Source organism: Microbacterium endophyticum (assembly GCF_011047135.1).
GTDB classification, from domain to species: Bacteria; Actinomycetota; Actinomycetes; order Actinomycetales; family Microbacteriaceae; genus Microbacterium; species Microbacterium endophyticum.
The window spans coordinates 2,815,592-2,872,948 of record NZ_CP049255.1 but is presented as its reverse complement, the minus strand read 5'-3'; the positions used below and the strand labels follow the sequence as shown (position 1 = coordinate 2,872,948).

Here is a 57,357-nt window from a genome sequence, read left to right as displayed (position 1 = left end):
GAGTGCGGTACGGTTCCCGCACCCGAGACACGGCGTCGACCGCCCACCCTGCGCGTTGCGGATCGGTCGTCGCAGCAATCGACTGCCGCACCGCGTCGAGTCCCGGAGTGCGAAATTCGACAGCCATCGCTCGCCGAAAGAGGTCAGGGTCCATTCGATGCCCGTATTGCAGCGCCCCCATTAGCGTGTCGCGCTCGAGCGCCGTCTCTGCAGTGCGCGGCAGGTCTCGGACGCTCACCCGCAATGCCGGCACGTCTTCGGGTTGCGCTGCTCCATCAGACGCGCCCGACGTAGCTTGCGGCGCATGCGGCGTCCGCGGATTTTTTGCAGCGTCACTCCCCCGTCGCGCAGCACGCTCTACGGCGGCGCGCACTTCGCCGAGCTCAAGCCCGATCCTGCGGGCAAGCACACGCACATACCCGGGTCGGAGCGATGGGTCACGAATATCCGCGACGATTGGTGCCGCGGCGCCAAGCGCTCCCGCACGTCCCTCGACCGTTGCGAGATCGAATCCCTCTAGACGTCGGTCGATTGCGAACTCGAACATCGGGGCTTTCGCGTCCATCAAACTACGCACCGCGCCGTCACCGCGCTTCAACCGCAGATCACACGGGTCAAGGCCCTCAGGGGCGATCGCCACGTACGTTTGCGCAGCGAAGCGCTTCTCGTCGCCAAAAGCCCTGAGCGCTGCTTTCTGACCAGCTTCGTCGGGGTCGAAGGTGAAGACGACTTCGCCAGACGAATTGTCGTCACCCATTACCCGCCGCAGGACCGTGATGTGGTCCGTGCCGAATGCCGTGCCACATGTGGCGATCGCCGTGGTGATTCCGGCGAGATGACAGGCCATTACGTCGGTGTATCCCTCGACAACGACGACACTGTGCGAACGCGAGATATCTCTCTTCGCGAGGTCTAGACCGTAGAGAACCTGAGCCTTCTTGTAGATCGGAGTCTCGGGTGTGTTGAGATATTTGGGACCGTTGTCGTCGTCGTGAAGACGACGCGCGCCGAAGCCCAGTACCTGACCTGTGAGATCGCGAATCGGCCACACGAGACGTCCGCGGAATCGATCGTAGATACCGCGCTGCCCTTGCGAAACGAGCCCGGCGGTCGTGAGTTCCTCTTTCGTGAAGCCTTTTGCGGTCAAAGCATCTAAGAGATGTGACCACCCTTTTGGTGCGTAACCCACCCCAAAGTGGGCCGCCGCACCGGCATCAAACCCGCGCTCACCGAGAAACTTCCGTCCGATTGCTGCTTCACCACTACTCAGTTGCGCACGAAAGTACTCAGCGGCCGCCGCGTTCGCGGCGTACAAACGCGAACGACCCGACGTTTCGGGAGCCGCACCGCCCTCTTCGTAATGCAAGGAGTAGCCGACGCGGCCTGCGAGAATTTCCACGGCCTCGGTGAACGAAACGTGGTCCATTTGGCGCAGAAACGTATAGACGTCCCCGGACTCGCCGCAGCCGAAGCAGTGGTAGAAACCCACCTGCGGGCGCACATGGAAACTCGGGCTGCGTTCATCGTGGAATGGGCACAGACCTTTGAGCGACCCAACTCCCGCGGACTTGAGCGCAACACGCTCTCCGATGACGTCAGCGATATTGACGCGTGACTTCACTTCCTCGATGTCCGCCTGCGCGATGCGGCCTGCCATCAGAGTCCTTCAAGAGGCTCAGGTAGCGCATACGACGATCGCACCATCGGGCGGATATCGGGGACCCACATTCCGAGCGCCGCAAGATCGAGCTCTGACACCAGCCTGCCGTGCCAGGAGATCGCAAAGCGATCGGTCAGTGTCGCAACCTGGTCCACAACGACGCGCTTGCGTGACGCATCCGATGTCGCCGTCGCGAAGTCCTCCGCATGGATTGCGTCGAGATGCTCAGGTTTCTCCCAAAGCGCGGTCGCGAGACGTTTGAGTACGTGCCGCTGCTCTTTGTAGAGACTCTTTCGTCCCTCGATCGTCACGACAAAAGCACCTATGGTGCCCTTCAAAACCGCCATTTCTGCCTCGATCACGCGGGGCACAACGACGTGGCCGTGATAGCGGGTGAGAGTCGGTGAGTCGTATGAATCGCGCGTGGCCGCCGTCGCTGCGCGGGCGAACCGCCCAATCAGGTCAGACGTGAGGTTCTTCAGTCGCGCGAGCGAAGCCCGAGAACCGTCGAAATCCTGCACCCACTCTTCCAGCCGCAACAAGCGATAGAGCGCATCCGCGAGTTCGTCTCGAGTGAAGTCGTAACCGACCCACGATTGGATCGCGCTCAGCAGCGCGGAATGTTCCCGCACATCCGAGAGGCGTCGCGGATCGAGATAACCGTTCACAACAGCGTCTTCGAAATCGTGCACTGAGTAAGCAATGTCGTCGGAGAGATCCATAACCTCTGCTTCGATGCAGCGCACCCGCCCTGGAGCACCTTCTCGGAGCCAGTGGAAGACATCTTCGTCGTCAGGATAGACGCCGAATTTCAGCCGCCCACCCGGATCGGGGAGCGGATTCGCGCTCGTCCACGGATATTTGCTCGTGGCATCCAAACTTGCTCGTGTGAGGTTCAACCCGAAGCTGCGTCCTTCGGCGACGACTTTGGGCTCGAGGCGAGAGAGAATTCGCAGCGATTGAGCGTTTCCTTCGAAGCCGCCGATATCTTCAGCCCACTCGTTGAGTGCACGCTCGCCGTTATGCCCGAACGGAGGGTGGCCGAGGTCATGGCTGAGGCATGCTGTGTCGACGACGTCCGGCGAGAGCTGTAACGCAGTGGCGAGTTCGCGCCCCACCTGCGCGACCTCAAGCGAATGAGTGAGACGATTGCGAGCGAAATCCGCGGGGCTTGCCGGACTCAGCACCTGAGTTTTTGCAGCCAAACGCCGAAGCGCAGCTGAATGAAGGACACGTGCACGGTCACGCGCGAAATCATCGCGCTGCGAGCGGTGCTCCTCTGAGAAAAAGCGCGCGGCATCGTCATCTGAGTAGCCGCTCGGACGCCCAGTTGACACGCCGGAGACTGTCGATTCAACCGCCACTGTTTTCCACTTCTGCATCTGCAATCATCCGGGATGCCTCGTGGGACACTTCCCTGGAGTCCAACCAGCCCTCGGGCAGAGCAGGGCGCTTCGGCGTACCCGCGCGCCCACGCTGGCCCTCGGCCCCAGCTCCCGGGTAAGGAGCATCCACGTCGAGGGCTGCCAGAATGTCATCGAACTCGGCCAGAGAACTCCCCGTCGCGAGCTGCGCGCGGGTCTCGCCGCCCACCGGATATCCCTTGAAATACCAGGCGACGTGTTTCCGGATGTCACGGCAACCGCGACCTTCATCCTCAAAAAATTCCACGAGTAACTCAGCGTGACGACGGAACGCATTAATCACGAAGCCCAACGTGGCATCGACGGGCGCGACGTCAGCGCCGAATGCTGCGGCGAGGTCTCCAAACAGCCACGGACGCCCAAGGCACCCCCGGCCGACCACAACACCGTCGCAGCCGGTTTCCGCCATCATGCGGACGGCATCTTCGGCCGACCAAATATCGCCGTTTCCCAAAACCGGCACCGACGTCACTGTCTCTTTCAGCCTGGCGATCGCCGACCAATCTGCGGTGCCGGAATAGAACTCAGCTGCAGTACGTGCGTGTAAAGCGACCGCGGCTACCCCTTCGCCCTCCGCGATGCGTCCGGCGTCGAGGTACGTGAGGTGTTCATCATCGATGCCTTTACGCATTTTGACAGTCAGCGGCACGTCACCGGCCGCGCGCACCGCACCACCGACGATGTCACGAAAAAGATCGAGCTTCCAGGGCAGCGCAGACCCGCCGCCCTTTCGCGTCACCTTCGGCACGGGGCATCCGAAATTCAAGTCGATGTGATCCGCGCGATCTTCTGCCACGAGGATGCGCACCGCCTCGGTCATCGTTTGAGGATCGACACCATAGAGCTGAATCGAACGAGGTGTCTCCGACTCATGGTGCGTAATGAGTCTCATCGTTGTCTCGTTGCGCTCGACGAGCGCGCGCGAGGTAATCATTTCGCTGACGTAGAGCCCGGCCCCGTACTCACGGCATAACCGGCGGAACGCCGTATTTGTGATGCCAGCCATCGGAGCAAGAACCACGGGCACATCGAGCGCGTGTGGTCCGATTCGAAGAACCGGAGCGGCGGTAAGGGCAGAAGTCACCTCACTATTGTCTCTCACGTCAGCCCGCACATGGTGGCGCTGGCATACGCTGTGAACATGAGCGAGACGACGACTTCATGGCGTGACATAGATTTCCTCACTTCCGACGGGTCATCCGCGCGTTTGGCCGACTTCAGCGACAAGGTCGTGCTCGTCGTAAACGTCGCCTCCAAATGCGGTCTGGCACCTCAGTACGAACAGTTGGAAGAACTCCAGCGCACCTATGAGGACCGCGGCTTCACTGTCCTCGGTTTTCCCTGCAATCAGTTCATGGGTCAAGAACCGGGAACGAACGAAGAGATCCAGGAATACTGTTCGATGACCTGGGGAGTCACGTTCCCCATCCTCGACAAGGTCAAGGTCAATGGGGCCGGAGCTGCGCCAGTTTACAAGGCGCTGAAAAAAGCGAAGGACGAAGAGGGCCGCCGGGGCCCCATCATGTGGAACTTCGAAAAGTTCGTCCTTACGCCCTCGGGATCTGTTCATCGCTTCCGCCCGCAGACGAAGCCCGACGACCCGGCTATCGTCTCGGTTATCGAGAGCAACCTGCCGCAGTAGCGTCGGGCCACGACACCGGCTAGACGGCGGCAGCCTCTTCTTTGTGCTCGGCCCACACCTGACGAGCGATTTGCGAGAACGCGGCCGGTGGTTGCGCTCCACTAATGCCGTATTTTCCGTCGATCACAAAAAACGGCACGCCATTTATGCCGTAGGCACGGGCTTGATCTTCATCGGCGCGAACTGCTTCGACATATTTCTCGGAAACGAGAGCGTCACGCGTCGCATCGGCGTCGAGACCGACTTCAACAGCGAGTTCGACGAGATCATCAACACGACCGACGTGGCGCCCCTCCACGAAGTGCGCTGAGAGCAGGCGTTCTTTCATCGCGTCCTGCATGCCCATTTCCTTCGCAAAGTGAACGAGTTCATGGGCCTTGACAGTGTTCGTGTGCTTCAGGATGTCGAAGTGGTAGTCGAGCCCGGCTTCGCGCGCCACGTCAGTAACGCGATCTGCCATCTCAAGCGCCTGCTCGCGCGAAATTCCCTTGTGCTGCACAAGGTAATCGCCTTCATCGCCTTCGAAATCGACTGGGGTATCCGGTGAAAGTTCGTAGGAATGGTAAGTGACCTCCACGAGCGGCGCGTCCTCGTCGCTGGCGACTTCGGCCAGACCCTTTTCGAGATTCTTTTTACCGATATAGCACCACGGGCAGGCGATGTCGCTCCACACGTCGATCTTGATGGCATCCGTCATGCAAGAAGAAACCGGCGACTCGCCCGAGCTATTCCCTCACGCCGTCGGTGTGTCTTTGGCGCCGCCGAAACGACGATCACGATCGAGGTAGCGAGCGATGCCTTCCCAAAGGTCAGTTCGCGAAAAATCGGGCCACAGTGTGTCGAGAAAAACAAACTCCGCGTATGCCGATTGCCATAACAGGAAGTTAGAGGTGCGCTGTTCACCGCTCGACCGCAAGAACAGATCGACGTCGGGCATATCAGGAAGATACAGGTGCTGACGAAGCAGCTTTTCGCTGACAGCACGGGGGCGAAGTTTGCCCGCGGCAACGTCATCAACAATCGAGCGCATCGCGTCGATGATCTCGACTCGACCGCCGTAGTTCACACACATCGTGAGCGTGAGTGTGTCATTGTTCCGGGTGAGTTCTTCGGCGTACTGAAGTTCTTTCACAACGGATCCCCAGAGGCGAGGTTTGCGGCCCGCCCAGCGCACGCGCACGCCCCATTCGTTGAGCTGATCACGTCGTCGGTGCAGCACATCACGGTTGAACCCCATGAGAAAACGCACTTCATCGGGTGACCGAGACCAGTTCTCCGTAGAGAAGGCGTAGACAGACAGATGCTTTACGCCGGCTTGAATAGCCCCCGCGACAACGTCGAGCAGCGCAGCCTCACCGGCCTTGTGGCCCTCCACACGAGTGAGTCCTTGACGATTAGCCCATCGCCCGTTCCCGTCCATCACGATTGCGACGTGATGAGGTACAGCACCACGAGGAAACTCTGGCGGGTATACGCCGGTCCAGTCCAGTGCACGGTACTCGACAGCGTCGCGGTGCGTATAGGGCTTTGGCGTCATCGATTCGTCTCCATATGGCTGAGAGAGCGGATGCCGCGCTCCAAGTGGTACTGCGTGTACGCCGCAATCAATCCTGACGCCGACGAAGAAGCGGAATTCTCTGCTGCGTCGATGATCTCCCACTCCCCCGTCATGAGCGCCCGAAGATGCGTCGCAGTCGCGCCTGAGAGACGCGGCGCACCGACGGGTGCGCAGGACGCGCACACTGCACCGCCCATTTGTGCGACGAAAATGTCGTGTGGGCCCGGCCGAGCACAGCGAGCACACTCTTCGAGCGCTGGCGCCCACCCTGAGAGGGCGAGCGCTCGAAGAAGATACGAATCCAGGATGTTTCGTGACGCATGTGCCCCGCGAGACAGCGCGCGAAGCCCACCGACAAGAAGGAGGTAGTGGGATGTCGTTGCCTCAGCGTCACCCAGACGGTCGGCCGTCTCGACCATCGCGCTTGCGGCGGTATATCTGTCGTAGTGAGCAACGATCTCACTCCCGTAAGACCCGAGCGACTCTGCCTGCTGAATCACATCGAGAGAACGACCTATGTATAGCTGAACGTCGGCGACCATGAAGGGCTCTAGCCGCGAACCGAACTTCGATGATGTGCGTCGAACGCCCTTGGCTACGGCGCGAATTTTGCCGTGCCTCCGGCTCAGCATCGTCACGATGCGATCGGCCTCGCCGAGCTTGTGCGTGCGCAGCACAACAGCTTCGTCGCGATAGGTAGGCATCTCTCAATTATCTCTCGTGAACGCCGTCTCAGCGCGAGGCGGAGCCGGTCACCACACTGTGTAGAACAGGTGCTGCACAACAAGCGCCCAAACGAGCTGCCCCGCGAGCGCGGCGGACCGCCATCGTGGCGACAGATATGCCAATGAGATCGTGAGCCACGGAATGAAGGGAAGCCAGATACGCTCAACTTCGGCTTTGCTCATGCCCGAAAGATCCGCAAGCACGATCATGAGCACTCCAGCGCCCACCAAGAGCGCGGGCACACTCACCTTTCGGACTTTTGCACTCATGACGGCGAGCCCCGAAGCCACGAAAGGTCCGGCGCTAATAGCGAGAGCGGCGAGATTACCCCAGACCCAATAGCCGAAGGGCCGGCGACGGGCGATCCCATCCCAGTAACGCTCGCGGATCACGGCGAATGCCTCCCAGAGCGAAAATCCCGCCGCCGAAAAGACCAGGACGACGGCTAGCGCTGCTGCTGCCGCAATCGGAAGCGCCAGCCACCTTTTGCCCGCAACCAAAACTGCGATTGCAAGCACACCGAATAGCGGCATCCCGTACGACATCTCCACCAGCAGCCCGAGCAGTAGACCAGCAACGAGTGCCCAGATGATGCAGACTCGTCGCGATCGTGCGGTGCTGGCGAGCGCGAGGGCGGCGACTCCCCATGCGCCGACGACTGCGATCACGGCGTCGGCAGATACCGCGAGGAAGACAGCAGCAGGAGTGAACACTAGAAAGGGAGCCGCGCGACGCGCAATGACTTCAATGTCTAGTGCCCGAAGCGTCACGAGAACAGCAGGAGCCAATGATGCTGCGATCACGATAACGACGAGGCCCGCAACGAAATCAGAACCAAGTCCGATGCGCACAAGCCCCACGAAAAACAAGAGCATCGCGGGCGGGTGACCTGCAACGTGTGTCACCCAGTTGTCTTGCGCGTCGAGAGGAATGCGTGAAATGTACTCCTGCAGCAATGCGCCGACGTCAGTGACCCCTCGCGCAGTTTCGAGGTATTCATAGGGATTACCGAGAACTCGTGAGATTCCGCTGGGCCCATCGACGAGCGCGAGCGAGAGCATCCAAACGAGCGACCCGAGAAACGCGCCGGCAAGCAACGCTCGCCACGAAAGATCCTTCGAAAGTCTCGGTGCATAACGCCATGCAAGTACCGCCACAATAATCGCGACGGCTGTGGCGACACCGAGGTGTGGTTGCCATAAGCCGTGGAGCGGTGCAAGCGCGTTTGGGTCTTCCGAACGTGACGCCCGCGTAGCTACGTCCCACCCCGTGACGAGGGGAATCGCCACTGCCGCGGCGATCAGAATCAGCGCAAGGAGCAGGCCGATCCAGGCGGCTCGGTGACCGCGGATACTTTCACGGACCGCAGGCGGGTGCGTCGGCATGAGTCGAGCCTAAAGGCCGATTCGCCAAATCCGGCTGCAAGCGTTCCACTCGGCGCGAACACGGTGTTTGCTGTTGTTATGCACCAAAGTGTGACCGACAGGCTCTCGCACCGCGTCGAAGCCCTCGTGCGGGCAGCCGGACACCGAGTAAGCACCCCGGGGCGACGCACCCGCACAACTGTCGTATTGGGTCGTGCCCTCGGCATCCTCATGCTGGTGTGTTTCGCGACCGGCCTATATAGCCACGTGCTGCAAAATCCACCGAGCTGGTTTCCGCTTTCACCTCAGCCTGCGCAGCTTTACAGGTTCACTCAAGGCGCCCATGTACTGGCAGGACTCGCGCTGGTTCCGGTATTGCTCGGAAAGCTGTGGTCTGTCTTTCCGCGGCTCTTCTCGTGGCCGCCGATCACCGGATTGCTCTCGCTCTTCGAACGCATATCCGTGGCGCTACTCGTTTCTTCGGCGCTGCTCGAAGTTGCCCTCGGTGTCATGAATATCGCGCAATGGTATGTCTTTCCGTTCTCGTTTCGCCCGGTTCACTTTGCGCTGGCTTGGCTACTCATCGGCAGCATTTTGCTGCACGTCGCTGTCAAGCTGCCGCTGATCATGACGTACTGGCGACGCACCGCCCCAGCCGTGACATCCGAGTCAGCCGAAGAACGCGTCTCGCGCCGCGGCGCCCTCATCGCCGTCGGCGCCGCGGCCGGACTGATCGTCGCGACGACTGCGGGGCAGACTGTCACGCCGCTCAGATCGATCGCCTTTCTGGCGCCACGCCGCCCCTATGTGGGGCCACAGAACCTCCCCGTGAACCGCACGGCAGCTGAAGCAGGCGTCGTCGACACCGCCCGCGACCCCGGCTGGCGGTTGAGCGTAGTAGGCACGTCTAAGAGCATTGAACTGAGCCGAGACGATCTGCTCGAACTGCCGCAGACGACAGTTGAGTTACCTATCGCTTGCGTTGAAGGGTGGAGCCAAGAAGCAACATGGCGTGGGGTGCGCCTGCGAGATCTTCTCCGGCTCGTCGACGAGCGCGATGTGGACGTGCAGCTCAAGAGCCTGCAGGTTCGCGGCGCATTCGCTTCGACGAAAATGCAAGCCGCGTATGTTGCGGATCCATCGACAGTTGCCGCGCTCTTTCTCGGCGACGAGGCGCTCGACCTTGACCACGGCTTCCCAATACGAATGATCGCTCCGGGCCGACCCGGGGTCCTACAGACCAAGTGGCTGAGCCGGATCGAGGTCCTCTCGTGAGCGTCGCTTCACCGCGGACCACGCAGTTTTTCGTCCGCCGGGTGCTCATCGGCACGAGCGGCTTGGTCTTGATCGTGTTGGGGATCACCTTCGGGCTGGCATCAATACCAATCACGGACGTCGCACTCGTCGCACTCTGGCTCTTGTTCGCGGTCGCCCTTCACGACGCTGTGCTCGCACCGCTCGTCGCGGTTGCAGCAAGCTTCGCGCTACCACTTGCTGACGTGATTGGTCCGGTATTAACGCGAATCACTCGCGCATCCCTTGTCGCTTCGGCCTGCGCCGCACTGATCATGATTCCCGGCATCGCGGTGCGAATGGTCGGGCCACGCAACAGCTCGATTCATATGACTGACTATCTTTTCATCATCGCTGTGCTGTGGCTCACGACGCTCGCCGTAAGCGGGTTCTGTATTCTCTTAGGTCTGTGGCGTGCCAGCCGACGGCCGAAGTGGGCGCGCTAGCGCTCGGTGCGGGTCGAAAGGTGCGACCTCATCGCATTCCAGAGTTGTGCCGTGCGTGATCGTGGAGCATCCATGGCGATCTCGTCAATGTCTTCGACGTGGTCGAAATCTCGTAACGTCGCGAGATCACGAATGCTCAGCCCCGCACGTACGAGACGCGCACGCTGCTGAGCGCCGGTGTCGGGCTGCGACATTTCGACACCGCGAATAAGACTGCCATTGGGCTCCCTCATCGCGAGCGCCCAGAAGCCGCCGTCGACGGCAGGACCAAACCAGCTATCGATCGATTCATCCCATCGGGTAAGCGGCCCGGTCAACACCTGGGCGCTCACTTGCGGCGTGTCCATCCCGATCATCACGCTCGGCCCGCTCATGGCATCGAAGAGAAAACCCAGGCGCTCGTCGAGGCCACCCAAAGGTTGTGGAAGAACTTCGAAGCCGCGACGATGTAGTCCCGCAGGAGGTGCGCCGTCGAAAAACAGGATGCGACGGGCTACGGGGAGGGCCGCGACGACATCGATTGTGTCAGCGAGACTGGCTGCGGCAATCTCCGCCGCTTCTTCGGGTGTAAGCGGCGGACTCAAACGAGTCTTCACATGCCCGGGCCGGCATTCTTTCGCGATAATGGCGACAGTCAGCGATGCTGTCACGACGAGTACTCCCGCAGCAGCTTCGACATGTCTTTGACCGCGATGTAGGTTCCTCGGGCGGTTCCGGTGACCTTGGAGCGGCCCACTCGCGGATGATAGGAGACGTCGTGTTCCACGATCCGCCAGCGGGCCGCGGCAGCTTTGAGCATCATCTCCAGCGGGTACCCACTGCGTCGGTCTTTCAGGTGCAGTGAGAGTAGATCCTGTCTGCGCGCGGCACGCATCGGACCTAAATCCCTTACTTTGACACCGGTTGCGTGAGTAATGCGTCGCGCAAGTTCGAAATTTGCCAGTCGCGCGTGCCAAGGCCAGGCTCCCGCCCTCGTTGGCACGCGGCGCCCCAGCACGAGATCAGCCGAGCCCGCGCGAACCAATGCGGCAAGAGCCGGAACTTCTTCTGGATTCAGCGAAGCATCGGCATCCGCGAATGCCACGACATCGGCATCAGCCGCTTCGAGACCGGCGTGAGCCGCCGCGCCGAAGCCACGGCGCGACTCGGTAACCACAAGTGCTCCCGCTTCAGCTGCAATCTGAGCGGATCCATCTGTCGAACCGTTGTCTACAACGATCGCTCGATATGACGACGGAATGCGTGCGAGTACCCAGGGAAGCGCGGCCGCCTCGTTCAGGCAGGGAAAAATGATGTCAACATCGGCCATCGCTCTGCTTCACTTTCCAGAAGTCCGAAGCGGAGCAGTTGCGAACTCGCGCATTCCATCGTGGAACGGCACCGCCGCGCGCCAGTTGAGTTCTTCTGCAGCACGCTGGGAAGACGCAGTGATGTGTCGTACGTCACCCAGGCGATACTGCCCTGTGATAACGGGCGCTGGCCCGCCAAAAGCGTCGCTCAACGCGTGGGCCATCTCGCTGATCGTCGTTACACGGCCGCTACCGACGTTGAAAGCACGCACAGAACCTGCTTCTTCGTTTGCCGTCCAGGTCACGGCGGCCATATTTGCTGCCGCCACATCTGCGACATGAACGAAGTCACGGCGCTGAGCGCCATCTTCGAAGACCCGGGGCTCTTCACCACGCTCGAGCGCGGAGCGAAAGAGCGAGGCGACACCGGCGTAGGGGGTGTCCCGTGGCATCCCTGGACCATAGACGTTGTGATAGCGCAAGATTGCAGCCCGCCCACCCGTCTCACGCGCCCATGATGCGGCGAGGTTTTCCTGCGCGAGCTTCGTCGTTGCATACACATTTCGGGGGTCGGATGGTGCGTCCTCAAACAACAGCTCAGGCACAAGAACGTCACCGGAATCCGCATCAAAGGGATCGAAGCCGCCGGCTTCGAGGTCGGAAACACGTCTCGGCGCTGGACGCGCAGACTTTCCCGACGTACCAGTCCGGTAAGCACCTTCGCCGTAGATGACCATCGAGGATGCCAGCACGAGACGCGAAACCTGTTGTCTCCGCATCGCAGCGAGCAATTCGGCGGTGCCGAGGACGTTGCTGCGGACATAGTCAGGCGCGTCATCCAAATCGACGCCTAGCCCGACCTTGGCTGCCTGATGCGAGACCACGTCTATGCCCTCAAGCGCACGATCAAGCGTCTCGGGATCGTTGACGTCGCCGTGCACAAAGTTGACGCTGTCCGCACGCCCGGCGGCCGGGTAACCGTGGACATCGGCTCGCAAGGAGTCGAGTATCCGGACACTCCATCCGGCGCTCGCTGCATCCTGGTGAAGACGAGAGCCGATAAACCCGGCGCCTCCGGTGATAAGCATCGCTGGCATTTCATTACCCTAAATGTCTTACGCCTTAGCAAAGGCGGATTGACGAGAACGAGAATCTGCGCTTATACGCGCGCTGTAACGCGCAGCACACTCACGTGCACCCCACAATGGATTTTGTGCCTCAGCCGCTTTTCGTCATTCCGCTCTGGGCCGATCTCATTGCAGTCGGGCTCGGAGGCATCCAGGGTGCACTGTTCGCGTCTGGGTTTCGCGGCGACCGACGACTCGACTTTCTCGGAGTCGCGATCATCGGCATGCTCATGGGCATGGGCGGCGGACTCATCCGTGACCTCTTACTGGGCCTTTCCCCCGCGACCCTGCAGTCCAATTGGTACCTCTTAACCGCAATGGCAGCAGCGTTAGTAGGCATGCTTCTCGCTGGCATCCTTGCAAAAGTGAACTGGCTCATCGTCGGCTTGGATGCTGTTGTCATCGGGCTTTTCGGCGCATTCGGGACTAGCAAGGCCCTCGTCGTTGGCCTCCCACTCGTCCCGGCGGTTTTCGTCGGCGTGTGCGCGGCCGTAGGCGGAGGCGTGCTCCGCGACGTCATGATGGGGCTGCCTGTCGCCATTATGCATGTCGGCTCGCTCTATGCCGTCGCGGCGGGAGCGGGATGCCTCGCTCTTGCCTCTGCGGCAGCATTGGGTCTCGAGATCAGCATCGCGGCCGTTATCGGAGTGAGCTTGACGACGGTTATCCGACTCCTTGCGGTCATCTTCGACCTGTCTCTTCCGGAGCAACGCATGCTCTACCGCCGAAAGGTAGCCGTTGAAACCGCTGCCATCCCCATCGTGCGTCCGAATGCCTAAAACGCTGGAGGCTCCGTTACGCCCACAGTGCGCGTGACGGAGCCTCCAGCGTTGAACTGTGTCTATACAGCTGCCAGTTCGCCCGCTGCCATACGAGTACGTACAGCGCGGTTGACACATGAAACAACGGCTTTGAGGGATGCCGTCGATATGTCGCCATCGATACCGACGCCCCAGAGGCGTTCACCATCGACTTGGAGCTCAACGTACGCGGCGGCTTGCGCATCGCCACCCGCGCTGAGCGTGTGCTCGACGTAATCGTAGAGCGAAATATCGAACCCATGGCCCCGCAGAACATCGATGAATGCGGCGACCGGGCCATTTCCGTGTCCCGTCGCGTCAGAAACCGTGTCGCCGTCGCGCAGCCGCACCGCGAGTTCGACATCCCCTGTCATCTCGCTCGTGCTTCGGGTGGCGAGCAGCTCGAACCGGCCCCATTTACCGTCGTTGCTGGTAGCCGGGAGGTACTCGTCGGTGAAGATCGACCAGATCTGGTCGCTCGTTACTTCTCCGCCCTCAGAATCGGTCTTAGCTTGCACAACGCCGGAAAACTCGATCTGCAATCTGCGAGGCAGATCGAGCGAGTGATCGCTCTTCAGCAGGTACGCGACGCCGCCCTTGCCCGACTGCGAGTTCACACGAATGACAGCCTCGTATGAGCGTCCGAGATCTTTGGGATCAATGGGCAGGTACGGAACAGCCCACTCGATGTCATCTACACCAACGCCCTCGGATGCCGCGCGCGCTTCCATCGCTTCAAGACCCTTCTTGATGGCATCTTGGTGCGATCCACTGAACGCGGTGAAGACGAGGTCACCCGCCCAGGGGCTCCGCTCCGGAACGGGAAGCTGATTGCAGTATTCGACAGTGCGCTTGATCTGATCGATGTCGTCGAAGTTTATCTCTGGGTCAATACCCTGAGTAAACAGGTTGATACCCAAGGCGACGAGATCCACATTTCCGGTTCGCTCACCGTTACCGAACAGGCATCCTTCGATACGATCCGCACCAGCCATGTACCCGAGCTCGGCTGCCGCAATCGCTGTGCCGCGGTCGTTGTGCGGGTGCAGCGAAACGATGATGTTTTCGCGGTGCGCGAGGTGACGATTCATCCACTCGATCGAGTCGGCGTAGACGTTCGGCGTCGCCATCTCGACCGTTGCGGGGAGATTGATGATGACCTTGCGATCGGGGGTCGGCTCGAAAACCTCGATGACCTGGTTGCAGACGTCAACGGCGAATTCGAGTTCGGTCCCGGTGTAGCTCTCTGGTGAGTACTCGTAGTAAACCGCGGTTTCGGGAATCGTCTTCTCGTACTGGCGGCACAGGCGCGCGCCTTCAAGCGCGATGTCGATGATGCCCTGCTTGTCGGTGCGGAAGACTACATCGCGCTGCAAAACGCTCGTTGAGTTATAGAGGTGCACGATTGCCTGCTTAGCGCCGGCAATCGACTCATAGGTCCGTGCGATCAAATGCTCGCGCGCCTGTGTGAGCACCTGGATGGTTACGTCATCTGGAATGACGTTGTCTTCGATCAGGTGCCGTACGAAATCGAAGTCAGTTTGGCTCGCGCTCGGAAACCCGACCTCGATCTCCTTGTATCCCATCTTCACGAGCAGATCGAACATCACTCGCTTGCGCTCGGGACTCATGGGGTCGATGAGCGCCTGGTTTCCATCGCGCAGATCGACTGCGCACCAGCGGGGTGCCTCCGTGATGCGTGCATCGGGCCACGTGCGGTCCGGAACGTCTACGCGGATCTGCTCATGGAACGGGCGATACTTGTGGATCGGCATGCCCGAAGGCTTTTGTGTCTTGTGCATTTCTTCGCTTCTTCTCTCGTGTCTTGAGGCGGGCCAGCACAAGCTCCGCGACGAGGAAGGCCCTAAATCGAGGACTCGTCGCGGCAGCTAAGAAGAAGAAGCCCACCGAAGCACATGTCAAAGATGGTAGCAGGGATAAAACCTGAAGATTTTTAGAAGCCCAGTCGACCGAGCTGTTTGGCATCACGTTGCCACTCTTTTGCGACACGCACGCGCAGCGACAGGAACACCCGAGTGCCGACAAGCGGTTCGATCTGAGCACGAGCGGTAGCTCCCACATCGCGCAGGCGCGACCCTCCCAGCCCGAGGATGATCGCCTTCTGGCTGTCCCGCTCGACAACGATATTCGCGAAGATATCGGTCAAGTCAGAGTTCTCACGGGGCGACATGTCTTCAATCGTCACGGCAATGGAGTGAGGCAATTCATCACGCACCCCCTCGAGCGATGCTTCTCGGATGATTTCCGCGATGCGATCTTCCATCGACTCGTCTGTCACCACGCCCTCGGGGTAGAGGGCGGGCCCGATCGGCATGAGTGAGAGCAGCTCATCGGTGAGGACGCCGAGCTGATCATTTGTGAGTGCCGACACCGGAATGACAGCGGCCCAATCTTCCCGGAGCGCATCGACCTCGAGTAGACGCTCTGTGATTTGTTCGCGCGTGGCAACGTCCGTCTTCGTGACGAGAGCCACTTTGACGGCACGTTTGTAGCCATCGAGCGACTGCGCGATGCGGGTGTCGCCGGGGCCGACCTTTTCGTTGGCCGGAGCACAGAACACGATGACGTCCACATCGCCCAGAACCTGCTCGACCAGGTCGTTCAGCCGCTGCCCGAGCAGGGTACGCGGCTTGTGCACACCTGGCGTGTCAACGATCACGAGCTGGCCTGCCGGACGGTTCAGAATTCCGCGGATAGCGCGGCGCGTCGTCTGTGGTTTATCGCTAGTGATTGCGACCTTCTCTCCAACAAGAGCATTGGTGAGCGTCGACTTACCGACGTTTGGGCGTCCGACGAATGTCGCGAAGCCGCTGTGGGTGGCCGCTTCGGCTGGAGATGAGGGTGAGTGCGTCATGTTAATCCCGTCGCTTGGCACTTTTGCCTTTAGTTTTCGGAATGCGCACGGCACCCGTGTCGGTGGTGGGGAGGTGTTCGGCGCTTGCAGCCGAATCATCTTCTTTGATTTCTTCGGCATCAGCCGGAGGCTGTGCACGCTCGACGAAGACAGTGTCGAGCCCACGGCCGCGGCCGCGAGACGTACCGCCCACGAGGACCAATCCATCGCGTTCAGCGCGTGCGCCAGGCTGCGGCACTCGTCCGAGCGCCTTTGAAAGCAAGCCTCCAACGGAGTCGACGTCGTCGTCTTCGAGGTCAAGACCGAACAGGTCACCGACGCTATCGAGCGAAAGCCGCGCAGACACGCGGTAGCGCCCGGGTTCGAGTTCGACAACCTCTTCTACGCGTGGGTCATATTCGTCGGCAATCTCACCGACCAGCTCTTCCAGCAGATCTTCCAGAGTGACCAAACCAGATATTCCGCCGTATTCATCAACTACAAGGCAAACATGAACAGCATCGCGCTTCATCTGCTGCAGCAAAGTTTCGGCCTTCATCGACTCTGGGACAAAGACGGGGCGGCGTGCCAGTGGCCCGACCGGCGCCTGAGCCCATTGGGCCTCGTCGCGAAAAGCGAACTGCACGAGATCCTTCAAATAGAGCACACCCTGCACGTCGTCTCGCTCATCGCGCAGAAGCGGGATGCGGGAAACACCCTTTTCAAGGAAGAGTGCGATTGCTTCACGCGTGGGGGTCTGTGCCGGAAGAGTCACCATGTCGGTGTGCGGAATCATGACCGCACGCACGTAGGTGTCGGTGAAGTCGAACACCGAGTGGATGAGGTCTCGGTCGTCTTCCTCGATGAGGTCGTGGTCCGCGGCTTCATCGAGCATGCTGAGTAGTTGCTCTTCTGAGTCGAACGATGCTCCGCGAGAGGCTCCCGGGGTCACCCGGTCGCCGAGAGCGACGAGCGCGTGTGCGAGCGGACCGAGCACGATTCGGGCACCACGGATGATGGGGGCTGCGGTCGTGAGGAGAGACCGCGAGTGGCGCCGGCCGACCGAACGCGGACTCGCACCCACAACCACAAAAGAGATGCCGGTCATCAGCACCGCTGCGCCGAGCATTGCCCACCAGACGTTCTGGATGAGCATCGTGAAAGAAACAGTCACCAGCACAGCGGCGGTGGTTTCTGCCAGCACACGGATGAATATGACAGCGTTCTCGTGCGTGTCAGGATCCGCCGCAATGCGCCGAAGGAGATCAGAGTTCTTACCCTGCCCTGCGGCTTCCGAAAGGTCCTGGCGAGATGTCACGCTGAGCGCCGCGTCGATAGCGGCCATCAGCGCGCCAAATGCCGTCAAGATGACGGCAAGAACCAGAAGTAAGACAGGGGTCATGGGCGGTCCCGGCGCCGTTCCGCTGCAGCAAACGACGCGATCAGTTCACGCTGCAGTCCGAACATCTCTCGTTCTTCGTCCGGCTCGGCGTGGTCGAAGCCCAGTAGGTGCAGAAGTCCGTGTGTTGTCAGCATCACGAGTTCGTCCTGTGTGGACTGCGGAGGTTTCGCTGCCTGTGCCTGTGTCTGGGCGACTTGAGGGCAGAGGACAATGTCCCCGAGGAGCCCGGGAGCAGTCGGCTGCTCCTCGGTACCCGGGCGCAGTTCGTCCATCGGGAAGCTGAGCACGTCCGTTGGGCCGGGCTCATCCATCCATTGGACGTGAAGAGCCTCCATGGCACCCTCATCGACAAGCAGAATCGCAACGTCTGCATCGGGACTGACATGGAGCTGAGCGAGATTGCTTTCCATCAGACGCAAAAAGACTGACTCGTCGACTTCGAAGCCGGACTCGTTGTTGATTTCAATAGTCATGAACGTCCTCGCTTCGGAAGTCTGTCTCGTGTCGCACCGGCTCGCGGCGATCGACGATCTACACGGCTGGCGAACTCTGCCGCTTCGTCGCGTTCACGACGGGCGGCGACCGCACGTTCGTCGTATTCGGTGTAGGCGTCGACTATGCGCCCGACGAGTGAGTGACGCACTACGTCAGCGCTAGTGAGCATCGCGAAGTGGATGTCGTCGATATCTCTCAGCACACGCGTGACAAGTCGGAGCCCGGACGACCCCTGGGGAAGATCAACCTGCGTGATATCGCCCGTGACGACCATTCGCGTGCCGAAGCCCAGCCGAGTCAGAAACATCTTCATCTGCTCAGGAGTCGTGTTCTGCGCTTCGTCGAGGACGACGAAGGAATCGTTGAGTGTGCGGCCTCGCATGTACGCGAGCGGTGCCACCTCGATAGTTCCCGCGGCCATGAGCTTTGGGACGAGCTCTGGATCCATCATCTCGTTGAGCGCATCGTAGAGCGGACGCAGGTACGGGTCGATCTTGTCTGTCAAGCTGCCGGGCAGAAACCCCAAGCGTTCGCCTGCCTCAACAGCGGGCCGCGTAAGGATAATGCGGCTCACCTCTTTGCGCTGGAGCGCCTGGACGGCCTTGGCCATCGCAAGGTAGGTCTTACCGGTACCGGCTGGACCGATGCCGAACACAATCGTGTTTTCTTCGATCGCATCGACATAGTCTTTTTGACCCAGTGTCTTCGGGCGCACAATCTTGCCGCGAGAGCTCAGAATCACTTCACCGAGCACCTCAGACGGGCGCATAGCTCCGTCCTTGTCGAGGATTCTCTGAGACGTCGTCACATCCGCCGGTGCAAGGTCATGGCCGGAGCGCGTCATCGTGATCAGCTCGTCCACGAGCTCCTTCGCCCCCGCAACGACTTCGGGCGCGCCCGTCAGCGTGATCTCATTGCCGCGGACATGGAGATCCACACCCGGATGCTCGCGCTCAAGCACGCGCAGCAGACGATCACCGGGACCCAACAACTTCACCATCGCGATGCCGTCGACGAGGATGCGTTCGACGGTCGAGGAATCAGAACTATCAGCCACCAAGGCTCTTTTCATTGAGAGATCCGGCAAGAACATGAGCGTGCACGTGGAATACCGTCTGGCCCGCGCCTTCGCCAGTGTTGAAAACTAAACGGAAGTCGCCGTCTGAGTGCTCCATAGCGAGTGACCGAGCAAGGTCGACCATTTCGGCCATCAACGCCGGGGCCGCAGCGGCAAGTTCCACGACATCACGAAACTCTTGGGTTTTGGGTATCACCAAGAGATGGACAGGTGCCTGCGGAGCAATGTCGCGAATCGCAAAGACGTTAGCGGTCTCCCCCACGATCTCCGCGGGAATTTCTCCCCTGAAAATTCGCGTGAAGATCGAAGGTTCGCTCATGCGACCATCCTACCGAGACACCCTGCGCTGAGCTCGCGAGATGCTTCCGCGCATCGTCCAACACGTCACCATCGCGAGAGGCGAACGTTGAGCACCGCGAGCGCCGCTGGGCCTGCGCTCGATGTGCGCAGCACATTTTCCCCGAGCCGCACCCTCTCGGCCCCCGCGGCCACGAGCGTTTCGATCTCGCTCTCTGTGAATCCACCCTCTGGGCCGACGATAAGCGCGATCTTGTGCCCGCGTCTGTTGATGTCGAACAGCTTGACATAAGACAGGCTCTCCGATGCCGTCGGATCAAGGAGCAGCATCAGCGTGTCTTCTGGCATCGCGACCAGCGCTGGGGTGTCAACGACACCGTGTACACGCGGTATCCACGCCCGATGGGCTTGTTTACTGGCTTCCCGCACTATCGCTTCCCAGCGCAGTCGACTCTTCTCGGCTTTAGCTCCTTCCCAACGGGAGATGCTGCGAGACGATTGCCACGGGATGACTTCGTCGACGCCAAATTCGGTTGCTGTTTGCACCGCGAGTTCATCACGGCCGCCTTTTGCTAGCGCCTGTACGAGCACAAGCCGAGGTGTGGAGGGAGCCACATCTTTGCGGGCGAAAACACGAAGGCCGACTTCTTTGGGCGACACGAACGTTGCAACAGCCTCGATCACGACGCCGAGACCGTCTGAGACAGTGACTTGCTCGCCCACTCGAACTCGCCGCACGGTCGCAGCGTGATGCGCTTCAGCACCTGTGAGCGTGATCTCGCTCCCGTCCCCGAGCTCGGGGCCCAATGGCGTGTCGTGAAAAAACTGGAGTGCCACGACTACTAGCTCCGGAACCTATCGCGCAGTTTAGAAAACAGCCCCTGGTGGAACTCGGCGAGGCGAGGCGCCGGAGCCTTGGTACGAGCGGCAAACTCGGCGATCATTTGGCGCTCTTTGCTGTCGAGGCGAGTTGGGGTCACGACCTGCACCCCAACTCGAAGGTCACCTCGTTGAGATCCGCGAAGCGGCGTGATGCCGCGTCCCTTGATCGTGAGAACGTCGCCGCTTTGCACCCCTGCCCGCAAGTCAAGCTCAACGGAGCCGTCCAGCGAATCAATTTTGGTGGTCGTGCCGAGGATCGCATCCGGCATCGAGACCTCGATCGTGGCGAGCAGATCGTCGCCCTCACGACTAAATGTCTCGTGAGGCGCGACACTGACCTCGATGTACAGGTCACCGTTCGGGCCGCCAGCGGGACCGACTTCACCCGAGCCCGGAAGCTGTAGTCGAAGTCCGTTTTCGACCCCGGCTGGGATGTCGAGCGAAACGGTGCGGCGCTCGCGCACACGCCCCTGACCCTGACAGGTCGCGCAGGGGTAAGGAATTGTCGTGCCGTAACCCTGGCATGTCGCGCACGGCTGGTTTGTCACGACGTTGCCGAGAAGGCTGCGCACTGTGCGCTGCACATGTCCACTGCCGTGACAGATGTCACACGTGACGGGAGATGTGCCCGGCTGGCAGCAGGATCCCTCACACGTTTGGCAAAGGACTGCCGTGTCGACTTCAAGATCGCGGTGCACGCCGAAAACAACATCGCCGAGTTCGAGGTCGAGCCGAACGAGTGCGTCTTGGCCGCGTTCCGCGCGCGAACGGGCACGGGCTCCTCGCGTCTGGCCTCCGCCGCCGAAGAACGTCTCAAAGATGTCGCCGAACCCACCGAAGTTCGCGTTGCCCCCACCGCCGCCGAAGGGCGATGAATCGCCGCCCATGTCGTAGCGCCGGCGCTGTTCAGGGTCGCTCAGAACGTCGTACGCGTGAGTTACGAGTTTGAATTTTTCGGACGCATCTTCGCCGGGGTTCACATCCGGGTGAAGCTGGCGAGCCAGTCGTCGGTATGCCTTCTTGATCTCGTCGGACGTCGCTTCTCGCGATACCCCGAGCACTTCGTAGTGGTCAGCCACTTTCGCCTTCCTGCCCGCACGATGTGCGGGATCGTTCTGTATCGAACGTCGTTATGAATGTTGTACTTCGGTGTTGGTCATCAAAGCTGTGGATCAGTGTTGCTCATCTTCGTCAAGCAGTTGACTGAGGTAGTGGGCGACGGCACGCACGGCCGCGAGATTGGTGGAGTAGTCCATGCGCATCGGACCTAACAGTCCGATGCGGGACTGCGATCCCGTGGTGTCGTACGTACTCGCCAAGACGGATGCCTCAGGCAAACCGAAGGGCTCGTTTTCACGACCGATGCTCGCAGCGAGTCCGTTGCCATCTGCCACCATCTCTGTCATGAGCCGCAGGAGAGTCACCTGCTCTTCGATGGCTTCGAGCAGCGGCGAGATGCTACCTCGGAAGTCGGACTCACGCCGGGCAAGGTTTGCCGCGCCCGCGAGCACGAGGCGATCTTGACGGAACTCATCGAGCTCTTCGCCGACGACGCGCAAAATCGGACGCAGCGCGTTGTCGAGCCGCGTCGATGTGGACTGTTCAGCGGCCACGATCTCTTCGACACGGCGAACACCTTCACGCACGGAAAACCCCGTCACAACAACCGACGCTTGCGCGCGAAGTTGCGCAACATCCGTGTCGTCAAGTTCCTCAGGCACAAAAGCGATCCGCTGAGAGACCCGCCCGGTGTCCGTGACCAAGATCACCAACATCTTCCCCAGCCCAAGCGCAACGAGTTCGACGTGGGTGACATTAGCTCGCGCAAATGACGGATATTGCACGAGTGCGACCTGCCCGGTCACCTGTGTGAGAGCGCGGACGGTTCGAGCGAGCACGTCGTCCAGGTCGTTTGGCCCTTCGAGGAAAGATGAAATTGCCGAGCGCTGGGCGGATGAAAGCGGGCGAAGTTCTGCAAGATGATCAACGAAGACGCGGTAGCCCTTGTCTGTGGGGATCCGCCCCGATGACGTGTGCGGGGCGGTGATGAGTTCTTCATCTTCGAGAAGCGCCATATCGTTCCGAATGGTCGCGGCGGAAACACCAAACGCGTGGCGATCGACGATCGCCTTGCTGCCGACAGGTTCGTGTGTTTCGACGTAATCCTGAACGATCGCGCGCAGCACCTGAAGCCCTCGTTCACTAACCACGCGTCGCCTCCCTCTTGGCACTCTTCGATCGAGAGTGCCAATTCTAGCCGAGGAGCCAGGCACCTACTCCGTTAACGTCCGAACGACCGCATCGGCGAGAAGTCTTCCTCGGCGCGTAAGCACAATTCGGCCCCGGATGGCAGTATCCGCCTCGATCAGCTGATCGGCGATGAGGGCGGCGACTCCACGGCGACCTGATGGGGTGAGGTCGGTGATGGGGAGGCCCTCTCGAATGCGTGACTGCAAGAGAACCCGCTCCAGGTAGCGAGCGTCAGCATCCGGTCTTTCGCGGCCCGCTGCGGGCGATGCGCCTTCTGCAAGCCGCGCTGCGTACGCGGCCGGATGCTTCACGTTCCACCAGCGGAGACCATCGAGGTGGCTGTGCGCGCCCGGACCGAAACCCCACCAATCAGTGCCCCGCCAATAGGCGAGGTTATGGCGTGAGCGCTGAGATTCACTGCGTGCCCAGTTCGACACTTCATACCAGCTGTAGCCGGCCGATCCGAGAACCTCGTCAGCCAGCTCGTACATGTCGGCTTGAACGTCATCATCGGGTGCCACCCGCTCACCGCGCCGAATCTGACGCGCGAGCTTCGTGCCATCTTCGATAATCAACGCGTACGCCGAGAGATGATCCGGCTCATGCGACAGCGCGGTGTCGAGCGACTGACGCCAGTCGTCGAGCGACTCACCCGGTGCGCCGTAGATGAGATCCAGGCTGACATCGAGACCCTGCGCTTTTACCGCTGAGACCGCCGTACCGATGTTCGCTGGCGAGTGCGTGCGATCAAGGGCAGCAAGCACGTGCGGTACCGATGACTGCATCCCAATCGACACTCGGGTGACGCCCGCATCAGCAAGACTGGCCGCCACGCTCTCCGTGACGGTGTCGGGGTTTGCTTCGACTGTCACTTCAGCTCCGGGTGCTATTCCGAAAGTGGTGCGAACAGCATCCAACATGCGGGCCAAGTCTTCCGGGGGCAGAAGCGTCGGAGTTCCCCCGCCAAAAAATACCGTCTGGGCTGCACGCAGGCCCCCGGCGGCTTCGAGCACCCCGCGCGACAACTCGATCTCGTCAATAAGCGTGTCCGCGTACTGGTCCCTCCGTGCGCCGCGCAGCTCATCAGATGTGTAGGTGTTGAAGTCGCAGTAGCCGCAGCGGACACTGCAAAACGGCACATGAAGATAAACGCCGAAGTCAACATCCGGATCTACCCGGACCCCCTCGGGCATGCGACCGTCTGCGGGGGCTGCCTCGCCGAGGGGAAGCGCTGCTCCCATCAGGCGGGGGTCGTGTACATCGGTGAAATAGCCCTCAGATAACGAGCGAAAAGCTCACGCCGACGGCGCTTCACGAGTGCGCCGAAAAGTTTGTACCAGGGGGAAACCGGCGCATCGAAAGCACGCACGGTGAACCATACTTCGTCATTAGGTAGCCAATCCACGATGAATGACTCTTCGCCGCTCACGACGGAACCGCCGACCGTACCGAGCGCAAACCCCACCCGTCGCGTCTCTTCAATCGCGTAAATCACGCGGAGCTCGCCATCAGCATTGAGATTTCCGGCACTACCGTGCACGTGAATGGTGGTTCCGGCTCCCACGAACGGTGTGCCGTCTTCGTCGAACCTCTGCTCAGCCTCAAGGCGTGACGGCTCCAGCGGATTTCCGTCCTCGTCGAAGCTCACTCCCGAATACATCGGCCCTGCGGCGGGGCGAACATCGCTGACGGTGAGGCCGGCATCGCGCAACGACCGCCATGCCAGCAAGGCATCGCCAGCGGAACGAAAACGCTCTTCACCGCTACCGAGCTTTATCGTCTGCTCAGCAGGAACACTCCGCTCCGGCGGATACTGCATCAGGTCGGGCGCTTGCGTTGCACCCACCGCCGCATAGTCGACGGTTTCGTCTCGGAACGTCCCTCGGCGCATGATCTCCACCCTAGGCGTTTGCACGCCACTCATCCTGCTGGTATCCCGCTACTTTGCGTCTTTACTCTCGACGTCACCTGAAAGTGCCGCGATGAATGCATCCTGTGGAACCTCGACGCGTCCCACCATCTTCATGCGCTTCTTGCCTTCTTTTTGCTTCTCGAGGAGCTTCCGCTTACGCGAGATATCGCCGCCGTAGCACTTGGCCAGGACGTCTTTTCTCATGGCGCGAATCGACTCGCGAGCAATTATTCGCGCGCCAATCGCAGCTTGAATCGGCACTTCGAATTGCTGTCGCGGAATCAGCTTCTTAAGGCGCTCGGTCATCAGAACGCCGTAGGCATACGCCTTATCACGATGAACGATCGAGCTGAATGCGTCGACTTTGTCGCCCTGCAACAGGATGTCGACCTTCACGAGATCGGATGCCTGGTCTCCACTCGGTTCGTAGTCCAAGCTCGCGTAACCCTGCGTCTTTGACTTCAACTGATCGAAGAAGTCGAAAACGATCTCGCCCAGCGGCATGTTGTACCGAAGCTCGACCCGTTCCTCAGAGAGGTATTCCATACCCAGGAGAGTTCCGCGGCGCGTCTGGCAAAGCTCCATCACTGTGCCGACGAAATCCTTGGGCAGGAGAATTGCTGCTTTCACCATCGGTTCAGTCACCGAGGCGATTTTGCCGTCTGGGTACTCACTCGGGTTCGTGACTGTGATGTGAGCACCGGCATCCGTTGTCACTTCGTAGATGACGCTGGGCGCTGTCGTGATGAGATCCAAACCGAATTCGCGTGAGAGACGCTCGGTCACGATCTCGAGGTGCAAAAGACCGAGGAACCCGCAGCGGAACCCGAACCCGAGCGCGACGGACGTCTCCGGTTCGTACACGAGAGCAGCATCCGAGAGCTTGAGCTTGTCGAGTGCTTCGCGAAGGTCTGGGTAGTCACTGCCGTCAATCGGATAGAGACCCGAGTAGACCATTGGCTTCGGGTCGGTATAGCCCGGAAGCGCCTGTGTCGCCGGCGTACGTGCCGTCGTGACCGTGTCGCCGACTTTCGACTGGCGCACATCTTTCACGCCGGTGATGAGATAGCCCACCTCACCCACGCCGAGGCCGGTACTGGGCTTCGGTTCAGGGCTTGAAACCCCGATTTCGAGAAGCTCGTGCGTGGCTCGCGTCGACATCATCTGAATACGCTCACGCGGATGCAGGTGGCCATCGATCATGCGCACGTACGTGACAACTCCGCGATACGCGTCGTAGACCGAGTCGAAGATCATCGCGCGCGCTGGCGCTGTCGCATCGCCTTTAGGTGCTGGGATCTCGGCGACGATGCGATCGAGTAGTTCTTCCACACCTTGACCAGTTTTTCCGCTGACACGAAGAACGTCGTCAGGACTTCCGCCGATGAGATTGGCGAGTTCAGCAGCGAACTTGTCTGGGTCTGCGGCGGGAAGATCGATCTTGTTCAGCACCGGAATGATCGTGAGATCGTTTTCGAGCGCCAGGTAGAGGTTCGCGAGAGTCTGGGCCTCGATCCCCTGCGCGGCGTCGACGAGAAGAATCGCGCCCTCGCACGCGGCGAGAGAGCGGCTCACCTCGTAGGTGAAGTCGACGTGACCCGGCGTGTCGATCATGTTGAGTGCCACGGTGCCGGCTTTGTCGGCCCACGGCATGCGGACAGCCTGGCTCTTGATGGTGATGCCGCGTTCTCGCTCGATATCCATGCGGTCGAGGTATTGGGCACGCATATCGCGGTCGGCAACCACGCCGGTTATCTGCAGCATACGGTCAGCGAGTGTCGACTTGCCGTGGTCGATGTGCGCAATGATGCAAAAATTGCGGATGGACTCAGGCGGCGTCGCACTCGGCTCGAGTGGTGTGAGGGCACGGGGTGACATATCCAGTTGATTCTACGCGGGCGCGACCGAATGCTTCTGGCAACGGCCAACACGCCGGTTAGGCTGCTGAAATGACCGTGCAAGTGGTTTTGGTCCACGGCATCCGTACATCGGCAACGATGTGGCGTAGCCAGATGGAACATTTGGAGCGACGGGGTAACCCAGCGATAGCCGTCGATCTGCCTGGACACGGCACACGACGCGATGAATCCTTCACCCTTGAGGGTGCGTTAGAGACGATCGATGAAGCTGTGCGAACCGCTGTCGTGTCGGGCCCGGTACTTCTTGTCGCCCATTCGATGGGTGGGATTCTCTCCACCTCTTACGTAGGTTCAGAGCCCGCGCCGCCCGTGGCCGGATTCATTGCCGCATCGTGCACGGCCATTCCGCGCGGTGCAGGACTCGTTGCATACCGATTGCTGGCACGGAGCTTCAATGCACTGCCCGGACGCGGGCAGTGGCTCACGGACCGCGTGCTCGATGCCACCCTCCCGCCCGAGACGCGCACTGATTTTGGCGCCGGTGGCTACGCATACGATGCACAGGACGTCGCGCTCCGCAGCCTTTCGGTCCTAGACCTACTTGCTGCGCTTGAGAGAATCCGCGTGCCACTGTGGTTCGTGAACGGACAGTGGGATCAGCTGCGGCTCAACGAAAACCTCTTCGTCGACATCGCCCAGGATCCCGAACTGATCATTGTTCCCCGCACGACACATCTCGTGACGGCGATGCGACCACGAGTCTTTAATGCAGTTCTCGACGTCGCACTCACCACTCTCGAGCAGACCTGATAGACTCTCGTTTTGACTTGCGTGTGGGTTTAACCCTCACGAACGTTGAGCACATCCCTCTCATGTCGCTTGGCACTCCATCCATTCACTGCAACGAAAGAACTCTGACACGTGGCGAACATTAAGTCGCAGATCAAGCGCAACAAGACCAACGACAAGGCGAACGAGCGCAACAAGGCCGTGAAGAGCGGCCTTCGCACCGAGGTGCGTCGCACCCGCGAGGCTATCGCTGCTGGCGACAAGGCCGCAGCTGAGAAGGCTCTCGTCACAGCGTCCAAGAAGCTCGACAAGGCCGTGAGCAAGGGCGTCATTCACGAGAACCAGGCGGCGAACCGCAAGTCGGCTATCGCTAAGCAGGTTGCTGCTCTCTAAGCTCCATCATTTGATAAAGGGCTCGCCGTCGGCGGGCCCTTTATTTTTTGGCGAGGCAGTGTCGATGAAGACATCGCGACCTATACGACGTATTTGAACCCGACGTGTGAGTCTTCGAACCCGAGACGCGTGTAGAACCTGTGTGCATCTGTTCTCGCTACGTCGGATGTGAGTTGCACCAAGGACGATCCGAGCGAAGGCGCAGCGGTCGACGTCACCCACTGAATCATCGCGCTTCCGATTCCACCCGACCTGGTTTTTCGGGCAACGCGAACCGCCTCGACGAGGAGGCGGGTTGATCCTCGACGCGCCATCCCGGGGATGAGGGTCAGTTGCATGGTGCCCACGACACGGCCGTCACTATCGGCGCAGACGAGCAACTCGTTGCTCGGGTTGTTCGTGATTCGGTGCAATGCATCCGCGTATATTGCGACATCGGGGATGTCAGCCGCATCGCCGCGCGCCGCGCTGATCGGGTCGTCGGTGAGCAAAGTCATGACGTACTCGACGTCGTCAAGCTCCGCACGGCGGAGCGTGACAGATGAAGCCGCCGTTGGCAGGCTCACTGGGAGAATAAGCGTTTCGAGCATCAGGTTCCGAACGGTGCGCGTGTGGCGATGACTGTGATCAGACGTTCAACGGCGAACACGCTATCGCGCGATCCGCCCTTCACCTCGGCGTCGGCTCGAGCAGCAGCCTGAATGGCAAGGCCGAGACTTGCCTCGCTCCACCCGACGAGATCACGGCGGGCGCGGTCTATCTGCCAGTCCTTCATCCCGAGACGAGCGCCGAGAGCCGCAGACGACTCGCGTGTGCCAGCAACTCTTGCCATCGACCGAAGCTTCGACGCGATTGCCGCAACGAGGGGCACAGGATCTGCTCCAGACGACAGCGCGTGCCGCAGTGACACAAGCGCTTCGCCCAGTCGACCGGCGATCGCCGTATCAGCCACAGTGAACGCCGAGATTTCAACCCGCCCACCGTAGTAACGCTCGACCGTTGCCTCGCTGATGTCACCGGGAACGTCGGATATCAACTGCTGGCACGCCGCAGCAAGCTCGGTGAGATCATCGGCGAACGCGGAAACGAGAGCGCGCAACGCGGGTGGTGCGATGCGCTTTTCAGCGCTACGGAACTCCCCCGCCGCAAAGTCGAAGCGATCCGAGTCGCGCTTCACTGCTGGGCACGCGATCTCGGCGCCACCGCCCGTTCCGGAACGAATTGCGTCGAGAAGCTTCTTTCCACGCACACTCGCACCGGTGTGACGCATGATCACCGTAGCGCCATCCTGCGGGTGCTGAATGTACTGCAACGCTTCTGCTAAGAACTCGTCGGAGCACTTTTCGACGCCTGAGATACGCACAAGGCGGGGCTCCCCGAAGAGCGACGGCGAAGTCAGCGAGAGCAGCGTTCCAGGCGCGTAGTCGTCGGCGCGTACGTCTGAGACTTCAAGACTGGGGTCCTCTGCCCGCAGATAAGCTCTCAGCGTCGCGGTAGCGCGCTCGGCACACACTTCTTCTGGCCCCGAAATCAATACGATCGGCGCTGGCTGTGGATCTCGCCACGCCATCTGCTTGATTGCAGACGCGGTACGGCGAGGCGCGGCACGGCGAGCTGCAGGAGGCATCCTCCCAGCTTAATCCTCGACCGGGACACGCATGTCAGGATGCTCTCGCCAAATGCCGAGGCTTTCCCCACCCGAGACCACGATGACGCCGTCGGTATCGGTACGAGCGATATGGGTTCCCAGGCGTTCCAGCGTCGCGATGAGCGTGTCGCGCGGGTGCCCATATGTGTTGTCGATTCCGACGGATATCAGCGCAATCGAGGCGTCGATTCTTTCGTAGAGGGCATCCGATTGATCTGCACTACCGTGGTGAGAGACCTTCACGACGTCGTATCTGTCGGCCAGTGTTCCGGTGGCGAGAAGCATTTGCTGCGGCTGTTCACCGAGGTCTCCAAGAAAAATACTTGTCGGCATGTCTGCTCCCGAAAATTCGATCACGACACTCGAGTCATTTCCTGGTTGGAGGCTAGACGCGGCGCGAGGCCACAAAACTCTCCAGCGCGCCTCTCCCAGTGAGCCCGACAAACCAGCGTGGGCTGAGACTGTCTGACCGCCCAAGCGTTCAAGCAACGCCTTGTCGGCTTCGGAGTCGGGTTCACTGTGGAAAACAACATCGACGCGGCCCACGAGCGCATCCGCACCACCTGCGTGGTCGACATCGAAGTGAGTGAGAACAAGCAGGTCGACTCGACTGACTCCGAACTTACGAAGACAGTCCTTGAGCGCGCCACTGTCGGGACCGGTGTCGACCACAGCCGTCACCCCCGCCGACCTCACGATGAATGCGTCGCCCTGCCCGATGTCACAGGCAATGATGGCGCCGTCGCGTGGCACCGTCAGCGCGACCGCTGGCCCTTTCACCATCGCGCTACCGACTGCTACTCCCCCGCTTACGGCCACCAGCACGAGTGAAAGTGCAAATGTAAACCTCATGAGAGGACGCTGCGAACGGTGCCGCACAACGACAACAACGATCGCAGCGCTGACGATCAGCAAGCCGAAGGCGCCGACGGTTCCTGGAACCCACTCCAGTTCATTACCGGGAATATCGGTGGTCACTAGAGCGACGCCCGCCACCCACGCCGCCGGAATCCAGGCAATCGCCGTGAGCCCCAGCTGCAGTACCGGCAGCGGTGCCGACAAACAGGCAAGAAGGCCGATGACTGTCGCCACGGGTGCAGCTGGCGCGGCGAGGAGATTCGCCACAACGCCGTAGAGCGGCACTGTCGGATCGACAAGCACGAGAATTGGACCGCATGCTAGCTGGGCCGCAAGCGGGATGGCGATGACTGTGGCGAGGGCGCGAGGCATCCACCGGCCAAGACCCCGGGCAAGGGGGCCAGCGAGAATCAAAAGAGCTGCCGTAGCTGCCGAAGACAGGGCGAAGCCCAGCGAGTGCGAAAGCCACGGGTCAATGGTCAAGATTGCGATAACCGCAGTCGAGAGTACGTTGATACCCGCACCAGTTCTCCCAAGCGCTACGCCGAGCATCGCGATAAGGCCCATCGCGGCAGCGCGGACGACACTTGGCTCGGGGCTCACCAGCACGACAAAGCCGCCCAGCAGCACAGTTCCCGAAAGAATGCGTACTCTGCGGTGCCATCCGAAGAGCGCTCCCAACCCGAATCCGGCACCAACTACGAGTGCACAGTTCGCTCCGGATACCGCAGTCAAATGGGATAACGATGATGCTTTCATCGATTCGTCAAGCGACTCCTCAACTGCAGATGTGTCACCGACCGCGAGGCCCGCAACGAGACCTGCTCCTGGTTGCGGCAGGCCCGCTGTTGCCGCGATCAGACTGTTTCGCAGGTGCGAAGAGAGCGCCCAGATCCCGCTCGGAGCTGTAAGGACATCAATCTCCCCGCGAACGCTTGCCAGAAATGCAGCGCGATCTGATGGTTCAGCCCCCGACATCGTCACGCGTAGCTTGACCAGCGATCCGATATCCAGATCGGCGGGCGGCTCGGACTCACTTGCGAAAATAAGAATCGGAATGGTATCAACGACCGCTTTGTCGCCGTCACTGATCAGTCGTGTTGTGGCATCAAATCGGATGCCACGGCGCGCCCCAGACCCCGTGGGTTCGATCTTGCCTACGACGTTTGCCTCGATGGTGATGACCCGACCGCCCGAGAGCGAGAGCTCCGAAACACCCGTGCGGCTCTCTGCCGCCGCAACGATCACCGTTGCACTCGCTGCCACAGCGGCGCAGGCGAGCACCACCCCCAACAAGATCTGCGTTGTACGAGCAGCCGCGCCTGAGCCGGCAAGCAGAAGCACAAGCACGGCACACAAGATCCACGCCGAAGTCGACATGACTCGCGCGACCGACAGATCAGATGTTGAGAACCACGCCGCTAGCCACACGACCGATCCGGCAACGAGTAGTCGCGGAACGCTCGTTCGCCGACGCGTGTTCACACCGACACGAGATCGCGAAGGCCGGCAAGAATAGAGTCGCCGATACCCGGGACAGCGAGCAAGTCATCGACACTGTTGAATCGCCCGTTTTCTGTCCGCCAGTCGACGATTCGCTGCGCGATGGCCGGGCCGACGCCGGGCAACGTGTCAAGGATCGCGACGTCAGCGGTGTTGACATTGACAAGTGCCGACCCATCGACGGCGCCAGAACCGGCGGAACCGGACCCCGATGCGGGTTGCTCGCCGGGAATCGCGACATGCAGCTGTTCTCCATCCGAGACCGGCCGGGCGAGGTTGATGGACGCACTGTCGGCGTCATCGGAAAATCCTCCTGCGGCGGCAATCGCGTCCATAACGCGAGCGTCAGATGACAGCTGGTACAGCCCTGGCGCAGCGACGGCACCTGAGACATGCACATACACCGAAGCCGCGAACGGGGCGTTCGACGTGTCAACCGACGCGCCTGCAGGTGAGACGACTTCGTCAGGTGGCGCGCTGCCCCGCGCGATGCCGACCAGGACGGTGCCTGCAATTGCGACGAGCACGACGATGATCGCCGCTCCTACGCCGACTCTCTTACGCGGCGTGATGCTCTCGCTGCGCTTGGCCATACGCACACGCTAGGGCGGTACGTGATGGTGGCAGTCGCAGGTTCTCAACGCGGTGGATGCGTTACGCGCCTCCCACGCTGGGGAGAACGCTAGTGCGTGCTGAAACTCACGACCTTGGGCGCCCGCACAATCGCGCGCGTAATTTCGCGACCCGCGAGCGACTTCACGATGCGTGAATCCTCCCGAGCAAGCGCCTCAAGCGCGTCGCTGTCGATCCGAGCCGGCACATCGAGCGTTGCGCGAACTTTGCCGTCAATTTGAACGATCGCTGTCACCGACTCCTCGACAAGAAGTGTCGGGTCGGGCTGGCGCCACACTGTGAGTCCCACAAACGGCTGATATCCGAGCGTTTCCCACATCTCTTCTGCCGTGTGCGGTGCGAAAAGATCGATGATCATTGCGATAGCTTCGGCCGCTTCGCGCACCGCTGGATCGGCTGGACCAGCTCCCGTGTCGATCGCTTTACGCGTTGCGTTGACGAGTTCCATGAGTCGAGCCACCACGACGTTGAACTTTGTCTGCTCGATCAAACCGGGCGCATCTGCCCACAGCCGGTGGGTCACACGGCGCAGCTTCGTGTCGCCTTCAGCCCACACAACCCCGGTGTCGCTCGATACATCGTGGGCTATGCGAAGCGCGCGTGCCAGGAACTTCGTCGCACCCGTTGTCGAAACATCGTCCCAGTCTTTGTCGTCCTCGACGGGTCCTGCGAACGCGAGCGCTACGCGCAGCGCATCTGCACCGTGCGCGTCGAGCTCTTCCGAGAAGAGAACCAGATTTCCCTTGCTCTTGGACATCTTGGAACCCCCAAGGATGACCATCCCTTGGTTGATGAGGTTTGAGAACGGCTCGGTGAACTCGACCTTGCCCATGTCGAAGAGGGCTTTTGTGATGAACCGCGCGTACAGCAGGTGCAAAATCGCGTGCTCGACGCCGCCGATGTAGAAGTCCACCGGACCCCACTTGTCGGCCTCACGTCGTGAGAACGGTTCATTTTCCGCGCCCGGCGACAGGAAGCGCAGGTAATACCAGGAACTGTCCACGAAGGTGTCCATCGTGTCGGGGTCGCGGCGAGCGACATCACCCGTCAATGGGTCGATTGTCGAGACCCACTCTGTCGCGGCTCCCAGAGGAGACGAACCCTTGGGAACGAGGTCGAGACCGTCTGTGGAAGGAAGACGAACCGGCAGTTCGCTTGACGGCACCGGGTTGATTGCACCGTCTTGGGAGTGCACCATCGGAATCGGAGTGCCCCAGAATCGTTGACGCGAAATCAACCAGTCGCGCAGGCGGTAGGTCTTCGCCGCGCGCCCGGTGCCGGCCTCGGTGAGTTCTGCGATCACTCGAGCAATCGCGTTTCGCTTGGAAAGGCCGTCCAACGAGCCAGAATTGATCATCCGACCCTCGCCAGCGAGGGCGAGCCCAGTCTTCACAGGATCGATTGATTCGAAATCGACGTCCGATCCCGGATCGATGGGAACCCCATCGTCATCGAGTTCGATGACGGGGATGGCGCCCGTCACGGGAGCGTGCGTGTCGACAACCACACGGACGGGGAGGTCGAATGCGCGTGCAAAATCAAGGTCACGTTGGTCGTGCGCCGGCACTGCCATGACGGCGCCGTGCCCGTAGTCCGCGAGAACATAATCTGCTGCCCAAATGGGGAGTCGCTCTCCATTTACCGGGTTGATGGCGAAGCGGTCGAGGAAAACCCCGGTTTTCGGTCGATCCGTGCTCTGACGGTCAATCGCCGTGATCTTTCGCACCGACGCGAGGTACTCAGCAAAACGCTTCTTCACATCATCGCTACGGTCCGCCACGAGCTCCGACGCAAGATCTGAGTCAGGAGCAACCACCATGAACGTCGCACCGTGAAGTGTGTCGGGGCGCGTTGTGAAAACAGTGACTCGCTGCTCCCGGCCTTCTACTTCGAAATCAACGTCAGCACCGATGGAGCGACCAATCCAATTGCGCTGCATCTGGATGACCTTCTGCGGCCAAGAGCCTTCGAGTTGGTTGAGGTCATCAAGCAGTCGATCCGCATAGTCAGTGATCCGGAAGTACCACTGCGTGAGCTTCTTCTTCTCCACCATCGCGCCGCTGCGCTCTGAGGTTCCGTCCGCGAGCACCTGCTCGTTCGCGAGCACCGTCTGGTCTACCGGATCCCAGTTGACTTCGCCGTCCTTGCGGTAAGCCAATCCACGTTCGAAGAGCTGCTGGAATAGCCACTGGTTCCAGTGGTAGTAATCAGGGTCGCTCGTGTGAAGAACACGGCTCCAATCGAAAGACACCCCATACCGCTTCAAGCTCTTCTTCTGTTGCGCGATGTTGTCGTAGGTCCAGCTGACAGGGTCGACGCCGCGTTTGATCGCCGCGTTTTCGGCGGGGAGACCGAAGGAATCCCAGCCGATCGGGTGCAGGACGTTGTAGCCGCGGTGGCGCCAGAATCTCGCCACGATGTCGGAATACAGGTAGTTCTCCGCGTGGCCCATGTGCAGATCACCTGATGGGTACGGGAACATCGCCAAGACGTACTTTCGCGGGCGAGTATCCGCGTCGGCTCCTGCGCGGAACGGGTCAGCTGCGACCCAGCGTTCCTGCCACTTTTCTTGAATCGCGTGCACATCGAAACCGCCTTCAGCGGGCGTGGAGGAATCAGGCGAAATGGAGTGGGACACGGAAAAACCAATCGTGCGGTGCGGGTGATGCGCGTGCAGCGCGTCTTCCAGAGTAGCGGCGTAATCACCAGCCCGTTGGCAGCTTCGCGCCAATCGCCGCGAGGGGCGCCCGTGCTTTGATTCCCACTTCTGCAACTTCAGCGTCTGCGACCGACATCCAGGTGATGCCTCCGCCTGCGCTCACCGTAGCTGAATGAGCAGTGACCACTATGGATCGGATCACCATTCCGAGTTCGACTACACCACCAGGATGCACCCACCCAAAGCATCCCGAAAAAATGCCGCGAGGCATCCGTTCTAGGCGATTCAGAATGGTCATGGCCGAAAGTTTGGGAGCGCCTGTCATGCTGCCTGCGGGAAACGTCGCATGAAGGAGATCACCAAAAGTTGCGCCATCGGCGACCTCGCTCTCGACGGTGCTCACCAGTTGATGTACGTGTGGGTAGCTTTCTATCTCGCGGAGTTGCGTTACTGCTACAGAGTTCTTACGTGACACCTGTGACAAGTCATTCCTCATCAAATCGACGATCATGACGTTCTCAGCTTGCTCCTTTGGGTCGTTCTTCAGCTCGGTCTGTAACGCCCGGTCACGTTCGAGCGAATCTCCCCTCGGACGTGTTCCCTTAATCGGTCGGGTACGTATCACTCCACCGGATGCCGCGAGAAACAGTTCCGGGCTCGCACTCAAGAGCGCTGTGTCTCCGGTGCGGAAAAACCCACCGTGTGGCGAAGCTGAAGCTCGTCTGTGGCGAAGGTACGCCGCGACGTCATCCACCTCGCGTTCGACGGTAAAGCGAGTTGTTACGCACAGCTGATACGCGTCTCCCTCGCGAATCGCTTCGCGTGCTTGCTCGATCAGCGCCGCGTACTCTGCCGGCGTATCGCGTGCCCGTGCTGTGACAAAGTCCGGAGTTAACTCGCTCGGCGGCTCAGGTGTCGCTTCAGCGAGCTCACGACTCCACGCTTCAGCATCAGGGCCCGCTGCCCATGCCTGTGCGCGGGAATGATCGAATGCGACTACGCGCTCGACCACCAGCCAACTCGCAAGGTCAACAGTCTCATCGCGTGAGGTCGGCGCGCCCGCAGCCGACGCACCAGTCTCATACGCGGTCCACCCGACCCAAGATCCGGGTGTAGGCCCTGGGGGAAGCGTTGAGTCGGTCGAGGGTCTTTGCTGCGCGATGAGCACAGCGAGCGGCGAGGTAGCCGGAACCACGTGGCCGGTGCCGATCCAGCTCCATCCTGATGATGCACCGTAACCGGCGTCGATCCAGAACACTTCATTGTGTTCAGCCGCGACGGCGCAGAACACTCGTTCGGGCGAGCACTCGGGACCGAGCTCAGCGATCGTGGACGGCAATGGCACATTCTCAGGCTACGCGCTAGCGGTGTTCTCTATGCTCAAGGCGTGAACGACGTGCTCACCTGGCTCCTCGATGCGGTGCAGAATGTCGACCCTGTGCTGCGTACCGCGCTCGCCGGCGTCGCCATGATGTTGGAGACGAGCGTGCTGGTCGGCCTGATAGTCCCGGGCGATTCGATCGTCATTGTCGCGGCAACAGCTGTGTCATCACCGTGGGAGGCGGTATTCCTCGCACTCGCGGTCATCATCGGCGCGCTCATCGGTGAAAGCATCGGTTTTTGGTTGGGGCGATATCTCGGCCCTGTCATCCGCGCGTCACGCGTTGGCAGCCGAATTGGCGAGAAGAATTGGCAACGCTCCGAAAACTACTTGAACCGCAGAGGCGGCCCGGCGATCTTCCTCTCGCGATTTCTTCCCGTCCTCCACTCACTCGTCCCCCTCACTGTCGGCATGAGTGGCTATTCGTATCGCCGTTTTCTTGCATGGACCGCCCCCGCCTGCGTCGTGTGGGCAGCGCTGTACGTATCGGTTGCGTCCGCCGCAGCAGGGACGTATCGCGAGCTCAGCCAAAGCATCCACGGTGCTGGTTACATTTTCGTTGGCGTGATTGCCGCGTTTCTCGTTCTCGTCTACGCCGTCAAGAAGATCGTGGAGCGCGTCGAGCGCAAGCACATTGACGGCGGCGGCGAGCCAGATGACGATGCGCACCCCTCGCTAGGAGACATGGGAGACTGAGCACGTGTCCCCTTCACGCGATCCAGAACGACCGCTCAAGGTGCTGTGGTTGGCCCGCCTGGAGCACCGCATCAATGCATGGCGCGAAATGTGGGCCCGCCGTAGCGGAAGAATTCCTACAGTTGCGGCTTTTCCGGGGTACGGCGGCGCCGATTGGGTGCGCGTACTTGGGCGCGTCGTTATTCCGCCGCGTGCTCGCGAACGAGGGGCTGGCGAATACGCCGGCGTTCGAGGCTGGCGAAGTTTTGCCTCGGTACCGATTGGATTCGCCCGAGTGACAATCAGTGTCGACGGCGCGACGCACGAAGTGGTCGCCGATCGCGGCGGCGTTATCGACACAGAGATCGCGGCAACGTTGAGGCCGGGATGGCAGTCGCTCCGGATGTCGGTTGAAGGCGGAGAACCGGTGGAAACCCGCGTTTTCATCGTGGGGCGAGATACTCGATTCGGCGTCATTTCAGACGTTGACGACACTGTGATGGTGACGGCACTGCCGCGACCGTTTCTCGCAGCCTGGAACTCGTTCGTTATCAACGAGCATGCGCGACAGCCTGTGCCGGGGATGTCGGTATTGCTCGAGCGTCTTGTGCGTGAGCACCCCGGAGCACCGATCGTGTATCTCTCGACAGGCGCGTGGAACATCGCGCCCACGCTCGCTCGTTTCCTCCGACGCCACCTCTTCCCCGCTGGCGCCATGCTTCTCACTGACTGGGGTCCAACGCACGACCGGTGGTTCCGAAGCGGCAAGATCCACAAGAGCGAAAACCTGGAACGCCTCGCTGCCGAGTTTCCGGACGTCAAGTGGCTCCTCATCGGCGACGACGGACAACACGACGACGCGATTTACACGGATTTCACGAGCGCTCATCCTGATCATGTGGCAGGCGTTGCAATACGCCAGCTCTCCCCCGCCGAAGCAGTACTCGCGGGTGGACGAACCGTCGTCAACAACCACGCAGCTGCCGAAGTGCCGTGGGTCACCGACGGTGACGGCGCGGGCCTCCTTGAGAAGCTCCAGGAGCTCGGACTCGTGGAGTCGCCAAAGCACTGATCTCAGTGTCACAGCCGCGCCGTAGGCTGGATGTATGTGTGGGCGTTTTGTAGTCGCGAAGGCCGGAGCCGAGCTCGTGGGTGTATTACGCGCGGATGTCGTGAGCGCAGAGCTGCCACCTCCTTCCTACAACATCGCGCCCACCACTATGGCGGCAATCGTTCTTGACTCGATCAAGACAGAGCCGCCAACGCGACGTGTGGAACCGGCACGTTGGGGACTAGTTCCGGGCTGGGCAAAAGACCCCTCGATTGGTGGTCGTGCCTTCAACGCTCGTGTAGAGGAGATCGAGACCAAACCTATGTTCCGCGGCGCTCTCGAAAAGCGGCGCGCAGTAGTGCCGGCATCCGGATACTACGAGTGGAAGACCACTGCAGCGGGAAAGACCCCGCACTACATCCACCCCGCAGAGGGCGAACCGATGTTCTTCGCGGGGCTGTACGAGTGGTGGAAGAACCCTGCAGCCGCAGCCGGCACAAGTCCATGGATGCTGAGTTTCACGATCCTCACACGTTCCGCTGTCGGCACACTCGGTTCGATTCACGATCGAATGCCACTGTTTGTCGACCCGGATGTGGCGGAAGCCTGGCTCGATCCGACAATCGATAACGTCGGCGACATCCTCGATGCTGCTGTCGATGCGGCACCCGATTTGTCAGAGACTCTCGACAACCACGTCGTCTCCGCTGCAGTCGGCAATGTGCGGAACAATTCCCCTGAGCTCATTGAGCCTGCGCGGTTCGAGTGACGAGTCCACCTCCTATGTGCCTTGAGCTCGCCGAATGGCAAGAGCTCGAGCGAATCCATCACGTCTCAGCAGACACGATGACTGTGGGTCGTCGTACGCGTGCCGCTCGCGGTGAGACGCATCCGGTAGATGATTTTCTCTACACCTACTACTCATACAAACCTGCTGTCCTTCGCCGTTGGCACCCCGGTGCCGGAGTGCGCCTAAAGGGGGCAGCAGCTACGTCGCGTACTCAGTGGCGGGGCTATCGCGGCGAGGGTGATGACCTCGTCGTGGATGCGGCACTCTTTGCCAACGAAAAGAACACCCTTGTACGAGCGGTCGCGGGTGTGTTGCGGGCAACCGCGCTCAAGACACCGTCGTTCGGATGCTTCGGCCTACACGAGTGGGCGATGCTGTATAGAAGCTCCGAAGTACGCCACGACGTGCCACTCAGGCTGGGAACGTCGGGCACTAATGCTGTTGTTGAAAGACACGAAATACGCTGCACTCACTTCGATGCGTTCCGGTTTTTCACTCCTGCCGCGGGTCCGAGAAATATCATTCAGCTATCCGCACAGGAACGTGTCAACAATGAGCAGCCGGGATGCCTCCACTCGAACATGGACCTCTACAAGTGGGCTGTGAAACTCGGGCCACTAGTACCGGGACAGTTGCTTCTTGAAACTTTCGACCTCGCCAAGTCGATCAGAGAAGTAGATATGCGTGCGTCGCCATATGATCTGAGCGCTTGGGGCTATGCACCGATAGCAATCGAAACGTCAGCAGGAAAGACTGAATACGGCCGGATGCAACGCGTCTTCGCGACACGCGCCGCCCCGCTCCGCGATCAACTCGAGCGCATCGCGCTGGATGCCTTAGCGGCGAGTCGCCACGCGCCGCGAACGGATCACAGCGAGTACGCCTAGAGCAACGAAGGCGAATCCCACGAACGGCGTTGCGCCGAGCGAGAGTCCGCTCTCAGCAAGCAATGGGGCTTCATCACTGGAAACAGGTTGGTTGTCCGCTGGCGTCTCCGGGGCGACTTCAGGACTCACCGCGTTCACGGTTAATACGTAGGTCACTTCGTCATCTGGCGATGTGCCGTTGCTTGCCGTGACGGTGAAGGTGGTCGACCCGGGCACCGTCGGCGTACCAGAAATCGTCCCCGTCGTGCCATCGAATACAAGGCCCATGGGCAGCTGTCCGGTCGTCACGCTGTATGTCGCATCCGGAGTACCCGACGATGTAATCGTGTGGGAATAGGACGTGCCAACAGTTCCATCCGCGGGCGCTGTCGAGGTGATCTCGGGGCTGGTCGAAACATCACCCGGTGTTGTGGAACACCCGGTCGCGGCCGTGAGCGTGTTCGTATCGAGCGTGACCGCGCCCGTACGAGCCAGAAGACGACCGGTGACAGTCGCTGCGGTGTTCGCCGTGACGGAGATATTTGCCATTACCGTTCCGACAAACTGCGCGCCCGTCCCGATGGTCGCGGAGGTGCCAACTTGCCAGAAGACATTGCACGCGCTCGCGCCGCCCGTCATGATGACTTGGGCCGACGACCCCACGGTCAATGTGGAAGACGCTTGGAATACCCACACCGACTCTGCGGTGCCAGCGAGTACGAGTACTCCGTTTACAGACAACGCGTTGCCGGAGTACACGCCCGGCGTGAGCGAGGGACCGGTGAGCTCGCCGAGTCCGGTTTGGTTGGGCGTGAGCGACGCCGCAACGTTGTAGGCGGTTGTCAAATCTACCTGCGCCTGGGCCGCTTCTGCGTCTGTTTGGTGAACAGTGCCGCCAACAAGCCCTGGGGGAAAGCCAGTAATGGAGGAGCCGGGACTCAATCCCAGGTCTCCCGAAAGGGTCGAGACGTTTGTGTTGGTGACGGTTGATGCCGCCAGCACGGAATATGTGCCTGCGGTGCCGAGTCCGACGGGCCCGTCGATAGTCGTATCCGCGGAGGCGACTGTCGCGGGAATCAAGATGAGGGCGGCGGCCGCAGCAACGATTGCGGCAGTGCGTGCAGACGAATAAATACGGATCATGACGAGACCCCTTCCATTAAGGAGGGCAATAATCGTCAAGGCCATAAACGGCGACTGCTCCCGGCGGAAACTTAGCACCTATTCGGAATTAAGATCCGGGTTTCCAAACTCCGGTACCTAAACGACACATTGGGAGCACTCCGGTCTATCGCTCAGAAGTCATCGATGACATCACCAGAAGCGTGCGCGATGCTTAGGGGATGACGCCATCTTTGCCCGACGCCTTGGTCCCCATCGCGTTAAAGTTGCTTCGAGCGAACCGCACCTTCATCACGGCAGACGGCGCGATGCGTCGTATCCGTGAGCGCGAGCTGCGCCCCGCGTCATACGGTCCACCAGCTCGGCTCGGCCGGGGCATCCGTGTTGATGTCGAACACGTGGATGGCTGGCCCGTGTATACGATCAGGCCCAAAGCCGCCCGCGGCGGCCTCGTCTATGTGCACGGCGGCGGCTGGGTCAACGAGATTGCGTCCCAGCACTGGCACCTCGCTGCCCGACTTGCGAGCGAAGCGTCATTAGTAGTGACGCTGCCGATCTACCCGCTCGTACCTTTCGGCACAGCGCTCGAAGCACTCGAAGGCGTGCGCGCGCTGGTTCACCGCAGTCATGACTATTTTGGGCCGACTTCGCTCGCGGGAGATTCTGCCGGTGGACAGATTGCTCTCTCGACTGCCCTCGCGTTACGCGATGAAGGCGTCGTCCTCCCACACACGGTGCTCATCTCGCCGGCGCTGGATCTATCGTGGAGCAACCCCCGCATACCCGAAGTGCAACCCACTGACCCTTGGCTCGGCACACCCGGCGGCAAAGTGCTCAGTGAGAGTTGGCGCGGTGACCTTGAACTGAGCGATCCGACGGTCAGCCCGCTCTTTGGCGATCTCACAGGACTCGGCCCGATAACCGTCTTCACGGGCACCCGCGACGTCCTCAACCCGGATGCTCACGTCCTCGCGAAAATCGCGGGCAACGCGAATGTGCCCTTTCAACTCTATGAAGCGCCGAACCAGGTGCATGTGTACCCGCTCATTCCCACCCGCGCAGGCCGCGACGCGCAGAGCAAGTTCGTTGAGATCTTGCGCAGCGCATGGTGAGTCCACGAATAGCGACGGGAGGGGACTTGCACGACTCTCGCCCAGACTTCGCACCGGTTAAGAACAGCGCTCGGACAACAAAAAACCCCGGATAAACCGGGGTTTTTGTGGACCTGGGGGGACTCGAACCCCCGACCCCCTGCATGCCATGCAGGTGCGCTACCAGCTGCGCCACAGGCCCATAGTTACCTGCGTGAGGCAACCTGACTAGATTACTACATTCCGGCGTGAGAACGAATTCGACGGCCGCGAAAATGTCGTTTTCCGGTCACTCCGCGGATGCGGGGGCTGCGATCTCGAAGGGAACGACGGGGCAGTCCTTCCAGAGACGCTCGAGGCCGTAATAGTTGCGCTCTTCCTCGTGGAAGATGTGCACGACCAGGTCGCCAAAGTCGATGAGCAGCCAACGGGATTCCTGGCGTCCTTCGCGTCGAAGGCGCTTGTGCCCTGCGGCCAGGAGCCGCTCTTCGATTTCATCGCCGATGGCCGCGACGTTTCGCTCATTGCGCCCGGTGACGAGCAAGAAGATGTCTACCAGTGGTAGGGGTTCGGAGACATCGAGCGCGACGAGATCATCGCCGCCCTTCGAGTCGGCGGCGTTCGCCGCGATCTGGAGCATTTCAATGGACTGGGGGGTGGCTGTCATGAGAAGACTCCTGTAACGAAAGCGAGAATAAGTACTCCGACCAGCGCGAGAGCGAGCGCACCCGCGGTGATAGCGAGGGCGAGCATAAGACGGCTACCTTTTTCGGGTGCCGGTGGACGAATCATGTCATCGGAACTCTTGATGGTGCTGATCGCGGCGCTTGCTGCGATAGGTGTGGGAGACGACGCGGCTGGCAACTCGCCGTCGAGGAGGACCGCGTCCGCTTCTTTTCCATCCGCCATACCGGGAGCGTGCCCAGTCGAGCCAAGTCCTTCCGGTAATGCGAAGGTACCGGTAATCAAAACTTCGCCCGTCGACGCGACGGGTGACGATAGACCGGCGCCGTTGGGCGTTTGCGAAAGAATAAGGGCGTTCGAGGAACCCAGCGATCCGGTTGATGTAGCGCCGCGAGCGATGAGCTGATCAAAAGAATTAGGCAGTACGACCTTTTCGGCTTCACCCTCGAGCAACTTCTGACCAAGACCGGGGTTCACGACAGCGACCGGCTCTTCTTCGACCTCTAGCGCAAGATGAGCAGCCGCATCGCTGATCGGCTGAGATTCGTGATCGGAGACCGGTTCGGACTGCTCGATCTGCTTCGCCTTGCCCTTCGCGGATGTCTTTGACTTTTTCGCTTCGGGTACAGCCTCGGGCGCCGGTTCAGGAATATCGTGCAAGATCACCGGGACTGAAGCAGTGCGAATCCGCTCCTGCTCCCGCGCCTGCCGGCGCGTGAGGGGCGAGGCGCCGAGGTCCACCTGAGCGTCAGCCCGCGGGGCCGGCGCCATCCGAGCCGGATCCGCCGCACGGGCGCGCGGCGGCACAGCCTGGGGCCCGGGTTCAGCTTTGGTTTCGGCATCGCTAGAGATGATGGGAGTCGCTCCGGTGCTGCGCTGTTCCCGCAGCTGCCGACGCGTGAGCGACGGTGTGCTCGTCTCGTCTGAGTTACTCATGCCTTGCTCCGATAGAGGTGGTGTTTCGCAATGTACTGGACAACGCCGTCAGGTACGAGGTACCACACGGGTTTTCCGCTCCGGACGCGCTGGCGGCACGCCGTTGATGAGATGGACAACGCAGGAATCTCAAGTTGACTCGCGCCGCTAGTGGGAAGCCCCGCTGTGCTCAGGACGTGCCCCGGTCGGGATACCGCTACGAAGTGTGCGAGGTCCCATAGTTCATCATGGTCTCTCCAACTGAGAATTTGCGCTACGGCATCGGCACCGCTGATGAAGAAGAAGTCTGCATCGGGTCGCTCGGTCTTCAAGTCGCGCAGAGTATCAATCGTGTACGTTGGCCCATCGCGATCGATGTCAACGCGGCTCACAGTGAAACTCGGGTTGGACGCCGTCGCGATCACTGTCATGAGGTAACGATGCTCGCTCGCGGTAACGCTCTTTTTTTGCCACGGCTCGCCCGTCGGCACAAAGACCACTTCGTCGAGATCGAAGGACGCGGCGACTTCACTGGCTGCCACGAGGTGGCCATGATGAATGGGATCGAAGGTGCCGCCCATGACGCCGACGCGCGTCCGTTGTGCAGCTGTCACAACGTTCCTAGTGGCCGTGCTCCGGTTTTTGGAGCTCTTTCACGTGAGTTGCTGCATACGCTTGCGCCTTCTGGGGATGCCTGTTGGCGACACCGCGATATGACCATGCAACGAGACCGAGCACCGTGAAAACCAGCAGCGCAATGAAAAAGAACCCGATCGTCTCGAGCGCCACGTTTCCGTGGTGCTCTGACTCCTCAGCCGCAAATGCGACGAGCGTTGAGAAGGTCATCTGTACTCCGTTCGGGATGTCGGGTTGGCGCGCATGCGCCCGTCCAGTCTAGGCGGTCAGGCGCGAACCTGACCGGCGCCGCGCGCCAGCCACTTCGTGCTGGTGAGTTCAGAAAGCCCCATCGGGCCGCGGGCGTGCAGTTTTTGGGTAGAAATCCCGACTTCTGCGCCAAACCCGAATTCGCTTCCGTCTGTGAACCGGGTTGATGCGTTCACCATCACGACAGCGGAATCGACTTCCGCGAGAAACCTGTGAGCCGCTGAATCGTCGGTGGTGATTATCGACTCCGTGTGCTGAGTCGAAAACTCTCGAATATGAGCGAGCGCCGCGTCAAGGTCATCGACAACACGCATTGCTATCTCAAGTCCGAGATACTCGGTGGCCCAATCTTCAGTAGTAGCCGGGACGATGTTCATCCCCCACTTCTGCACATCGGCATCGCCATGAACCACAACGCCGTCAGCTTGAAGCGCCGCCGTGACGGGCGCTATGAGGCGCTCGGCTGCATCGCGGTGCACTAATACGGTCTCCACGGAGTTACAGACGCTTGGGCGCTGAACCTTTGCATTGACGACGATCTCCCGCGCCCACTCCAGCGGAGCGGACGCATCGAGCAGGATGTGCACAACACCTGCTCCTGTTTCGATCACCGGAACAGTCGACTCAGTGACAACCGTGGAAATCAGCTCAGCACTGCCCCGCGGAACGAGAACATCAACGATGCCCCGCGCATGCATCAACTCCCGGGCGCCTTCGCGACCGAATTCGTCGATTGTCTGAATCGCTTCTGGCGTGATGCCAACAGCACCGAGTGCCCGCCGCATCGTGGTGACGAGTGCTGAATTTGTCTTTTCCGCCGCGCTGCCGCCGCGCAACACGATTGCGTTTCCCGAACGAAGAGCGAGCGCCGCGATATCGACGGTGACATTGGGTCTGGCCTCGTAAATCGAGCCGACCACACCAAAAGGCACAGCGACCTTCTGCAGGTGCAGCCCGTTTTCGAGCATGCGATCATCTAACACTCGACCAACGGGATCCGGAAGATCCGCAACATCTCGGACGGCGCTGGCGAGCGCCGCCACGCGCGCGTCATCGAGTCGGAGACGATCTCGGAGCGCGAGCGAGAGTCCACTTGCCTCACCGCGAGCGAGGTCCTCGGCGTTTGCGGCGACAATAACCGCCGAGTCCGCCAAGATTGCGGCTGCAATCGCCTCGAGGGCTCTTGTTTTCTGATCATCGCTCAGCAGCGCGATCTCGCGCGCGGCTGTTTTGGCGCGGAGCATCCGTGCTTGTGCACTCACGAGGGTCTCGATCATCGCGTCATCCTATCGATGGGTCGTATCCACTGAAGCTGTCGTCAGGGTTGGCGTGGCGTTCGGGTCTGGCGTGAACCACGTGCCGACGTGCTCGCCGTTGAGCGCGCGCGTGACAAGGTCGATGCTGGTCACGAGCACTCCAACTCCGGATGCCGCAGCCAAGCGCCCTGCCGATGCTTTTGTCGCAGCTCCGCCGGTACCGACGCTGTTGACTACGACGGAGCCGAACTGGAATGCTGATATGTCGTCGTCGAAACCCACGGTGTCGATAGGAGTGGCGCCTGGCTGGTCTGGCGGTCGCGTGTAGAGGGCTTCGATGTCGCTGAGGAGCACAAGAGCATCCGCCCCGATGAGCTGCGCGACAAGCGCCGCGAGGCGGTCGTTATCGCCGAAGCGGATTTCATGCGTGGCGACCGTGTCGTTCTCGTTAACGATGGTGAGAATGCGCAGACCGAGCAGGCGCTCCATGGCGCGTCGCGCGTTAGAGCGATGAGTCGCGTTCTCGAGGTCACCCGCGGTCAGCAGCACTTGACCCGCGACAATGGCAAAAGGACGGAGCGCCTCTTGGTACCGGTAGATCAACACATTTTGGCCCACAGCTGCTGCTGCTTGTTGAGTGGCCAGGTCCGAGGGGCGTGAGTCCAGATCGAGGAATGGCATTCCTGTCGCGATGGCACCGGATGACACCAGCACAACCTGCACGCCTCGCGCGTGCACGGCGGCTAGAGCTTCAACGAGAGGCTTGATGTTGTGCGCGTTTGCGCCGCTGATCGAAGAAGAACCGACCTTGATAACGAGGCGACGAGCGCCAGCAATGTCGGCGCGGCGATGTGCTGTCACTCAGACGCTCCGGATGCCTCTCGCTCCGCGCGACGTTCCGCTTCGAGCTCGTCACGCGCAGCCGCTTTGGCATCCATACGTTCGCGGTAACCCTCGCGACGCTCTGCCGTGTTGCGGCGACCATTCTGCACAAGACGCGGGTCCGTTCCGCGGGGCGCTGTCATGAGCTCAGCCGCAGAGCGAACCGTCGGCTCCCAGTCAAAAACGATGCCTTCACCCTCACCAATGACGACGGTTGCCCCGGCGGTTGCTCCCGCTCGGAACAATCCGTCTTCGATACCGAGACGGTCCAGGCGGTCAGCGAGGAATCCGACTGCTTCTTCGTTCTGGAAATCGGTCTGCTGCACCCACCGCACGGGCTTCTCACCGAGAATGCGGTACACGTTTCCGTAGGTGCCACCTTCGACGCGAATGTGGAAGTTCGCTTCGGCGCCCTTGGGCCGGATGACGATGCGCTCGGGAACAGGCTGAGCAGCAATCGCCGCTCGTTCTTCGGCAACGATTTGACCGATCGCGAGCGTGAGTGCGCGTAGACCATCGCGGCTCACCGCTGAGATATCGAACACGCGAAAACCACGCTCTTCGAGTTCAGGGCGCACGAGATCAGCAAGATCTTTCGCTTCTGGAACATCGAGCTTGTTCAGCGCAATAAGTTGGGGGCGCTCAAGAAGTGGCCGCTGCCCCTCCGGGACGGGATATGCCGCGAGCTCCCCAAGGATGACATCCAGATCGCTGAGAGGGTCGCGGCCTGGGTCGAGCGTTGCACAGTCGAGCACGTGCACGAGCACTGTGCAACGTTCGACATGTCGAAGGAACTCGAGCCCCAAGCCTTTGCCTTCGCTGGCGCCCTCAATCAGACCAGGAACGTCGGCAATGGTGTATCGCACGTCTCCCGCCTCGACGACGCCGAGGTTTGGGTGCAGCGTAGTGAATGGGTAGTCAGCAATTTTGGGACGTGCGGCCGAAACCGAGGCCACAAGGCTGGACTTTCCAGCGGAGGGAAACCCAACGAGCGCGACGTCGGCGACAGTCTTGAGCTCGAGCTGCGCATCGCCTTCCCAGCCGGGCGTACCCAGAAGAGCAAAACCAGGAGCTTTGCGCTTTTGTGATGAGAGGGCCGCGTTGCCAAGACCACCTCGCCCGCCGGGCGCCACGACGAACCGCATGCCGGGCTCGATCATGTCGACGAGCAGCTCTCCTGCCGCATCTTTCACGACAGTTCCCACGGGCACGGGCAGTTCGACGGACTCGCCGAGTAGACCCGAGCGATTGTCGCCCATACCGAATCCGCCGTTACCGCCATCGCGGTGGGGCGAGTGGTGATATGACAGCAGCGTCGTCACATTGGGGTCGGCCACGAGAATAATGTCGCCGCCGTTACCGCCGTTGCCGCCGTCGGGGCCGGCGAGGGGTTTGAACTTCTCACGGCGTACAGAAACACATCCATTGCCGCCCTTGCCGGCGCGAAGATGAAGGGTGACACGATCGACGAACGTGACCATAACGATCTCCTTGTCGGTAAGGGGTGAAAACAACGCGAGGGGCGAGCCGAAGCCCACCCCTCGCGACGTTGTAAATGTGAGCGGGTATTACTCCGCTGCGGCGACGATGTTGACGACCTTGCGGCCGCCCTTGTTGCCGAATTCGACTGCGCCAGCGGCGAGAGCGAAAAGCGTGTCATCTCCGCCACGGCCAACGTTCGCGCCGGGGTGGAAGTGAGTGCCGCGCTGGCGAACGATGATCTCGCCCGCACCCACAGCCTGACCGCCGAAGCGCTTTACGCCCAGTCGCTGAGCGTTAGAGTCGCGACCGTTACGAGTAGAGCTTGCGCCCTTTTTATGTGCCATCTCTGCGCCTCTCCTGGCTTACTTGATGCCGGTTACTTTGACGCGCGTGAGGTCCTGACGGTGCCCCTGGCGCTTCTTGTAGCCGGTCTTGTTCTTGAACTTCTGGATAACAATCTTGGGTCCGCGCTCTTCACCGACAACCTCGGCCGTAACCGAGATCTTCGCGAGCTTGTCTGAGTCGGTCGTGACAGCATCGCCGTCAACGAACAGCACAGCGGGGAGTTCGACCTTGTCGCCGACCTTCGCCTTCAGGCGGTCGAGAACGACTACCGTGCCAACTTCGACCTTCTCCTGCCGACCACCGGCGCGCACTACTGCGTAAACCACTTCACACCTATTTCTTCTGGGAGCGCACTGCTCCGGTTGTCCTTGTGAGACTGGGAAGTCTTCGGTGCGGAAGCCAGGCTCTCATTCGTGACGCAGCAAAACTGCTACACAAGACGCACCAAAGGAATACTTTACCTGATGCGAAGCTACAGGGCAAAAGCACATGCGTTGCGGCGAAACGCCGCGTTGGATCGCGACGACATCATCAGTCAGCGCACAGGGCCAAAGCCAGACATACGATCAGATGATGGCGATCTTGATTGACGACCCACGTTGGCCCGCGCACGGGATGCTGTGGGCACATCTGGTGAGCGACTCTTCGTTGGACGAGTTGCATCAGTTCGCCGCAGCGCAAGGGATACCCCGCCGTGGTTTTGATCTTGACCATTACGACGTGCCAGAAAAATCCCACGCCACTCTCGTGGCTGCCGGCGCCCGCCATGTCGACGGTCACGCTCTCGTAAAGGCACTGATCGCGTCAGGTTTGCGGGTGCGAGCAAAAGATCGACCCCGCAAACCTCACGCTACAGGCTAGCTATCTGACGCTGGCGGCAGAATCGGTGAGCCGGGCGTGAGACCAGCCGTCGATACCCGACGGCGAGACCTGCCCTGTCCTGGCGCTTTCGGAGCAGGCAAAGCGTTCAACACAGAATCGAGAAGCAAATCCTTCTCGTCGCGCTCTTTTCGGGGCGCCGCCGTGCTGGAGTCTGACTTCGACGAACTTTCGGAACGCTTTCTCCGCTGCTTCTTGGGGCGCTCTGCTCGCTCTGGACGCTCGGACGCGGCGTCTGCAGCGACGGATGCCTCAGCGACAGCGACGGCGGCCGCTTCGAGTGCAGCCGCGTCGAAGTTTTCTTCACCGGTCGATGAAATCGTGGATGCAGCAATCTGCGCGATCGCAGATTTCACGCCTTCTGTGATGACGTGAGTGGACCCGGTCGGTGCCGGTGCAGAGGGTGCTTGAGACTGATTGCGGCCGCGACGGTTGTTTCCACCGTTGTTGTTTCCACCGCTGCTATTGCCGTTTCCGTTGCCCTGCGAAGAGCGATGGCGCACAACGGGGTCATGGTGAACGACGACTCCGCGACCCGCGCACACCTCGCATGCCTCGCTGAATGTTTCGAGCAGCCCCAGACCCAACTTCTTTCGCGTCATCTGTACCAGTCCGAGCGACGTGACCTCCGCGACCTGGTGCTTCGTGCGATCACGGCTGAGACACTCGATAAGACGACGAAGAACGAGGTCACGGTTCGACTCGAGAACCATGTCGATGAAGTCGACAACGATGATGCCGCCGATGTCGCGCAACCGCAGCTGGCGAACGATCTCCTCGGCAGCTTCGAGGTTGTTCTTCGTGACGGTTTCTTCGAGGTTTCCGCCGGACCCGACGAACTTCCCGGTGTTGACGTCGACGACGGTCATCGCTTCGGTGCGGTCGATAACGAGAGAACCACCCGAAGGCAGCCACACCTTGCGGTCTAGCGCCTTCTCAATCTGCTCAGTGATCCGGAATTCGTCGAACGGATCGCCATCACCCTCGTAACGTTCCACACGCTCCAGAAGGTCAGGAGCGACAGCTTCGAGGTAACCCTCGATCGTGCGCTGTGCCTCTTCGCCCTGAATCAGGAGTTTTGTGAAGTCTTCGTTGAAGACATCGCGAACGATCTTTACCAGCAGATCGGGCTCTGAGTGCAACAGCGCAGGGGCCTGCATCGATTCGACCTGCTGACTGACATGCTCCCACTGAGCAGTCAGGCGCTGAACATCGCGGGTGAGCTGCTCTTCAGTGGCTCCCTCGGCTGCGGTCCTGACGATAACGCCGGATGACTCAGGCAACACCTCTTTGAGGATGCGCTTCAATCGCGCACGTTCGGTGTCGGGAAGCTTCCGCGAGATTCCGTTCATCGAACCGGCCGGTACGTAAACGAGATAGCGGCCAGGCAGCGAAATCTGGCTTGTCAGTCGCGCGCCCTTGTGACCGACCGGGTCTTTGGTCACCTGCACGAGAACCTTGTCGCCCGATTTGAGCGCTAGCTCAATGCGACGAGGCTGGTTGCCCGTTTCGGCGGCATCCCAATCGACTTCACCCGAATAGAGCACGGCGTTGCGACCGCGACCGATGTCGACGAACGCGGCTTCCATACTGGGCAGCACGTTCTGTACACGTCCAAGGTAGACGTTGCCGATAAGCGAGGCGTCCTGGTTTCGAGCGACGTAGTGCTCGACGAGCACCTTGTCTTCGAGCACGCCGATCTGAATTCGCCCATTCTTCGACCGAACGATCATCGCGCGGTCGACAGCCTCACGGCGGGCAAGAAACTCGGCCTCTGTGACAACGGGGCGACGACGTCCCGCGTCACGTCCGTCACGACGGCGCTGTTTCTTAGCCTCGAGTCGAGTTGAGCCCTTGATTCGCTGCGGCTCAGTAATGACCTCGACAGGGCGCTGACGCGGAGCAGACTCGCGCGGTTCGCTTTCCGCACGCTGATCGCTTCCGCCACGGCGCCGATTGCGGCGACGAGCCGAGCCGGATGAAGCGTCGTCTTCGCGATCGTCACGAGAGTTGTCACGACGGTTTTCGTGATCGACGAATTCTCTCTCCGGCAACGGAGGGAGTTCCGGAGCGTAGAAGTGCAGCGCCGTCGACACTTGAGAAACGAAAGTCTCCGGCAGTAAGCCGAGGCTCACTGCTGTCTTCGGCCCCTCTGGCGCCGATGGTTCGACTACATCCGCCGGCTTCGAAGCCGCATCTTCTTCTACCGGCGCAGACGCTTCTGTCGTGACCGACACCACATCGGCGTCGACCGAGGTTTCTGCCACCGTGTCGAGCGCGACAGCTACGATCGCGTCAGCTTCCGACGGGTCATCTGAATTGGACTGAGTGTTCTGGTCATCGGCCATCACCGCTGTACTCCTAGCGGACGACACCGCGCGTCGCCCGGCAAAATCTTGTGCGGCACCACACCTGCGGCGCCATCAGCTCTTTCGGTATGCAGCAGGCCCCTGGCTCGTGCTGCGAGGGCGATCGTTGCCCCCAAAGTCTGCGTCGATAACCTGTTGCGGCGCGGCCGCGAATGGTATCAACACCCATTATCGCACTATCGCTGGCCAATTGTGTGAATGCCAGCCTGACGGCATTTCTCAGGGCGACACTCCCACGAGCGGATGCGATAATTCCCACATGCCGCACAGCACCTCAACGAGACGACCTACGACCCTCGCCATTTGGCTCATCATTGCCGGAGTTGTGGGTTGGTGGGCGGCATTCTCTCTGACGATGGAGAAGTTCCATCTCCTTGAGAACCCCGGTTCAAAAGCGGCGTGTGACTTCAGCGTTCTCGTGCAGTGTGGAGAAAACCTCAACTCGCCGCAAGGCAGTGTTTTCGGCTTTCCCAACCCGATCATCGGGCTCGCCGCGTGGATTGCACCCATCGTCGTCGGCGTCGCAATCTTGGCCGGAGCCAGGTTTGCGAAGTGGTTCTGGTGGCTGTTTGAACTGGGGATGCTGTTCGCAATTGGCTTCGTCATTTGGCTTATTAGCCAGAGCATCTTCGTGATCCACACCCTCTGCCCGTGGTGCATGGTGACCTGGTCAGTGGTGATACCCACGTTCTACGCTGTCACCCTCTACATCCTTCGAAGCGGGCTGCTCCCGGCGCCGACGAGCATTCGGCGCGCGGCACGGGCACTGACACCGTGGATCGTGCTCATGACGATCCTGAGCTACGCGCTGATCGCGCTCCTGGCTCAACTGGAACTGGGCGTCTTCTTCTAAGCACTCGCCCTGAAGAAGACGCCCAGTTACCCGGCCTCACGCGTTAGTTGAACCAAATTCCAAGCTCGCGCGTCGCTGATTCGGTGCTGTCGCTACCGTGCACAAGGTTCTGCTGAACTTTGAGTCCCCAGTCGCGACCGAAATCTCCGCGGATGGTTCCAGGAGCGGCCGAGGTCGGGTCGGTCGTACCCGCAAGGGAACGGAAACCTTCGATGACGCGGTTGCCGGCGAGCCGGATCGCAACAGATGGACCCGACATCATGAACTCGACAAGCGGCTCGTAAAACGGTTTACCCGCGTGCTCTTCATAGTGGCGCTCTAGGCGCTCGCGATCGGGCTCCACGAGGCGGATATCGACAAGCGCATATCCCTTCGCTTCAATGCGGGCAAGAATCGCGCCGGTAAGGCCACGAGCCACACCATCGGGCTTAACCAAGACGAGGGTCTCTTCCGTCGACATGTCACTCTCCGTTCGGGTTTTTGGCCTCACGTGCCAGCTGCGCGTTGCGCTGGTCGAGTGAGGCCCCTTTGATCGTTGCATACGCCCACATGCCGCCAAAAATGAGCGCGACGAAAAGCATTGCCGGAACGAGAAAAGCGCTCAGCAGCAGCAGCGCTTGCAGTGCCCACCCCACCGCGAAAGCCCAACGGTGTCGAAGAAGCCCAGATATCGCGATCATCACGAGCGCAACAACCGCGCCGCCTACGATCCCCCACCAGGGGGCCACAGCATCCGGCAATGCACGAAGACCGAACACCACTAAACCGCCGAGAAAGACAATGATCGATTCGAAGCCGAGCACGATCGAACCGAGCGACTCCGCGGCCCCGCGCGCACGGCGCTGACGCGGTGGCTCCGATGAACTGTCGTCGGTCAACTGTTCCACCCGGCTTTCCAATCTTCCTCCCGCGCAAGCAGGAGCGCCTCTCCCGCAAGAACCACAGACCCCGCGATCACAACGGCGCGCCGCTCACCCTCTGATGCCCAGGCACGCGCCGCGTCAGAGGCGTCGGAGATTCCTGGGTGGACAGTCACGGTCAGGCCAGCGGCCTCCGCGAGGTCCGCCACGCCATCAGCGTCACGTGCACGCTCTGACTCTGGCGCGGTAGCGAACACGTGCGACGCAACAGAGCCAATTTCAGCGACGATGCCGGCGGCATCCTTGTCGTCGAGCACTCCGAGCACGACGCCCCAATCGTCGAAGTCGAAGGCATCCTTTAAGGCTTGAACGAGCGCGTGGACCCCATGCGGGTTGTGCGCGGCATCCACCAGCACTGTTGGAGCGATTCCGACGAGCTCGAGGCGGCCAGGTGACGTCGCGATGCTGAAGCCGTCCGTCACAATCTGATCGGAAATCCGCTGCGTGCCGGCCCCGATGAGCGATTCGACGGCCGCGACGGCGAGAGCGGCGTTGGCGCCCTGGTGTTCGCCGTACATCGGGAGGTAGACATCGTCGTACTGACCTGCAAGGCCCCTGATCGAGATGAGTTGTCCGCCGACCGCGAGCCGATCTGCCGTCACCGCGAATTCCTCACCCTCGGTTGCGACGCGGGTGTCATGCGCCGAAGCCGCGCGCTGAAGCACGGCGGCCGCTTCCGGACTTTGGCGGGCCGAAACCACTGCCGCTCCGTTCTTGATGATCCCTGACTTCACAGTCGCAATTTCTGTGATTGTCGATCCCAATCGGTCGGCATGATCCATATCGATCGGAGTGAAGACTGCAACATCGCCATCGGCGGTATTCGTGGAATCCCAAAGCCCGCCCATCCCGACCTCGATGACAGCCACGTCGACGGGTGCGTCGGCGAACGAAACGAACGCGAGCACCGTGAGAAGTTCGAAAAATGTCAGGGGCGCGTCACCCTCGCTCACAAGCTCGTTGTCGACGAGCTCAACGAAGGGCTGAATCTCTTCCCATGCGTCGGCAACAGCCTCATCGATGATGGGCTCACCGTCGATAGTGATTCGTTCGGTGAAGCGTTCAAGATGAGGGCTCGTGAACAGACCCGTTCTCAGGCCGTGCGCCCGCAACAGGGCTTCGATGATTCGACTCGTCGATGTCTTACCGTTTGTGCCTGTGACATGAATCACTCGGTACGTGTGCTGCGGGTCGGCCAGAAGCGTGAGCAGCCGCTGCGTGCGTTCGATGCGTGGCTGTACCCACTGCTCGCCCTGCCGCTGCAGGAGCGCCGCGTAGACGGCATCCGCTTTGGCTTGTGCATTCATCGGTTCTCCTCCGCTCGTGACACGGCAACGCTGAAGGGCCCGACGTTTGCGAACGCCCGCGCTGCAAACTCCGCGATGTGAGTCGCGTCGATTGTCGAATTGGGTTCTTTCGCGATGACGGACGCTGCAACCGCCAGAGTCTCACCAGCAACCCCGACCGAGTCGAAAACGCTCGCCACAGCCTCGCGATCCTCATCGTTTTCGAACGCCACGGTGAGAACGATGCGATCGCTCACATCGAATCCTGCGCCCTTGCGGGTGTCTTGGATCGCGCGAATGAGGTCGCGAGCGAGACCCTCAGCTTCGAGTTCGGGAGTCGTCGCGGTGTCAAGTAACACGAATCCGCCGCGATCAAGCGTTCCCAACGCCTCGCCGGGTGGTCGGCCAGTGGTTTCGAGAACGAGTTCGTACTCCCCCGCTTCAAGCTGGATTCCGCCGGCAACGACCACGCCGTTCTCTTCTGACCACTCGCCCGCGCGCGCGGCTTTGATCGCATTCTGCACCTGCTTACCCAGACGCGGACCAGCGGCGCGCGCGTTGACGGACAGCCGGTGGGTGATTCCGTACTCAGACGCTGTGGTCTCGGTGAGTTCGACGAGAGCGACCGATTTGACGTTCAGTTCGTCGCGGACAATCTCGTCGAACTGAGCAAGCGATGCAGCATTGGACACGACAACGGTGAGCTGCGGAAGAGGCAGCCGAACACGCTTGCCCTCGCGCTTACGCAGTGCATTTGCTGTAGAAGAGACCTCGCGCACAGCGTCCATTGCCGCACGAATGTCACTCGCCGCGGGGAAAGCCGTAGCATCCGGCCAGTCTTCGAGATGAACGCTCCGTCCACCGGTGAGTCCTTGCCAGATGCGCTCGGAAACCAGCGGGAGAAGCGGTGCTGCCACACGAGTCAGTGTTTCGAGCACCGTGTAGAGCGTGTCGAAAGCATCACGGGACTCAGCGCGTTCGGCATCGACTCCGCTCCAGAATCGGTCGCGCGAACGACGGATGTACCAGTTGGTGAGCGCTTCGCTGAATTCGCGCAGCTTCGCCGTTGCCGATGTCGAATCGAGCGCGTCGAGATCAATCGCGACGTCCCGCACCAGGTCACCCAACAGCGCGAGGATGTAGCGGTCGAGCACATCCGTGGAGTCGGTGCGCCATGTCGCTTCGTACCCCTGCGAGTCGACACCACCAGCAGCGTTCGCGTATGTCGAGAAGAAATACCAGGTGTTCCACAGCGGGAGCATGAACTCACGGACGCCAGAGCGGATGCCTTCTTCGGTCACGACAAGGTTGCCGCCACGAAGCACGGAGCTCGACATGAGGAACCATCGCATCGCGTCAGAACCGTCGCGGTCGAAAACTTCACTGACGTCGGGATAGTTGCGCAACGACTTCGACATCTTCTGCCCGTCGCTACCCAAGACGATGCCGTGACACGAAACACCTGTGAAGGCAGGGCGGTCAAATAGTGCGCCCGAGAGCACGTGCATGACGTAGAACCAGCCACGCGTCTGGCCGATGTACTCCACGATGAAGTCCGCTGGTGCGTGCGAGTCGAACCACTCTCGGTTCTCGAAGGGGTAGTGAACCTGCGCATAGGGCATAGACCCGGAGTCGAACCACACATCGAACACGTCTTCGATGCGGCGCATCGTCGACTGCCCCGTTGGGTCGTTCGGGTTGGGCCGGGTCAAGTCATCGATGTAGGGGCGGTGCAAATCGACCTCGCCCTTTTCGTTCTTCGGCAGCCGACCGAAGTCGCGCTCCATCTCCTCGAGCGAGCCGTAGGCATCGACGCGCGGGTAAGCCGGGTCGTCGCTCTTCCAGATCGGGATCGGCGAGCCCCAGTAGCGATTACGGGAGATCGACCAGTCGCGTGCACCTTCGAGCCACTTGCCGAACTGACCATGCTTGACGTTTTCCGGAGCCCACGTGATCTGATCGTTGAGCTCGACGAGCCGGTCTTTGATCGACGTGACACGCACAAACCAGCTCGACACTGCCTTGTAGATCAGTGGGTTTCGGCAGCGCCAGCAGTGGGGATACGAGTGCTCGTAGCTTGCCTCACGAAGCAAGCGCCCGTCCTGGCGAAGCAGACGGATAAGGGGGCGGTTGGCATCCATCCAGAGCTCGCCGGCAACGTCAGTAACCTGGGGCAAGAACTTTCCACCGTCGTCGAGGCTCATGATGAGCGGGATGCCGGCGGCACCTGTCACGCGTTGGTCGTCTTCACCGTAGGCCGGAGCCTGGTGCACGATTCCGGTACCGTCGGTCGTGGTGACGTAATCGTCGACGAGGATTCGCCAGGCCGACTCCGTTGCCCATGTCTCGACATCGGCGTAGTAATCGAAGAGTCGGTCGTAGGTGACATCTTCGAGTTCTGCGCCTGTGATGGTTCGCTCGATCGCGGCGATCGCGTCATCCGCTGTCTCATAGCCGAGATCTTTAGCGTGCGCTCCGACGAGATCTCGTGCGAGCAGGTATCGGTGCGATGCCGCCTCGAGCGAATCGTCCGACACGCCATCGGGTGCGTGGTGCACATCGGCGGCCCCGTCGGGGCCCGCCGACAGCACGGCGTAGGTGATCTCCGGCCCAACAGCGAGTGCGAGGTTCGTTGGGAGGGTCCACGGTGTTGTTGTCCAGGCGAGCGCGCGAACTGCCGTGAGACCAAGAGCCTCCGCTTTGACGCCGGTCAGTGGGAACGTCACCGTCACAGACGGATCTTGACGCATCTTGTAAACGTCATCGTCCATACGCAGTTCGTGG

At 60.8% G+C, this 57,357-nt stretch carries 56 protein-coding genes and 1 tRNA gene (2 of these 57 only partly in view); 13 read left to right on the top strand and 44 right to left on the bottom strand.

Going from position 1 to position 57,357, the window contains the following annotated elements; all coding sequences use genetic code 11:
- The 3 genes in view from dnaG to dusB are tightly spaced (each overlapping or abutting the next) and all read right to left on the bottom strand, a layout consistent with a single transcriptional unit that may run on beyond the window.
- A protein-coding gene (dnaG, locus tag G6N83_RS13540) for a DNA primase (RefSeq protein WP_165142899.1) crosses the window boundary here: on the bottom strand, positions 1–1,657 show its 5' portion. Its footprint begins 230 nt before the window's first position; only the first 1,657 of its 1,887 coding nucleotides appear in the window; its start codon is at positions 1,655–1,657; its stop codon lies off the left edge, out of view.
- Positions 1,657–3,042, bottom strand: a complete 1,386-nt coding sequence (locus G6N83_RS13535; RefSeq protein ID WP_165142897.1) for a deoxyguanosinetriphosphate triphosphohydrolase — start codon at positions 3,040–3,042, stop codon at positions 1,657–1,659. Before G6N83_RS13535 ends, dnaG begins: the two co-directional genes overlap by 1 nt.
- The gene (gene dusB / locus G6N83_RS13530) at positions 3,014–4,168 is read right to left on the bottom strand and encodes a tRNA dihydrouridine synthase DusB (protein ID WP_165142895.1); all 1,155 of its coding nucleotides are present in this window, start codon (positions 4,166–4,168) and stop codon (positions 3,014–3,016) included. The genes G6N83_RS13535 and dusB overlap by 29 nt, the downstream gene beginning before the upstream one ends.
- Before the next feature lie 57 nt (positions 4,169–4,225).
- Between dusB and G6N83_RS13525 the strand changes: the two genes are divergently transcribed.
- Entirely contained in the window at positions 4,226–4,726 is a 501-nt protein-coding gene (locus tag G6N83_RS13525) for a glutathione peroxidase (protein ID WP_165142893.1), read from the top strand.
- A gap of 19 nt (positions 4,727–4,745) precedes the next feature.
- On the opposite strand, the gene G6N83_RS13520 is transcribed toward G6N83_RS13525, so the two are convergent.
- Genes G6N83_RS13520 through G6N83_RS13505 form a run of 4 tightly spaced genes read right to left on the bottom strand, consistent with a single transcriptional unit; the run spans position 4,746 to position 8,395 of the window.
- Positions 4,746–5,423, bottom strand: a complete 678-nt coding sequence (locus G6N83_RS13520; RefSeq protein ID WP_165142891.1) for a DsbA family oxidoreductase — start codon at positions 5,421–5,423, stop codon at positions 4,746–4,748.
- Positions 5,424–5,459: 36 nt separating this feature from the next.
- Entirely contained in the window at positions 5,460–6,263 is an 804-nt protein-coding gene (locus G6N83_RS13515) for an isoprenyl transferase (RefSeq protein ID WP_165142889.1), read from the bottom strand.
- Positions 6,260–6,988 carry a DNA repair protein RecO gene (recO, locus tag G6N83_RS13510; RefSeq protein WP_165142887.1) on the bottom strand — a complete coding sequence of 243 codons (729 nt, stop codon included), beginning with the start codon at positions 6,986–6,988 and terminating at the stop codon, positions 6,260–6,262. The genes G6N83_RS13515 and recO overlap by 4 nt, the downstream gene beginning before the upstream one ends.
- Positions 6,989–7,036: 48 nt before the next feature.
- Positions 7,037–8,395, bottom strand: a complete 1,359-nt coding sequence (locus G6N83_RS13505; protein WP_165142885.1) for a hypothetical protein — start codon at positions 8,393–8,395, stop codon at positions 7,037–7,039.
- A 90-nt stretch (positions 8,396–8,485) separates the two neighbouring features.
- Here G6N83_RS13505 and G6N83_RS13500 point away from each other — a divergent pair, with 90 nt between their 5' ends.
- Positions 8,486–9,649: a molybdopterin-dependent oxidoreductase gene (locus tag G6N83_RS13500; RefSeq protein ID WP_241246227.1), complete on the top strand. Its 1,164-nt coding sequence runs from the start codon at positions 8,486–8,488 to the stop codon at positions 9,647–9,649.
- Positions 9,646–10,113 carry a hypothetical protein gene (locus tag G6N83_RS13495; protein ID WP_165142881.1) on the top strand — a complete coding sequence of 156 codons (468 nt, stop codon included), beginning with the start codon at positions 9,646–9,648 and terminating at the stop codon, positions 10,111–10,113. Before G6N83_RS13500 ends, G6N83_RS13495 begins: the two co-directional genes overlap by 4 nt.
- Here G6N83_RS13495 and G6N83_RS13490 read toward each other — a convergent pair.
- Genes G6N83_RS13490 through G6N83_RS13480 form a run of 3 tightly spaced genes read right to left on the bottom strand, consistent with a single transcriptional unit; the run spans position 10,110 to position 12,499 of the window.
- Positions 10,110–10,763 (bottom strand): TIGR04282 family arsenosugar biosynthesis glycosyltransferase, encoded by a 654-nt coding sequence (locus tag G6N83_RS13490; RefSeq protein ID WP_165142879.1) that lies wholly within the window; start codon positions 10,761–10,763, stop codon positions 10,110–10,112. The two genes, G6N83_RS13495 and G6N83_RS13490, sit on opposite strands and share 4 nt — an antisense overlap.
- Complete coding sequence (locus G6N83_RS13485; RefSeq protein WP_165142877.1) at positions 10,760–11,422, bottom strand: glycosyltransferase; 663 nt, start codon at positions 11,420–11,422, stop codon at positions 10,760–10,762. Before G6N83_RS13485 ends, G6N83_RS13490 begins: the two co-directional genes overlap by 4 nt.
- Positions 11,423–11,431: 9 nt before the next feature.
- A complete protein-coding gene (locus tag G6N83_RS13480; RefSeq protein WP_165142875.1) occupies positions 11,432–12,499 on the bottom strand; it encodes an NAD-dependent epimerase/dehydratase family protein in 1,068 nt (355 codons plus the stop codon).
- A 116-nt stretch (positions 12,500–12,615) separates the two neighbouring features.
- On the opposite strand from G6N83_RS13480, the gene G6N83_RS13475 reads away from it, so the two are divergent.
- Entirely contained in the window at positions 12,616–13,308 is a 693-nt protein-coding gene (locus G6N83_RS13475) for a trimeric intracellular cation channel family protein (protein WP_165142873.1), read from the top strand.
- A gap of 62 nt (positions 13,309–13,370) precedes the next feature.
- Here the strand turns inward: G6N83_RS13475 and leuA are convergent, their stop codons facing one another.
- The 12 genes from leuA to lepA all read right to left on the bottom strand — a co-directional run bounded on the left by leuA (position 13,371) and on the right by lepA (position 26,377).
- Positions 13,371–15,131 carry a 2-isopropylmalate synthase gene (leuA, locus tag G6N83_RS13470; RefSeq protein ID WP_165142871.1) on the bottom strand — a complete coding sequence of 587 codons (1,761 nt, stop codon included), beginning with the start codon at positions 15,129–15,131 and terminating at the stop codon, positions 13,371–13,373.
- 152 nt (positions 15,132–15,283) lie between these two features.
- Positions 15,284–16,204 carry a GTPase Era gene (gene era, locus G6N83_RS13465; RefSeq protein ID WP_165142869.1) on the bottom strand — a complete coding sequence of 307 codons (921 nt, stop codon included), beginning with the start codon at positions 16,202–16,204 and terminating at the stop codon, positions 15,284–15,286.
- Between the two features lies 1 nt (position 16,205).
- The gene (locus G6N83_RS13460) at positions 16,206–17,585 is read right to left on the bottom strand and encodes a hemolysin family protein (protein WP_165142867.1); all 1,380 of its coding nucleotides are present in this window, start codon (positions 17,583–17,585) and stop codon (positions 16,206–16,208) included.
- Complete coding sequence (gene ybeY / locus G6N83_RS13455) at positions 17,582–18,058, bottom strand: rRNA maturation RNase YbeY (protein WP_165142865.1); 477 nt, start codon at positions 18,056–18,058, stop codon at positions 17,582–17,584. The genes G6N83_RS13460 and ybeY overlap by 4 nt, the downstream gene beginning before the upstream one ends.
- A complete protein-coding gene (locus G6N83_RS13450; RefSeq protein WP_165142863.1) occupies positions 18,055–19,152 on the bottom strand; it encodes a PhoH family protein in 1,098 nt (365 codons plus the stop codon). Before G6N83_RS13450 ends, ybeY begins: the two co-directional genes overlap by 4 nt.
- Positions 19,130–19,477, bottom strand: coding sequence for an HIT domain-containing protein (locus G6N83_RS13445; RefSeq protein ID WP_165142861.1), 348 nt, complete (start codon positions 19,475–19,477; stop codon positions 19,130–19,132). Before G6N83_RS13445 ends, G6N83_RS13450 begins: the two co-directional genes overlap by 23 nt.
- A 65-nt stretch (positions 19,478–19,542) precedes the next feature.
- On the bottom strand, positions 19,543–20,292 hold the full coding sequence (locus G6N83_RS13440; protein ID WP_165142859.1) for a 16S rRNA (uracil(1498)-N(3))-methyltransferase: 750 nt from the start codon (positions 20,290–20,292) through the stop codon (positions 19,543–19,545).
- 5 nt (positions 20,293–20,297) lie between these two features.
- Entirely contained in the window at positions 20,298–21,416 is a 1,119-nt protein-coding gene (gene dnaJ, locus G6N83_RS13435) for a molecular chaperone DnaJ (RefSeq protein ID WP_165142857.1), read from the bottom strand.
- Positions 21,417–21,509: 93 nt separating this feature from the next.
- Positions 21,510–22,547, bottom strand: coding sequence for a heat-inducible transcriptional repressor HrcA (gene hrcA / locus G6N83_RS13430; protein WP_165142855.1), 1,038 nt, complete (start codon positions 22,545–22,547; stop codon positions 21,510–21,512).
- Between the two features lie 63 nt (positions 22,548–22,610).
- Entirely contained in the window at positions 22,611–23,828 is a 1,218-nt protein-coding gene (hemW, locus tag G6N83_RS13425) for a radical SAM family heme chaperone HemW (RefSeq protein WP_165142853.1), read from the bottom strand.
- Positions 23,828–24,478, bottom strand: coding sequence for a DUF1990 family protein (locus tag G6N83_RS13420; RefSeq protein ID WP_165142851.1), 651 nt, complete (start codon positions 24,476–24,478; stop codon positions 23,828–23,830). Before G6N83_RS13420 ends, hemW begins: the two co-directional genes overlap by 1 nt.
- Positions 24,479–24,526: 48 nt before the next feature.
- Positions 24,527–26,377: a translation elongation factor 4 gene (lepA, locus tag G6N83_RS13415; RefSeq protein WP_165142849.1), complete on the bottom strand. Its 1,851-nt coding sequence runs from the start codon at positions 26,375–26,377 to the stop codon at positions 24,527–24,529.
- A 71-nt stretch (positions 26,378–26,448) separates the two neighbouring features.
- Between lepA and G6N83_RS13410 the strand changes: the two genes are divergently transcribed.
- A complete protein-coding gene (locus tag G6N83_RS13410) occupies positions 26,449–27,168 on the top strand; it encodes an alpha/beta fold hydrolase (RefSeq protein ID WP_165142847.1) in 720 nt (239 codons plus the stop codon).
- Positions 27,169–27,279: 111 nt separating this feature from the next.
- Positions 27,280–27,540, top strand: coding sequence for a 30S ribosomal protein S20 (rpsT, locus tag G6N83_RS13405; RefSeq protein WP_165142845.1), 261 nt, complete (start codon positions 27,280–27,282; stop codon positions 27,538–27,540).
- Between the two features lie 80 nt (positions 27,541–27,620).
- Here the strand turns inward: rpsT and G6N83_RS13400 are convergent, their stop codons facing one another.
- The 6 genes from G6N83_RS13400 to G6N83_RS13375 all read right to left on the bottom strand — a co-directional run bounded on the left by G6N83_RS13400 (position 27,621) and on the right by G6N83_RS13375 (position 36,186).
- The gene (locus G6N83_RS13400; RefSeq protein WP_165142843.1) at positions 27,621–28,130 is read right to left on the bottom strand and encodes a GNAT family N-acetyltransferase; all 510 of its coding nucleotides are present in this window, start codon (positions 28,128–28,130) and stop codon (positions 27,621–27,623) included.
- A complete protein-coding gene (gene holA, locus G6N83_RS13395) occupies positions 28,130–29,167 on the bottom strand; it encodes a DNA polymerase III subunit delta (RefSeq protein ID WP_165142841.1) in 1,038 nt (345 codons plus the stop codon). Before holA ends, G6N83_RS13400 begins: the two co-directional genes overlap by 1 nt.
- 9 nt (positions 29,168–29,176) lie before the next feature.
- Positions 29,177–31,531, bottom strand: a complete 2,355-nt coding sequence (locus G6N83_RS13390; RefSeq protein WP_241246226.1) for a ComEC/Rec2 family competence protein — start codon at positions 31,529–31,531, stop codon at positions 29,177–29,179.
- Positions 31,528–32,142: a ComEA family DNA-binding protein gene (locus tag G6N83_RS13385; protein WP_165142839.1), complete on the bottom strand. Its 615-nt coding sequence runs from the start codon at positions 32,140–32,142 to the stop codon at positions 31,528–31,530. Before G6N83_RS13385 ends, G6N83_RS13390 begins: the two co-directional genes overlap by 4 nt.
- A gap of 89 nt (positions 32,143–32,231) precedes the next feature.
- Positions 32,232–34,820: a leucine--tRNA ligase gene (gene leuS / locus G6N83_RS13380; protein ID WP_165142837.1), complete on the bottom strand. Its 2,589-nt coding sequence runs from the start codon at positions 34,818–34,820 to the stop codon at positions 32,232–32,234.
- Positions 34,821–34,884: 64 nt separating this feature from the next.
- A complete protein-coding gene (locus G6N83_RS13375) occupies positions 34,885–36,186 on the bottom strand; it encodes an anthranilate synthase component I family protein (protein WP_165142835.1) in 1,302 nt (433 codons plus the stop codon).
- Positions 36,187–36,228: 42 nt separating this feature from the next.
- Between G6N83_RS13375 and G6N83_RS13370 the strand changes: the two genes are divergently transcribed.
- From G6N83_RS13370 to G6N83_RS13355, 4 genes are all read left to right on the top strand, one after another.
- The gene (locus G6N83_RS13370; protein ID WP_165142833.1) at positions 36,229–36,918 is read left to right on the top strand and encodes a DedA family protein; all 690 of its coding nucleotides are present in this window, start codon (positions 36,229–36,231) and stop codon (positions 36,916–36,918) included.
- An 88-nt stretch (positions 36,919–37,006) separates the two neighbouring features.
- Complete coding sequence (locus tag G6N83_RS13365) at positions 37,007–37,969, top strand: App1 family protein (RefSeq protein ID WP_165143485.1); 963 nt, start codon at positions 37,007–37,009, stop codon at positions 37,967–37,969.
- A 34-nt stretch (positions 37,970–38,003) separates the two neighbouring features.
- Entirely contained in the window at positions 38,004–38,717 is a 714-nt protein-coding gene (locus G6N83_RS13360; protein ID WP_165142831.1) for an SOS response-associated peptidase, read from the top strand.
- The gene (locus G6N83_RS13355; RefSeq protein WP_183408389.1) at positions 38,714–39,625 is read left to right on the top strand and encodes a 3-methyladenine DNA glycosylase; all 912 of its coding nucleotides are present in this window, start codon (positions 38,714–38,716) and stop codon (positions 39,623–39,625) included. Before G6N83_RS13360 ends, G6N83_RS13355 begins: the two co-directional genes overlap by 4 nt.
- Here G6N83_RS13355 and G6N83_RS13350 read toward each other — a convergent pair.
- Positions 39,575–40,747, bottom strand: a complete 1,173-nt coding sequence (locus G6N83_RS13350; RefSeq protein ID WP_165142829.1) for an ice-binding family protein — start codon at positions 40,745–40,747, stop codon at positions 39,575–39,577. The two genes, G6N83_RS13355 and G6N83_RS13350, sit on opposite strands and share 51 nt — an antisense overlap.
- A gap of 200 nt (positions 40,748–40,947) precedes the next feature.
- On the opposite strand from G6N83_RS13350, the gene G6N83_RS13345 reads away from it, so the two are divergent.
- A complete protein-coding gene (locus G6N83_RS13345; RefSeq protein WP_165142827.1) occupies positions 40,948–41,838 on the top strand; it encodes an alpha/beta hydrolase fold domain-containing protein in 891 nt (296 codons plus the stop codon).
- Between the two features lie 108 nt (positions 41,839–41,946).
- Here G6N83_RS13345 and G6N83_RS13340 read toward each other — a convergent pair.
- The 10 genes from G6N83_RS13340 to rplU form a co-directional block, all read right to left on the bottom strand.
- Positions 41,947–42,019 (bottom strand) — tRNA-Ala (locus G6N83_RS13340).
- Positions 42,020–42,106: 87 nt separating this feature from the next.
- On the bottom strand, positions 42,107–42,484 hold the full coding sequence (gene rsfS / locus G6N83_RS13335; RefSeq protein WP_165142825.1) for a ribosome silencing factor: 378 nt from the start codon (positions 42,482–42,484) through the stop codon (positions 42,107–42,109).
- A complete protein-coding gene (locus G6N83_RS13330; protein ID WP_165142823.1) occupies positions 42,481–43,437 on the bottom strand; it encodes a hypothetical protein in 957 nt (318 codons plus the stop codon). Before G6N83_RS13330 ends, rsfS begins: the two co-directional genes overlap by 4 nt.
- Positions 43,434–43,997, bottom strand: coding sequence for a nicotinate-nucleotide adenylyltransferase (gene nadD, locus G6N83_RS13325; RefSeq protein ID WP_208379938.1), 564 nt, complete (start codon positions 43,995–43,997; stop codon positions 43,434–43,436). Before nadD ends, G6N83_RS13330 begins: the two co-directional genes overlap by 4 nt.
- A 40-nt stretch (positions 43,998–44,037) precedes the next feature.
- Positions 44,038–44,262, bottom strand: a complete 225-nt coding sequence (locus G6N83_RS13320) for a hypothetical protein (protein WP_165142819.1) — start codon at positions 44,260–44,262, stop codon at positions 44,038–44,040.
- 56 nt (positions 44,263–44,318) lie between these two features.
- A complete protein-coding gene (locus G6N83_RS13315; RefSeq protein ID WP_165142817.1) occupies positions 44,319–45,578 on the bottom strand; it encodes a glutamate-5-semialdehyde dehydrogenase in 1,260 nt (419 codons plus the stop codon).
- A gap of 9 nt (positions 45,579–45,587) precedes the next feature.
- The gene (gene proB, locus G6N83_RS13310; RefSeq protein ID WP_165142815.1) at positions 45,588–46,418 is read right to left on the bottom strand and encodes a glutamate 5-kinase; all 831 of its coding nucleotides are present in this window, start codon (positions 46,416–46,418) and stop codon (positions 45,588–45,590) included.
- Entirely contained in the window at positions 46,415–47,920 is a 1,506-nt protein-coding gene (obgE, locus tag G6N83_RS13305; RefSeq protein ID WP_165142813.1) for a GTPase ObgE, read from the bottom strand. Before obgE ends, proB begins: the two co-directional genes overlap by 4 nt.
- 87 nt (positions 47,921–48,007) lie before the next feature.
- A complete protein-coding gene (gene rpmA / locus G6N83_RS13300; RefSeq protein ID WP_165142811.1) occupies positions 48,008–48,265 on the bottom strand; it encodes a 50S ribosomal protein L27 in 258 nt (85 codons plus the stop codon).
- 18 nt (positions 48,266–48,283) lie between these two features.
- Positions 48,284–48,592 carry a 50S ribosomal protein L21 gene (rplU, locus tag G6N83_RS13295; RefSeq protein ID WP_165142809.1) on the bottom strand — a complete coding sequence of 103 codons (309 nt, stop codon included), beginning with the start codon at positions 48,590–48,592 and terminating at the stop codon, positions 48,284–48,286.
- Positions 48,593–48,839: 247 nt separating this feature from the next.
- On the opposite strand from rplU, the gene G6N83_RS13290 reads away from it, so the two are divergent.
- On the top strand, positions 48,840–49,127 hold the full coding sequence (locus G6N83_RS13290) for a DUF4031 domain-containing protein (RefSeq protein ID WP_165142807.1): 288 nt from the start codon (positions 48,840–48,842) through the stop codon (positions 49,125–49,127).
- On the opposite strand, the gene G6N83_RS13285 is transcribed toward G6N83_RS13290, so the two are convergent.
- Positions 49,124–51,493 carry an Rne/Rng family ribonuclease gene (locus G6N83_RS13285; RefSeq protein WP_165142805.1) on the bottom strand — a complete coding sequence of 790 codons (2,370 nt, stop codon included), beginning with the start codon at positions 51,491–51,493 and terminating at the stop codon, positions 49,124–49,126. The two genes, G6N83_RS13290 and G6N83_RS13285, sit on opposite strands and share 4 nt — an antisense overlap.
- 280 nt (positions 51,494–51,773) lie before the next feature.
- On the opposite strand from G6N83_RS13285, the gene G6N83_RS13280 reads away from it, so the two are divergent.
- Positions 51,774–52,367, top strand: a complete 594-nt coding sequence (locus G6N83_RS13280) for a vitamin K epoxide reductase family protein (RefSeq protein WP_165142803.1) — start codon at positions 51,774–51,776, stop codon at positions 52,365–52,367.
- Positions 52,368–52,410: 43 nt separating this feature from the next.
- Here G6N83_RS13280 and ndk read toward each other — a convergent pair whose 3' ends face one another.
- The 4 genes in view from ndk to ileS are tightly spaced (at most 1 nt apart) and all read right to left on the bottom strand, a layout consistent with a single transcriptional unit that may run on beyond the window.
- Complete coding sequence (gene ndk, locus G6N83_RS13275) at positions 52,411–52,827, bottom strand: nucleoside-diphosphate kinase (RefSeq protein WP_165142801.1); 417 nt, start codon at positions 52,825–52,827, stop codon at positions 52,411–52,413.
- Between the two features lies 1 nt (position 52,828).
- Positions 52,829–53,254 carry a DUF4233 domain-containing protein gene (locus tag G6N83_RS13270; protein WP_165142799.1) on the bottom strand — a complete coding sequence of 142 codons (426 nt, stop codon included), beginning with the start codon at positions 53,252–53,254 and terminating at the stop codon, positions 52,829–52,831.
- The gene (locus G6N83_RS13265; protein ID WP_165142797.1) at positions 53,242–54,594 is read right to left on the bottom strand and encodes a bifunctional folylpolyglutamate synthase/dihydrofolate synthase; all 1,353 of its coding nucleotides are present in this window, start codon (positions 54,592–54,594) and stop codon (positions 53,242–53,244) included. Before G6N83_RS13265 ends, G6N83_RS13270 begins: the two co-directional genes overlap by 13 nt.
- A protein-coding gene (ileS, locus tag G6N83_RS13260; protein WP_165142795.1) for an isoleucine--tRNA ligase crosses the window boundary here: on the bottom strand, positions 54,591–57,357 show its 3' portion. Its footprint extends 620 nt past the window's final position; only the last 2,767 of its 3,387 coding nucleotides appear in the window; its start codon lies beyond the right edge, outside the window — the gene reads right to left on this strand; it ends in the stop codon at positions 54,591–54,593. Before ileS ends, G6N83_RS13265 begins: the two co-directional genes overlap by 4 nt.

Bases quoted from the DNA above. Each gene is read 5' to 3' on its own strand.
- G6N83_RS13535 (WP_165142897.1), bottom strand. From the start codon at position 3,042: ATGCAGAAGTGGAAAACAGTGGCGGTTGAATCGACAGTCTCCGGCGTG.
- G6N83_RS13525 (WP_165142893.1), top strand. From the start codon at position 4,226: ATGAGCGAGACGACGACTTCATGGCGTGACATAGATTTCCTCACTTCC.
- G6N83_RS13520 (WP_165142891.1), bottom strand. From the start codon at position 5,423: ATGACGGATGCCATCAAGATCGACGTGTGGAGCGACATCGCCTGCCCG.
- G6N83_RS13515 (WP_165142889.1), bottom strand. From the start codon at position 6,263: ATGACGCCAAAGCCCTATACGCACCGCGACGCTGTCGAGTACCGTGCA.
- recO (WP_165142887.1), bottom strand. From the start codon at position 6,988: ATGCCTACCTATCGCGACGAAGCTGTTGTGCTGCGCACGCACAAGCTC.
- G6N83_RS13505 (WP_165142885.1), bottom strand. From the start codon at position 8,395: ATGCCGACGCACCCGCCTGCGGTCCGTGAAAGTATCCGCGGTCACCGA.
- G6N83_RS13485 (WP_165142877.1), bottom strand. From the start codon at position 11,422: ATGGCCGATGTTGACATCATTTTTCCCTGCCTGAACGAGGCGGCCGCG.
- G6N83_RS13480 (WP_165142875.1), bottom strand. From the start codon at position 12,499: ATGCCAGCGATGCTTATCACCGGAGGCGCCGGGTTTATCGGCTCTCGT.
- leuA (WP_165142871.1), bottom strand. From the start codon at position 15,131: ATGCACAAGACACAAAAGCCTTCGGGCATGCCGATCCACAAGTATCGC.
- era (WP_165142869.1), bottom strand. From the start codon at position 16,204: ATGACGCACTCACCCTCATCTCCAGCCGAAGCGGCCACCCACAGCGGC.
- G6N83_RS13460 (WP_165142867.1), bottom strand. From the start codon at position 17,585: ATGACCCCTGTCTTACTTCTGGTTCTTGCCGTCATCTTGACGGCATTT.
- ybeY (WP_165142865.1), bottom strand. From the start codon at position 18,058: ATGACTATTGAAATCAACAACGAGTCCGGCTTCGAAGTCGACGAGTCA.
- G6N83_RS13450 (WP_165142863.1), bottom strand. From the start codon at position 19,152: ATGAAAAGAGCCTTGGTGGCTGATAGTTCTGATTCCTCGACCGTCGAA.
- G6N83_RS13445 (WP_165142861.1), bottom strand. From the start codon at position 19,477: ATGAGCGAACCTTCGATCTTCACGCGAATTTTCAGGGGAGAAATTCCC.
- hemW (WP_165142853.1), bottom strand. From the start codon at position 23,828: ATGGGAGCAGCGCTTCCCCTCGGCGAGGCAGCCCCCGCAGACGGTCGC.
- G6N83_RS13420 (WP_165142851.1), bottom strand. From the start codon at position 24,478: ATGCGCCGAGGGACGTTCCGAGACGAAACCGTCGACTATGCGGCGGTG.
- lepA (WP_165142849.1), bottom strand. From the start codon at position 26,377: ATGTCACCCCGTGCCCTCACACCACTCGAGCCGAGTGCGACGCCGCCT.
- G6N83_RS13410 (WP_165142847.1), top strand. From the start codon at position 26,449: ATGACCGTGCAAGTGGTTTTGGTCCACGGCATCCGTACATCGGCAACG.
- G6N83_RS13400 (WP_165142843.1), bottom strand. From the start codon at position 28,130: ATGCTCGAAACGCTTATTCTCCCAGTGAGCCTGCCAACGGCGGCTTCA.
- holA (WP_165142841.1), bottom strand. From the start codon at position 29,167: ATGCCTCCTGCAGCTCGCCGTGCCGCGCCTCGCCGTACCGCGTCTGCA.
- G6N83_RS13385 (WP_165142839.1), bottom strand. From the start codon at position 32,142: ATGGCCAAGCGCAGCGAGAGCATCACGCCGCGTAAGAGAGTCGGCGTA.
- G6N83_RS13365 (WP_165143485.1), top strand. From the start codon at position 37,007: ATGTGGGCCCGCCGTAGCGGAAGAATTCCTACAGTTGCGGCTTTTCCG.
- G6N83_RS13360 (WP_165142831.1), top strand. From the start codon at position 38,004: ATGTGTGGGCGTTTTGTAGTCGCGAAGGCCGGAGCCGAGCTCGTGGGT.
- G6N83_RS13350 (WP_165142829.1), bottom strand. From the start codon at position 40,747: ATGATCCGTATTTATTCGTCTGCACGCACTGCCGCAATCGTTGCTGCG.
- G6N83_RS13345 (WP_165142827.1), top strand. From the start codon at position 40,948: ATGACGCCATCTTTGCCCGACGCCTTGGTCCCCATCGCGTTAAAGTTG.
- rsfS (WP_165142825.1), bottom strand. From the start codon at position 42,484: ATGACAGCCACCCCCCAGTCCATTGAAATGCTCCAGATCGCGGCGAAC.
- G6N83_RS13330 (WP_165142823.1), bottom strand. From the start codon at position 43,437: ATGAGTAACTCAGACGAGACGAGCACACCGTCGCTCACGCGTCGGCAG.
- nadD (WP_208379938.1), bottom strand. From the start codon at position 43,997: ATGGGCGGCACCTTCGATCCCATTCATCATGGCCACCTCGTGGCAGCC.
- G6N83_RS13320 (WP_165142819.1), bottom strand. From the start codon at position 44,262: ATGACCTTCTCAACGCTCGTCGCATTTGCGGCTGAGGAGTCAGAGCAC.
- G6N83_RS13315 (WP_165142817.1), bottom strand. From the start codon at position 45,578: ATGATCGAGACCCTCGTGAGTGCACAAGCACGGATGCTCCGCGCCAAA.
- obgE (WP_165142813.1), bottom strand. From the start codon at position 47,920: ATGGTCACGTTCGTCGATCGTGTCACCCTTCATCTTCGCGCCGGCAAG.
- rpmA (WP_165142811.1), bottom strand. From the start codon at position 48,265: ATGGCACATAAAAAGGGCGCAAGCTCTACTCGTAACGGTCGCGACTCT.
- G6N83_RS13290 (WP_165142807.1), top strand. From the start codon at position 48,840: ATGGCGATCTTGATTGACGACCCACGTTGGCCCGCGCACGGGATGCTG.
- G6N83_RS13285 (WP_165142805.1), bottom strand. From the start codon at position 51,493: ATGGCCGATGACCAGAACACTCAGTCCAATTCAGATGACCCGTCGGAA.
- G6N83_RS13280 (WP_165142803.1), top strand. From the start codon at position 51,774: ATGCCGCACAGCACCTCAACGAGACGACCTACGACCCTCGCCATTTGG.
- ndk (WP_165142801.1), bottom strand. From the start codon at position 52,827: ATGTCGACGGAAGAGACCCTCGTCTTGGTTAAGCCCGATGGTGTGGCT.
- G6N83_RS13265 (WP_165142797.1), bottom strand. From the start codon at position 54,594: ATGAATGCACAAGCCAAAGCGGATGCCGTCTACGCGGCGCTCCTGCAG.